Origin of the sequence: Xylanibacter rodentium, assembly GCF_013166575.1 — a bacterium.
GTDB classification, from domain to species: domain Bacteria; phylum Bacteroidota; class Bacteroidia; order Bacteroidales; family Bacteroidaceae; genus Prevotella; species Prevotella rodentium.
The window spans coordinates 1-57,671 of sequence record NZ_JABKKE010000011.1; the positions used below are offsets into that span (position 1 = coordinate 1).

Below are 57,671 nucleotides of genomic sequence, written 5' to 3' on the forward strand. Positions count from 1 at the left end.
AATTACTCAATTGCAACAATGTCATATTCTGTATTTTAATAAGTTGGTCAACAGAATCAAACTACATAATCACTCGGATATAGGATGGAGGCGCCTTGAAAAGGCAACGAGCACATAGCCCGGGGCAGAGCGAAGCGGCACCCCGGGAATCAAACATCGACACTCCGCGCCCTGCAAGGGCAAAAGCATAAAAAACATACAATACATGAACTGTAAATACCTGATAATTAATGCTTTTGCCCTTTCAGGGCGAATGGGATAATTGAACATGATACCCGGGGTGTCGCTACGCTCTGCCCCGGGCTATGTGCTCGCTGCCCCTGCAGGGCGCGTACATTCAAATACATGGATGCGTACATTCTAAAGAATACGTGTCTATGAATTATTCATGTTAAAAACTGACTTATTGTGTGCTTTTCACATTTTTTCGATAACAAAACGATGTTTGAATCAATAAAAATGTGTAATTTTGCTACTCGTATCATTACATAATGACAAATAAAGGCAAAAAACAACAGTGATGGAAAAAATAGATAATCTTGACAAGAAAATATTGAATATCCTGTCAAAAAACGCCCGCATCCCGTTTAAGGATGTGGCAGCGGAATGCGGTGTGTCGCGTGCAGCCATACATCAGCGTGTGCAGCATCTGATAGACGGCAATGTGATAATGGGCAGCGGATTTGATGTAAACCCCAAGAGTCTCGGATATTCCACATGTACGTATGTCGGCATCACGCTCGAACGTGGAAGCATGTACAAGGAAGTGGTGGAACGGCTGCGCCACATCCCCGAGATAGTGGAGTGTCACTTCACTACCGGGCCGTATACAATGCTCGTAAAACTGTATGCCCGCGACAATGAGCAGCTTATGAACCTGCTCAACGGCCAGCTTCAGGATATACCGGGAGTTGTGGCTACGGAGACGCTCATATCGCTCGAGCAGAGCATAAAGCGCGAGATACCTGTGAAAACAGACGAAGAGGCCGAGTGACAGGGGCATATGTTTTTTCTATTTAAGCAAATCCGTGTATGGACCGTTTTGACTGGCAGTCGCGTCTGAAAGAGGTCTATTCGGTTTTTCCTGAAGCCGAGAACCGTCCTGTGATAGGCATCACGGGAAATTATGGTGAAGAGACGTGCAAGTTGGGCGACCGTTATTACAAGTCGGTGATAGCCGCCGGCGGTGTGCCGGTGATAATACCGCCTGCATCCGATACAGATGTCATCATCGCCACCCTCGACCGCATCGACGGACTTCTGCTCAGCGGAGGCGGCGACTACAATCCTCTGTATTGCGGCGAGGAGCCGTCGCCGCGTTTGGGCGGCATCAACGGTGAACGTGATCTCCCCGAACTTCTTGTCACGCGTCTGGCTTATAACCGGCAGATACCGATGTTGGGCATTTGCCGTGGCATACAGACTCTGGCTATGGCGCTGGGAGGAAAGGTGGCGCAGGACATAGGCGATACGGCTGTCAAGCATTCGCAGTCGGCCGACCGTAGCGAGCCTACGCATACGGTGAACATCTCCGTGGATTCTGTATTGTATACATTATATAATAAAGAGCGCCTTGCAGTCAACTCATTCCATCATCAGGCTGTCAGCGAGCCGGGCGAGCTGTTCCGTGTGACGGCCGTGGCGGACGACGGGACGGTGGAGGCAATGGAGAGCCGCGAGTTCAAGGCTGTGATGGGCGTGCAGTGGCATCCGGAGTGCATGGACGAGGGAGCGCCGCTGTTCGGATGGCTCGTGAGGCAGGCGGCCGGTTTCCGCGATGCCAAGGACCTGCACGGCCGTGTGCTTACGCTCGACACACATTGCGACACGCCGATGTTCTTTTCGCGCGGTGTCCGATTTGAACACCGCGACCCGCAGATACTTGTAGACTTGCATAAGATGGACGAAGGCCGTCAGGATGCCACCATCATGGTGGCTTATCTGCCGCAGACGAAACCCGGTGAGGCTTTTTCGTCGAAGGTGGATTTCAGTGTAAGCGGCCCGAGAGAATATGCCGACCTCATATTCGACAGGATAGAGGCCATTGCAGAGGCGAACAAGGCCTGTCTTGCCGTTGCCCGCTGTCCGTCCGACCTGTACAGGAACAAGCTGCACGGGCGCAAGTCGATAATGCTCGGCATAGAGAACGGGCTGGCCTTGGAGGGCAATACGGACAATGTGAGACATTTTGCACAGCGTGGTGTGGTGTATGTCACTCTGTGTCACAATGGCGACAATGACATCTGCGACAGTGCGAAGGGCTGCGCCACGCACGGCGGTGTGAGCGGTTTCGGCGAGCGGGTCATACGTGAGATGAACCGCCACGGCATTATGGTTGACCTGAGCCATGCTTCGGAGAAGAGTTTCTACGATGCCATCGGCATAAGTTCTGTGCCCATAGTGTGCAGCCATAGCAGCGCGAGGGCGTTGTGTGACCATCCGCGCAATCTCACCGACGACCAGATGAGGGCGTTGGCCCGTAGCGGCGGAGTGGTCCAGATAACGCTATATCACGGTTTTCTGCGCACGGAAGGTGAGGCTACCGTAATGGATTTCATTGCCCATCTGGAGCATGCCGTCAGCGTGGCGGGCATCGACCATGTAGGCATCGGCACCGATTTCGACGGTGACGGCGGAGTGCGTGGATTGGGATGTTCGTCGGAGCTTGTCAGTTTCACACGCATGATGCTGGCCCGCAGATACAGTGAGTGTGATATGGAAAAGATATGGGGAGGCAACTTCCTGCGTGTGATGGGCATGGTGCAGGACTACGGAGCGCGATAGACAGTCCGTTGAAAACAACCTGAAAAAGAAACAAGGACATATGAGAAGACTTTTATATATATTTGTTGTTATGACAGCCGTTTGTGCCTGCGGAGGCCGCAAGGGTGCGGTGTCTCAGGGCGCGGACGATGCCCGGCGACCGGTAGGTCCGGTGTTTTCGGCCGACAGCGCGTATGCTTTCTGTGAGGCGCAGTGTGCGTTCGGGCCGCGTACGATGAACAGCGAGGCCCATGAACAGTGCGGCGAATGGATAGCGTCGAAGTTCCGAAGCTATGGCATGGAAGTGATAATGCAGAAGGCCGTGCTCAACGGTTTTGACGGAACGCGGCTGAACAGCACCAATATCATAGCCAGCTATAAGCCTGAACAGACAACACGCATTCTGCTGTGTGCCCATTGGGACAGTCGTCCGTGGGCTGACAACGACCCCGATTCGGCCAACTGGCGCAAGCCTGTGATGGCGGCCAACGACGGGGCGAGCGGTGTGGCGGTGATGCTTGAGACGGCTCGTCTTATAAGCGCGGCCGACAGTCTGGCCTTGGGCGTGGACTTCGTGTGCTTCGATGCCGAAGACTGGGGCGTGCCGCAGTGGAGTGACCGCACCGACGACAACGGGGATTCGTGGGCGCTCGGAGCACAGTATTGGGCCGGCAATCCGCATCGCGATGGATATGAAGCCCGCTTCGGCATATTGCTCGACATGGTTGGAGGGCAGGAGGCCCGGTTTCACAAAGAGCTTGTTTCAAAGCATTTTGCACCGGCTATAGTCGACAAGGTCTGGTCGGCGGCTTCAGTGGCTGGCTTCGGCAGCTACTTCCCGACATCGGACGGTGGTATGGTCAACGACGACCATGTGCCCGTCAATCGTATTGCACGTATTCCTACGATAGACATCATACCGTATTATCCCGATTGTGAGGCGAGCAGCTTCGGTCCAACATGGCATACTGTCGACGACGATATGGCACATATCGACAAGGCCACGCTGAAGGCTGTGGGCCAGACGGTGGTTCAGGTGCTTTTCAGTGAGCGATGAAATATGCCGACGTCATACTCCCATTGCCTCTCGACGGGTTGTTCACCTATTCCGTACCGGTGCAGATGGAGGTGTCGGTACGTTTCGGTGTGCGTGTGCTCGTGCCTTTCGGCCGCAGCAAGTCGTATGTAGGAGTGGTGGCGCGGGTGCACGATTGTGAGCCGCAGGGTTACAAGGTGAAGCCTGTCACCCGCATGATGGATGCCGGACCGGTGGTCACGGCATGCCAGTACGAATTGTGGCAGTGGATAGCCGATTATTATATGTCGCCGATAGGTGAGGTGTATAAGGCCGCACTTCCTTCGGGACTGAAGGCCGAAGACGGCTATCGTCCTAAAACAGAACTTTATATAAGGCTTACACCGCAGTTCGGCAATGCCCGGGCATTGCATCTGGCGCTGGGCATGCTTGGCCGTGCCGACAGGCAGTTGAAGGCCCTTACGGAATATCTTGCACTGTCGAATTGGGACAGGGCGGCCGACATGGCCGATAACGGCGGTGTTTCCCATCCCGTTCCGATAAAGGAAATCACCCGCGAAGAGCTGATGAATTCGTCTCATGCGTCGCTTTCTACAATCAATGCGCTTGTGAAGCGGGGCATATTGGAGACTTATTCACGCGAGGTGGGGCGTCTGAACAACGATGTCGAGCCCCATCCGGATAACATAAAGCGTCTTAGCGAGGCGCAGCAAGAGGCATACAATGCCGTGCTGTTCTCTTTCCTGAAAAAGGATGTTACGCTGCTTCACGGTGTGACGTCGAGCGGAAAGACAGAGATTTACATACACCTCATACAGCGCGAGCTCGATGCCGGCAGGCAAGTGCTGTATCTTTTGCCCGAGATTGCGCTCACTGTGCAGATGATGGATCGCCTGCGCAGGGTGTTCGGCAACCGCCTGGGTATATACCATTCAAAATATTCCGATGCCGAACGCGTGGAGATATGGCGGAAGCAACTTTCAGATTGTCCTTACGACATTATCCTCGGTGCCCGTTCGGCCGTGCTGTTGCCGTTCGGCCGTCTCGGTCTCGTCATAGTGGACGAAGAGCACGAGACGAGCTACAAGCAACAGGACCCCGCACCACGCTATCAAGCCCGTTCGGCAGCGATAATGCTGGCCCGGATGTCGGGGGCGAAGACACTGTTGGGCACGGCGACACCGTCCATGGAGACTTATCACAATGCCCGTACCGGAAAATACGGACTTGTGGAACTGAACAAACGTTACAAGGGAGTGGAGCTGCCCGAGGTTTGCGTTGTGGACATCAAGGAGCTGCAACACCGCAAGATGATGCACGGTCCGTTCTCGCCATTGCTCCTTGCCCGTGTCCGTGAGGCCATAGACAGCGGTGAGCAGGCTATATTGTTTCAGAACCGCCGCGGTTTTGCTCCGATGATAGAGTGCAAGCAGTGCGGATGGGTGCCGCGGTGCCGGAACTGTGATGTCAGTCTGACGCTTCACCGCAACATGAACCAGCTCACGTGTCACTATTGCGGATATACTTACCGTGTGCCGACGGAATGTCCGGCCTGCGGCGGAAAGGAATTGCGCACACGCGGCTATGGCACGGAGAAGATAGAAGAGACCGTGCGCGACATCTTTCCCGAGGCATCTGTGGCAAGAATGGATCTTGACACCACACGCACGCGCAATGCCTATGAACGTATCATAGGCGATTTTGCCGGCGGACGTACAGACATACTCATAGGTACGCAGATGATAAGCAAAGGACTCGACTTTGACCGTGTGAGTGTGGTGGGTATACTTGATGCCGACTCTATGATGAGTTATCCCGATTTCCGTGCATATGAGCAGGCATACATGATGATGTCGCAGGTCAGCGGCCGTGCCGGACGTCGCGGCAAGCGCGGTCTCGTAGTGTTGCAGACCAGAAACCCCCAATTGTCCGTTATACGCCAGGTGGTGGACAACGATTATTCCGGTTTATATACTGATCTTGCGGTTGAGCGGCAGGCTTTCAATTATCCGCCGTTTACACATCTTATATATGTCTATCTGAAACATACTGATGATGGCATCGTAGACAGTGCCGCCATAGAGCTTGGCAGCCGTCTGCGGCAATGGTTCGGCATGCGTGTGCTCGGACCTGACAAACCTGCCGTGGCAAAGGTGAAGACTCTTAATATAAGGAAAATCGTTATCAAACTGGAGAACGGCATAGACATGAAACGTGTACGGGAGTATCTGCGCATGGCTCAAAGCGGAATGATGGAAGACAAGCGCTATGCAGCTCTTCAGGTGTATTACGATGTAGATCCCGTGTGATGCCGTTTATAGAATAGAGTAGGGATATAACCTTGTCTGATCATTGGCTGCCTATATGTGTTGGTGGCAGACCCCAAACAAGATTATGTCCCTATTGTTGTATGTATAGGCTGCAACTGAATGCGTTAGGCTGCAGCAGAATACCAATCCGTTTTTTTGTACAGCCTGTTTAAAGGGTGATGTCCAGTCCGAGACCGATTACGCGGTTGGTGCGTGTGAAACTGTTGGTCACGTTCTGTTCCACCTTGTCGTATTCGTCGTAGAGTGTCTGGAAGTAAGCTGCATTGATTTTCATGTTGTCGGCCACTTTCACACCTATGCCGAGACCGAACGACCATGAGCTGACGTTGAAGCTGATGTCGTTCATTCCCGCATCCTTCAGGTCGTAGGCCGTGCGCTGTGCTCCCGCACTTATCTGCACTCTGTTGCAGATGTCATATTCGGCACCGAACAGATATTCGTTGCTGTCGCCGAGCATGTCCTTGGTATACTGCTTTGTGTCTGTGTCGAAGTAGTGGTGCCATCCGCCCATCACGCGCAGGCTAGGCAGGATTTCGTACTGTGCACCTACGGTGAGCAATGCCGGAGAGTCTTCGGCCACCTTGTTGCCGTCGGCATATTTGTCGAGCAGGGCTATGTTTTTGGCACTTGCGCTGTTTGCCGATTTGTTCTTGAGACGCATCCGTGTCTTGAACTCATATTTGGCAGCGAGGTTCAGTTTGCCTGCTTTGTAGTCAACACCGATGATGGGAGCTATGCCCCAACCTGTCTGGTCGCAGTTCAGTTCTATGTCTTGAGTGCCTTTGGCGAGCTGTGCCGCTCCTGCCGCTCCTGTCTCAAGTCCTTTGGCCGCGGCCTGCGCCTGAGCTGCCTTGGCTGCGTATAGAGCTGCGTTTCCGGCATCTCCGGCTGCGGCATAAGCATCGCTGGCAGCCTGTGCCTGTGATGCGGCTGCCGCGGCTGCTCCGCTGTATTGTGAAAGAGCCTGCTGTATTTGTCCGAAGTATTCCGGAGCGGCCACCATGCCCTGCTGTGCACTCTCCACCCGTATGTTCTTCACATATCCGTAGTAGTTGGCCGAGCCGTACAGCATCCGCACACCTCCATATACACTGAGATTCTCGGTGATCTTGCGGGCGGCTCCGAGTGTAAACCCGTAGTAATACTGTCGGCCGCGCATATATGCGTCGGAGGCATAGCCGTTGTTAATCTTTTCCGTGGCAAGGGCTGAACCGGGAACGACCATACCTGTAACGGGGAATGCTGCATTGAGATTCTGTGCCATGACCGGTATTCCCGCTACAACTTGCTCGAACGAACCGAGACCGTTGTCAAACTCACACTTGCCACCGCCGCCAACTATGGCGAATCCGAATTGCAGGCTCCATTTCCCTTTGTTCCATGCAGCTTGCAAAGAAGGTACTATGGGAGCGTCGGCATTGCCTTCAAACTCGTGTATTGTCTGTCCGGGATTGCTCATGTTGTAGACAAACAGGGGGAAACCTGTCTTCACGGTACGTGTCTGGTGGGCATTTTGAAGGTTTAACGACAGATGTATGCCTTCGCCGAGAAAAATCACGCCGGCCGGGTTGCTGTATACACCGTCAATGCCGATGGCGCCGTCGCGTGCCGGATTGCGCAGGAAAGCTATGTTTTGGTTGGTATTTGTCAGCAGACCGCCTGCCGAGACCGTCTCAGCTGCCGCCATCATGATGGCAAGACAGGTAAGTTTAATTTTGTTCATAATTTAAAATACCTTTAATTAATTGGCCGCAAAATTACATTATTTGTTCTGAAATTCCGAAACAATGGATGTATATTAATATATTTTAATAAATTTCGGATTAAAAGGGTATATCAAAAAATCCGATATCTTGGGCTTTCAGGTACGTGATATTGTTTTTGTCCGCTTGTAATTATTGATATTGAATATTCATTTAGCGGACAAAAACAATATTATTTATCTGCTATGTGTAATTTTTGTATTGTGATACATCTGCCTGAAAAAATCAAATCTGCCCTGCTTCCACCATCAGCACCACGCGTTCGGTCAGCCGGTCGGTGCCATCGGGGTCGTAGTCCTTGCGCAGACTTGCTCCGAAAATCGATGAGAAAGCCTGCCAGAATCCTGCGCGGATGGGGCCGAGAAAGGCTTTCAGAATATCGTATGATGACGAGTTGCACTCGCGGTAGATGAGTTTTATGAGCAGTTTGCCTTGAGAGTAAGTCAGCTTCTTCATCTTCGGCTTGTATTCCTTATATATACTCTGTTCCACCCGTTTCATATGCTCGTCGCGTGCTTTCTTGTCAGGCAGTGTCTGAAGATACTCGTATGTCTCGAGGATAATGCCGTTCACCTCTTTTGCAATGGGCAGTACTTTTTTCACGTTCTTTACCAGCCTCATGTATTCGGCAGCCTCCTTTTGGTTGTTGAAACTTATTTCCGGATACACATACACGTTGCTCATTTCCATGTACGGTATGCTGTCGCCGCCGTCAAGCACCTTGCCTACCTTAACCGTCGGCACGAACGTAGGGTCGTCAAGATTGACCAGACTCTTTTCCTTTCTGTTGTTGTTCTGTGTTTTGCCACCATTGCTTTTGTCAGTCTTTATAATGTCTGCACTGTTCTTGTTGCGCACATCATCCTGTGCGCCGGCCGTAGTGACGGTCAGCGTGACAATAATTGTGAGTATAAGCAATCGTAAGCTCATATTACCGGCAAAAAACAATGTATATTATATTGGTTCTGCGCTTAGACACTTCAGATTCTTTTCAAGCTGCCGTGTGCTGCTTGCACCGATTAGTACCGATGTCACGGCCTTGTGTTGCAGAATCCATGCCAGAGCCATTTCGGCCAGTGTCTCGCCTCGTGAGGCTGCCTGGTTGTTGAGTCTGCGCAGACGGTTGAGAAGCTCGGGGGTGAGCATGTCCGACTTCAAGAATTTGCCCTTCGACATGCGGCTGTCCTCCGGAACACCGTTCAGATAGCGGTCGGTGAGCAGTCCCTGTGCCAGGGGGGAGAACGATATAAAGCCTACTCCCTCGCGTTCGCACTCGTCGATGATGCCCTCCTCTATCGGCGCGCGGTCTATCATGTTGAGGCGTCCCTGATAAATGAGCAGCGGCACATCGTGTTCTTTGAGATACTTTATCGCCACGCGCAGCGCCTCGAGCGGCCATCGCGATATGCCTATGTAAAGCGCCTTTCCAGCCCGCACTATGTCGACGAGAGCCTGAAGTGTCTCCTCGAGCGGAGTTTCCGGGTCGTAGCGGTGACTGTAGAACAGGTCTGCATAGTCTATACGCATGCGCTTCAGACTTTGGTCGAGGCTCGCCATGAGATACTTTCGAGAGCCCCAGTTGCCGTAAGGTCCGGGCCACATGTCGTAGCCGGCTTTGGTACTGATGAAAAGTTCGTCGCGATAGGGGCGGAAGTCGTCATCCATCAGCCGTCCCATCGTTTCTTCGGCGCTGCCGTAGGGCGGTCCGTAGTTGTTGGCCAGGTCGAAGTGTGTTATGCCGTGGTCGAAGGCATAGCGTGTAATGGCGCGGCTTCGGCTGTAGTCGTCCACTCCGCCGAAGTTGTGCCAGAAACCGAGGCTCACCTTTGGCAGCAGCACCCCGCTGCGTCCGCACCGTGCATATTCCATCCCGTTGTCGTAGCGGGTATTGTCAGCGATATATTTCTCCATAATACCAAATATAGATGTAGTCCGCAAAGATACGGAATTTAATCGAGACGGAAGCAGTGACGGGGCATATTATGATATGTGGAGTGAAAAAACGTCGTAAACCGTCGGATTGTTCTTTTGCCGTCGTCTCTATATCATTCCCATCAGTTTCAGCACCAACGGTGTGAAGATGGCTGTGAAAATGCCGTTGAGTGTCAGTCCGAGGCTCGAAAAGGCCCCGTAGTGTGTGCCCACTTCCATGGCCTTGCTTGTGCCCACGGCATGCGATGCGGTGCCCATGGATAATCCTTGGGCTATGGGGTTGTGCACATGGCCCACCTGCAATATCCTGAAACCGAGCATGGCGCCGAATATTCCGACAACGACGACTACTGCGGCCGTCAGTGAAGGGATGCCGCCAATGCTGCGCGACACTTCCATGGCAATGGGTGTGGTGACCGATTTGGGTGCCAGTGATATGGCCACATCATGGCTCGCGCCGCACATACGTGCCACAATCACCACCGAGACAATGCCCGATATGCAGCCCACGAGCGACGACACCACGAGCGGCACTATCTGTTTTCTTATCGTGGAGAGCTGTCTGTAGAGCGGTACGCCGAGTGCCACGACGGCCGGTTTGAGCCAAAACTCTATCAAGTGTGCACTTTTGTTGTACTCGCCGTAACTGATATCCGTCAGTTTCAGGTAGCCTATCAGCAGGGCGATGCTTATCAGTATGGGGTTGAGCAGTGTGCTGCCCGTCTTTTTCTGCAATGTCTTGGCTGCAAGGAACACACCGAAAGTCAGTGTGAGCAGAAAGAAATCATTTTTCAGGAAATCCATTGTATTATTGTTTTGGTTCGGCGGATGCTGTGTGTGGTTCGGTAGCGGTATGCCTTTCCCGTCCGTCCCGTACCGTGTCCTGCCGTGCATGTATGTCTGTTCATTTGTTCCGCTTCTTTCTCAGCAGCTGATGTACCTGCCCCGTCACCACGAGCACGACGACAGTGCTGACCACCGTGGCCACCGTGATGGGCAGCAACTCTGCCTTTATCACGTCGAAATAGAGCATAAGCGCCACTCCGGGCGGCACGAAGAAGAAACCGAGGTTGGCCACGAGAAAGTCGCTCATTCCCTTCACCCACTCCAGCCGCAGCCATCCCAATTTGAGGAATAGAGTGAGCAGCAGCATGCCGATGATACTCGACGGCAGCGGAATGCCCGTTGCCCATACTATTAGCTCGCCGAGAGCGAGACATCCGAAAAGGATGGTACATTGACGAATCATGATAAACTTGTATGTTGTTCTTTGTTTGATGTCATGTCTTGTCAGGAGATACAGCCTGTCTCTGAAACGGTGCAAATGTACAATAAAATAGCGAGATTATGCACCGGCAGGACAAAGAAAATGATTTTCCTTTAGAGGAAAGTTACTGATAAAATATGAGAAAATGAAGTATGGAATTCTATAGAAATATAACAATAAATTTCCGAAAAGTCGGGAATATCCATGATAATTTATACATATATTCTGTTATATTGGCGATATTAATATTATTTATACTACCTTTGCACTCCGTTTTTCCGACGGTGGTATGCCGGAAAGGATGGTATCCCATGGTTATTTATGTAAACAACTAATATACAACAGAATGCAGTCACTTATATCTTTCTTTGCACGTTATAAAGAGCAGTACCGGCAGAATCTCATACTTGCACTCCCTGTGGTACTGACACAGTTGGGGCAGATATTCACGCAAGTGGTCGACAATCTGATGGTCGGACATTATGGCGGGTCTGAGCCCGAACCGCTTGCAGCAGTATCGTTTGGCGGGTCGGTATTTATGATACTCTTTCTTACGTCTATCGGTGTGGCCCTCGGTCTTACACCGCTCATCGGCGAACTTTATGTACAGGGTGACCGCCGCCGCTCGTCGGCATTGCTGCAAAACGGTATATTGTTTTATGTGTTGCTTGGTGTGGTTGTGTCGTCGGTGCAGACGGCTGTGGTTCCGCTGATGTACTGTCTTGGACAGCCTGTTGACGTGGTGGATATGGCCATACCATATTACAGGATGCTTGTGATGAGCATGCCGTTTGTGATGCTTTTCTTTGCTTTCAAGCAGTTTCTTGAGGGTGTAGGCAATACAAAGGTAGAGCTGGCCGTGACCATTGTGGCCAATCTGGCCAACTGTGTACTCAACTATATGTTTATCTTCGGAAACATGGGATTCCGCGAGATGGGTGTCGAAGGTGCCGGTCTTGGCACTTTGTTGTCGCGCGTGCTTGCTGCCGTGCTCATTGTGGGTTACTTTGTGTGGCGTGCGGACTATCGTGCTTATCTGCATGCCTTTGCCATGCGTCATTTCTCGTTGCGTGACGTGCGTAGCCTGCTGTGCATGGGGCTGCCCATATCGGCACAGATGTTTCTTGAGTCGTCGGCGTTCATCGGTACAGGCATAATGATGGGATGGATGGGCAAGGAGGCCATCAGCGCCAATCAGATAGTAAATACGATGAGCACGAGTGCCTTCATGATAGTTATGTCCATAGGTGCGGCAACGACCATACGCACGTCTCACTGCTACGGCCGTCGCGATATCGACGAACTGGCCATGGCTGTCAAGGCATCGTATCATCTGGTGTTGGCGTGGAATACGTTTGCTGCCATAATATTTATTTCCCTATGCGGTTTGCTGCCGACATTCTTTACGTCTAATGCCGAGGTTATACACATAGCCTCGTCTCTGTTCATATTTGCCGCCCTTTTTCAATTGTCGGATGGTGTTCAGAATGTTTCTGTCGGGGTGCTGCGTGGCATACAGGACGTAAAAATCATCATGCCGATAGCGTTCACGGCTTATTGGCTGCTCAATCTGCCGGTGGGGTATCTGTTGGCTTTCACGTTTGGTATGGGACCCACAGGCATGTATGTCGGTTATATTGTGGGGCTGTCCGTGGCTGCCGTGCTGATGATAAGGCGCATACGGCGCAGGATAAGGTTTTTGAGGATTCTGTTTTGAGGGGTTATGAGGATGTGTCAGAATCCGGCTCATCAGACTTGTATATTTAATTTCTAAAGAAGAAACTCTTCCAAGAAAGAAAAGCTGTCGGCGATATAGTCAGGTGATGCCGTCAGCAGCTGTTCGCGTGAGTGGTTGCCGTAGGTGACGCCGCAGGTGGCGCATCCTGCCGACTTTCCCATACCGATGTCGAATGTGGTGTCGCCTACAATCATTGTCTCGGCTTTGGCGGTACCGGTGGCGGCAAGTATTTTCAGTACCATGTCGGGTGCAGGCTTGGCGTGCTCGACGTCTTCCACGGCCACAATCATATCTATCAGATGGCTGATGCCGAGAGACTGAAGCATTGGAACGAGCGAGTCTCGGCCGCGACTTGTGGCTATTGCCAGTGTAATGCCGGACTGTTTCAGTTTGCCCAGAGTGTCTGCAACGCCGGGATAAAGGTGTACATTGCCTTCGCAGTGGCTCATGAAACATGCACGGTAGGTTTCCACACATCGTTTTATCATACCGTCGTCGGTTATTCCGGCCGTCTTGACGAACATTTCCCACAGCGGCAGGCCTATTACCCGGCGTATTTCGTTTTCATCCACGGCCGGAAGGTTGAGTTGTTCGAGTGTATCGGCAATGGTGGTCTGTATCACGTTTTGGGTGTCGGCGATGGTGCCGTCGAAATCGAGTATAATGGTTTTCATGTCTTTTTTTGTTTGCAAAGTTAGTTGTTTCTGACGGATTTCCCAAAGTTTTATTTTGATGAAATCCTTGCGGTTGTTGTGAAATTGTAGTACCTTTGCGCATCTTTATCCGTGCCGTGGCACTCTTCACGGACTTTGGTCCCGTCGAAGTCCACCGCATATATGATACAAAGGATAACAATACGGTCATGAATATCATCAGGTTCTTAAAGACATGGACACTTCCGGTGTCAATGATGGCAGGAGGGGCAAGTTATTTCATATATGTAAATATGCCTTTTTTCGCTCCAACTCGGCCATATGCCAATGCAGTAGTGGGTGTGGTGCAGCCCGTATTGATATTTTCGATGCTTTTCCTTACGTTCTGTAAGATATCGTTTAAGGAGATGAAGCTGAAGCGATGGCACTTGTGGCATGCGCTGATACAGGCAACACTCTTTACGGTATTGGCAGGTGTGCTCATCGTCTTGCCGATGTTGCATTCTCGTGTTATCGTGGAGAGCGCCATGTTATGCCTGCTGTGTCCCACGGCCACGGCTGCCGCTGTGGTGACGTCGAAACTCGGAGGAAGTGCCGCCAGTACAACCACTTACACCATTATCATCAATCTGCTTGTGGCCGCGATGGCGCCTCTGCTTCTTCCTCTGGCCCATCCTCATGACGGACTTACGTTCCTGCCCACGTTCAATATGATACTCCACAAAGTGTTTCCTATGCTCATCTGTCCGTTGTTGGCCGCATGGGCTGTGCGTCGCTTCTGTCCGCCGCTGCATCGGATGATGTTGAAAGTCAAGGATTTGGCTTTTTACCTTTGGGCTGTCGCACTTGCCATAGCCATAGCTGTTACAGTGAAAGCCATTGTGCACAGTACGGTGCCGGTGGAATATCAGTTGTGTATAGCCGTCGTGTCGCTTGTATGTTGTCTCTTTCAGTTTGTCATAGGCAAGCTCATAGGACGCAGATATGGCGAGGAGATGGAGGGCGGTCAGGCTCTCGGGCAGAAAAATACGGTGTTCATCATATGGATGGGGTATACATTCCTGTCGCCTGTTACAGCTGTTGCCGGCGGTTTCTATAGTGTATGGCACAATATTATTAATTCGTGGCAGCTGAGAAAGGCCCAGGACAGAAGCTGACATCTACCTCTACCTGTGTTTGAGCCCTACAGGGCTTTCTATGTAAAAATCCAAATATTTTTCCGATAATTAATAACTACTTTTCTTATAACTACCATATTAGCAAGTACAAATCTCCGTTTTGTATATTTGTAGCTTTGCGATCAAGCACTCTTGATTTTGTTAAAATCACAAGAACATTGTCATATACACAGGTATATAGTCAATCCCTTGCTCGCGTTTCAGGTCTTTGGTGTAGATAACATACTTGTTCTGCACGCGATCGGAGAACTTATCACAGAAAACATCCAACGAGGTATGCGATTTATAGCCGGATGACTTCACTTCAATCGGTGATATTTTATGCTCGTCTGCTATCAAGAAATCTATTTCATAGTATTTCTTTCCACCCGGAGTCGGTATCGTATGATAAAACAACTGCTTGCCGGCAGACCTCAACATCTGGGCTATAACATTCTCATAAACATAGCCTAAGTTAGCGCTGAGTTTGTCGTTCAACAGTTTTTCATAAATAATGTTATCCGTAAAGTCCTTGTCCTTGAAAGCCAACGTTACAAACATTCCGGTATCAGATGCATATATCTTAAAACGTTCATTATCCATCGTAAGAGCCAATCCGACATTCGGGTCGTTGGAATGATATGCAACATTGGCAGACATGAAATTATTCATCATCTTGACTATGCCTGCAACCCGCTCTGCTCTTTCGCCGGGTATAGCCGATGCTATTTGATACCGCGAAGCATTCTTGCTCAACTGTGCCGGTATGGCATCATACAATGCGGTGGCTCTGCCCGTATTATCCAACTTCCAAAAATCCTCCTCGTACAGCAAGACAATATCCCGCTTTATTAAATCTACCGCTCCAAGATTGTTCGTCTTGATATATTCCGCTACGGCTTTCGGCATACCTCCGACCAACATATACAGCCTAAAATCGCGCATCATTCTCCGATGGACGGCATCTCCTAACGGTATGCGTTTTTCAAATGCCGTGCGCAGCAACGGTATCGTGGCAGTATCGCCCAACGCCCATCGAAACTCTTCATAGTCCATAGGAAACATATCGACCCGCGTCTCCTCGCTCGGCAGCAGGATATCCTGACTGCTCTTGTGAACGGTAATGAGTGAGCCGGTCTCGATATAGTCGTATCGATGGTCTTTAACCAAATGTTTGATAGCTTGACGAGCCAAAGAGGCCTTTTGTATCTCATCGAATATGATTACTGACTTGCGCTCAATCAACTGCACCCGATAGATAAGTTGCAGCCGAAGAAATATATAGTTCAAGTCTGATATATCATTAAAAAGTTCATGTACTTCTGCCGGTGCAATGGCAAAGTCGATGAGAATGTAGGACTCATACTCATTTCGGGCAAACTCCTCTGCAAGCGTGGATTTACCAATTCGTCTTGCTCCTTGTATGAGAATTGCGGATTCTCCGTTCCGCTCCCTCTTCCATTTGAGCAATCGGTCGTACATCTTACGCTTGAACAATATAGTATTTTTCTCCATAGCCGTTGATATATAGAGCAAAGATAGTGCTCTTGTCGGTATCCGCCAAATATTTTGCGTGTATTTTGTCAATTTGCGCCAGATGTTTTATGTCTATTCCGACAATTTCCGCCGTTTCTTTTATTTTACCATGTTTGAGCGTCAGTTGCCAAGCAATTATTTTAGAATATAAAACTCTTGTTTACCTTGCTATAACTGATCAATAATGTTCGGTCGTCCCAACTGATTTGTTTAATTCCATCTCTAATTCCACTCAAAAGTCAGTGCGAATACCTCAATTGGCTAATGTCGACTGACACGCTTGCGACGATTCACATTTATCTGCCATTTGCAAAGTTGATCCATCTTACCTGCTGTACAGCCCGACAACTGTCGGGGTATCATAAACACTGACTCAGCAGAAGACCGGAACGGAGGTTTTCCATCCCCATACTCTAAGTTTGCAGAAGATTGCGACGCAGGGCGTTTTCTGTACAAACAGGGTTCATTCTGTCATTTCCATGGCAAGTTCATCATATGTCCGGAAATAATGTGGTTTAATTCTGTCGACTGACTTATTTTTTATTCTTAATCTTCACGCCTCGTCTCATGCACACTATGCCGAGGATGACGAAAGGAATGCTGAGCAGCTGTCCCATGTTGAGCGGCATGCCGGCCTCAAAAGCCTCTTGTATGTCCTTGGTGTATTCGATGAAGAAGCGGGCGGTGAAAATGTATGTAAGGCACATACCGAAAAAGAATCCTGTGCCTACGCGTTGCGGCCACTTGCGATAGGCAATCCAGCCAATGGCGAGCAGCAAGGCATATGCCATGGCCTCGTAGAGTTGTCCCGGATGGCGTGGCATGGAGTCGACGCGTTCGAAGATGAAGGCCCAGGGCGCGTCGGTTATCTTGCCGATAATCTCAGAGTTCATCAGATTGCCCAGACGGATGAAACAGGCCGTCACCGGTGTGGCGATGGCAATGTTGTCAAGCACTTGCCATATGCCGAGCTTGGTTTTTCGTACATATAGCCACAAGGCAATCATCAGTCCGAGTGTACCGCCGTGGCTGGCCAGTCCCTCGTAGCCGGTGAAGCGCCATCCGCCGTCAGCCATGAAGTGTATGGGCAGCAGCATCTCTACAAAGTGTTTGCCCGAGGTGAGGTAATAGTCGGGCTGATAGAACAGGCAGTGGCCCAGGCGTGCTCCCGCGAGTATGCCGATGAAGCAGTAGAAGAAAAGCGGTTCGAACAGTTCCTCCTTTATGCCCTGTTCTTTGTACAGACGCTTGACCATGAGATAAGCCATGAGCAGGCCGACAAGCCAGCACAGCGAATACCAGCGTATGGAGAAACTTCCGAGGTGGAACGCTTCGAGCGACGGATTCCAAAGGATGTAGTTTATTGTATTCATGTTTTTTTCTTTAGGGAGTTTCTTTAGGGAGTTAAAGGGGGTGATGGGAGCGACCGCAGGAAGCGATAATCCCCGTCAACTCCTTTGACTCCTGTTAAAAAGAATTACACATTAAATCTGAAGTGCATGATGTCTCCGTCCTGCACCACGTATTCCTTTCCCTCAATGCCGAGCTTTCCGGCTTCGCGAACGGCGGCTTCGGAGCCGTATTGGATATAGTCGGCATATTTGATTACTTCGGCACGGATGAATCCCTTCTCGAAGTCGGTATGGATTACACCGGCACACTGCGGAGCCTTCCAGCCTTTGCGGTATGTCCAGGCTTTCACTTCCATCTCTCCGGCCGTAATGAATGTTTCCAGATTGAGCAGCGAGTATGCTTTTTTGATCAGTCGGTTGACGCCGCTCTCCTCCAGTCCGAGCTCGTCGAGAAACATCTGTTTGTCCTCGTAGGTCTCGAGTGATGCTATGTCTTCTTCGGTCTTGCCGGCTATCACGAGCACCTCGGCGCCTTCTTCGCGGGCGATATCCTCAATACGGCGTGAGTAGTCGTTGCCGGTCCTGGCCGATGCCTCGTCGACATTGCACACGTAGAGCACCGGTTTTGACGTGAGCAGGAACAGGTTGCGGGCCGCCTCCACTTCATCCTTGCTGTCAAACTCCACCGTGCGGGCGTTCTTGCCCTGCTCCAGTGCGGCCTTGTACGCCTCGAGCACGCCCACCTCTGTCTTGGCTTCCTTGTTGCCTCCCACGGCGGCCACTTTGGCTTGTTTCTGCAGGCGTGCCTCGATGGTCTCAAGGTCTTTCAGCTGCAGCTCGGTGTCTATTATCTCCTTGTCGCGCACGGGGTCGATGGTGCCGTCGACGTGAGTGATGTTGTCGTCATCGAAACAGCGCAGCACGTGTATGATGGCGTCAGTCTCGCGTATGTTTCCGAGAAACTTGTTGCCCAGCCCTTCTCCTTTTGACGCTCCCTTTACCAGTCCGGCGATGTCCACAATCTCACATGTGGCCGGTACGATACGTCCCGGATGTACTATCTCGGCCAGTCTGGTCAGCCGCTCGTCGGGAACAGTGATTACGCCCACGTTGGGTTCGATTGTGCAGAACGGAAAGTTGGCTGCCTGTGCCTTGGCGCTCGACAGACAGTTGAAAAGCGTGGACTTGCCCACGTTGGGCAGTCCCACGATACCACATTTTAAAGCCATATGTTATTTATAAACGTTTATATTCTTTGTTCTGCAAAGGTAGTCCAAATAGTATAAAGAGCAAAATAAAACAATGTCTTTTTATGACCGTCGATGATATATTGGTAGGATATATCTTTACTTTAACGTATGTTAATCGACATCCGAACCGCGATTTCCACACCAAGGCCCGAAAATCGCGATTTTTGCGTCAAACGGGAAGCACTGACAGTCAGTACGTTACGCATGCAGGGCTTTGTCAAGAAAGCAGAGAGGGCCGTTTGACCTTGCAATAACGGCCTTATTGCATTGCAACGGCGGCCTCATTGCACTGCGAAACGGCCCTCGCGGGAGTGTCGGGAGGCCCTTACGGCAAGATAATCATGTCAAAAACACGTGTAAAAAAAGCAGAGAAGGCCTCCCGGCTTTTCTGGTTTGAGAAAAAAGAAATGCGTTTTTTTCAGAATTATCAGGACACATCCGCCGTAGCATATTGAGTATGTCGATAGTATGTCTTCTGTTGACCGGCTTAAAATGAATAAGTATGTTCTTCTTGTCATTATGTCGGAAAGCCGTAAACGTTTACGTTATGATATTCGCTGCAACACTCCTGTTTGATGGAAATTTTGCAGTATATTTGTTGTCAGTATAGTTATTAATCACAAATCTAATCATTTATGACGAATAAGATTTTAATGTTATTGTTCAGTCTTGCGTTTGCATGTCCTTCCGTGATGCGGGCTGACACAGAAGAGACGGTGACCATCGGTGATACCGTTGTGGGAAAATTTGCCACCATGCTCACGTTCGGTGAAGGTGATGTAGTGCTTACTTTCGAGGACGGCACATCGCAGACGGCGGCGATGTCGCTCGTTTCCATCGATCTTGCATATACAGGCGGCGAGGATGCCATCACCACCATAACGGGTGATGCCGGCGAGTCTGTGCGTATATACAGTTTGAGCGGACAATATGTGGGCAATTCGACCGAGAGCCTTGCCAAAGGAATTTATATCATGAACGGCAAGAAAGTAATAATACGATAAACTTAAATCCAAAAAGGTGAAATGAAAAAATCTACATATTTTATATACAGTCTCCTCGCGGGAATGCTGATGCTGGCCACCACGGCCACGGCACAGACGTGGAACTTCAATACTGTAAGTGCCGCCGACAAGGCCAATCTGGCCGCCGACGCAGCGGCATGGGAACATGAATCGTCGAGCAGCAACGACAGGTATAAGAACAAGACCGTCTACACAGCCGAACCGCTCATGGCCAACGGTGCCGAACTGGAGTTCACCCGCGGGCTGATGTTCACCATCGGTGCCTCGGACGCAGTGCGTGTCGATATCAAAGGCAAGCGTATGGCCATGAACAAGGCTCTCACCATCACGCTGAAAGACATGAAAGCCGGCAACAAGGTCACCATGAAGTGCAAGACATCGAAGAGCGGCACGGCCCGCGGTGTCAATGTCACCAACCTTACGCCCGAGTCGGGTTCGTTCAATTCCACTTCGGCCGACGACCAGACCAACGTGGGTGTCGTTGCGGCCGACGGTGATGTCACGCTGACCAATACCGGCGGTCTGTACGTATACACCATCAGTGTAACGGACGGCAGCGGCACACCCGGACCGTCGCCCGACAGCGACGACCACTCTGCCGTGCTCAACACTGCTGTAAGCCAGGCACAGCTGACAACAACAGGCAGCGTGATGAAGTATTACAATACGGCCGATCTGGCCGGAATAGCCATCGACCGCAAGGCAGGTACAGTCACCGTGACGCCGCAATCGGGCGAATGGACAGATGTGTTCACCCGCTCGGTGAGCAACATCGCCTTCTCAAATGCGTCGCAGACATCCGCCGGAGCCGAGATCACCACCGGTGGCGTTGAGATAACCGAGGCGGGCGGATGGCTCGAGTCGGCATATATAGTATGGAATCTGTATAGTGGCGCTACATCTTATAATGTATATGTCAAAGGCGGACAATATGCCGAATATACACGGATTGACCGTCAACTGGTGCGCAGCTACGGTACTTACGGCCGTGCAGATGTGGTGGGGTTGACTGCCGCCGACGGCTATTCGCTTAAGGTGGTGCCCGTAATCGACGGTGTCGAGAACGATGGCAAGGCCGGTATGGCTTCGGGCATGACAGTGAGGAACTACGACCGTTCGGGTTTTGCACATTTCAACTATACCGGCATCGGTGCATACAACGACGACGGTACTCTTAAGGCCGGTGCAAGGGTTATATATGTCACGGCGGCTACGGCCAGGACCGTGACCCTTGATGTCGTGACTGGAAAAGACAACAAGACCGAGACATTCACCGGACTGCAGGCCATCATCAACGCCTATCAGAAAGGTCTGGAGACACGTCCGCTCGCCGTCCGCCTCGTGGGAACCGTCCGTGATACCGATATGGACGAGTTCGGCAGCAAGGCCGAAGGCCTGCAGGTGAAAGGCAGGAACAACACCATCCCTATGAACATAACGATAGAGGGCATAGGCGAGGATGCCGCCGTGTGGGGATTCGGATTTCTGCTGCGCAATGCTGTCAGCGTTGAACTGCGCAACTTCGGCATCATGCTTTGCATGGACGACGCCGTGTCGCTCGATACGGACAATGCCCACTGCTGGATTCACCATCTCGACCTCTTCTACGGCAAAGCCGGCGGCGACAGCGATCAGGCCAAGGGCGACGGAACGATAGACGTGAAGGGCGATTCGAAATATATCACCATTGCTTACAACCATCTCTTCGACAGCGGTAAGTCGTCGCTTTGCGGAATGAAGAGCGAGACAGGTCCCAACTATATCGACTACCATCACAACTGGTTTGACCATAGCGACTCGCGCCACCCGCGTGTGCGCAGCATGACCGTTCACGTGTGGAACAACTACTATGACGGTTGTTCAAAATACGGAGTGGGGGCTACGATGGGGTCGAGCGTGTTTGTGGAGAACAATTATTTCCGTGCCACCAAGAATCCGATGCTCATATCCAGGCAGGGTACCGATGCCAAGGGTGACGGAACGTTCTCGGGTGAGAACGGAGGTATGATAAAGAGTTTCGGCAATGTCTATGCAGAAAAGGGCAAGAGCAGCAACTTCACTTCCGTCACACAGCATGAGAGTGCCACCGATTTCGACTGCTACGAGGCTGCCGCACGCGACGAGACGGTACCGTCGTCGTTCGTTGCACTTGTCGGCGGTACACCTTATGACAACTTTGACACCGATACGAAACGGATATATGTTTACACTCCAGCTGCTGCCGCCGCCGTTCCGTCGATAGTTACGGGATACTGGGGTGCAGGTCGTCTGAACAAGGGCGACTTCCGCTGGACGTTCAACAATGCCGTCGACGACACGGACTATGCTGTGATAAAGGAAATGAAGACGGCTTTGGAGAATTACAAGAGCACACTTGTGGGATGGTTTGAACAGTAAGGCATTCTTTCCGAGGATTTATTCCGTGAAAAGTTGTAGGTACATCTTGTATTTGTCCGTTTGTAACATGTTTATATTCAAATTTACTTAGCGGACAAATACAAGATGTCCTTATTGGTGCAATATCTATATTTTGAAACGGTCTCTACTGGCTTGACTCTTTGAAAAGATTGGCTTTTTAAATAGACTTTCTGTTTCTCGGGTGATGTTCAAGTATCTCACGCCGCAGGGTAGACGTTTCCACATGAGTGTAAATCTCGGTGGTGCCTATGCTTTCGTGGCCGAGCATCTCCTGGATTATGCGCAGGTCGGCGCCGCCCTCGAGCAGTGCCGTGGCAAAGGAGTGGCGAAGTGTGTGCGGGCTGATAGTCTTGGTGATGCCGGCCTCTGTGGCCTGCCGCTTTATCATTATCAGAATCATCGTGCGGGTGAGATGCGCGCCCCTGCGGTTCAGGAACACATAGTCTTCCTCACCGGGTTTGATTTTCATGACATTGCGGTCAACGAACCATAACTCCAGTTCGTGCAGGGCACGCGGAGATATGGGCACAAGGCGTTCTTTCGACCCTTTGCCTTTTACACGCACATATTGTTCGTCGACGTAAAGGTCGGACAGACGCATGCCTGTAAGTTCGCTTACCCGCAGGCCGCACGAGAAGAGCACTTCTATGATGGCGCGGTTGCGGTGTCCTTCCCATTTGGACAGGTCGACAGACTCCTCGAGCATGTCTATTTCCTCTACCGACAGTACTTCGGGCAGACGGCTGCCCGTCTGGGGCGACTCAAGCAGTTCGGTAGGATCGTCGGGCCGGTAACCGTCGAGCATCAGATAGCGGAAGAACGACCTCACACCGCTCAATATCCTGCACTGCGATGTCGGGCCTATGCCGATTCTGTAAAGAGTCATAGTGAAATTCTGAAGGTCCTGCAGTTGCACGTCCATCACCGTCTTGTGTTCCTTTTCCAGATAGTCTGTCAGTTTCTGTATGTCGCGCCGGTAGGCATCGAGTGTGTTTGGCGAGTAGTTGCGTTCCAGTTTCAGATAACGCATGTATTCGAGCACCACATTCGTATCGTTTTTCTTGTCCATGTCCCTAAGATTTGCTATTTTTGCCGTTTGTAAGGGCGGTGCCGTCGGCTGGATATTCCTTGTCATCCGTTTCTCAGGCTTCGCCATATAGAGATGCAAATATACGAAAAATAATTCAGTAATATGAAAATACAAATCATCAACGGTCCTAATCTCAATATGTTGGGCCGTCGCGAGCCGGGCATCTACGGCAGTAGTTCGTTCGAGGATTATCTGTCCGGACTGCGAGCCAAGTTTCCCGACATAGAGATTGGTTACTATCAGAGCAACATCGAGGGGGAGTTGATAGACAGAATGCAGCAGGTGGGGTTCGGAGAGTGTGACGGTATAGTGCTCAATGCCGGAGCATACACCCACACGAGCATAGCCCTGCAAGACTGTATACGTTCGTTGCAGACACCGGTGATAGAGGTGCACATATCCAATGTACACCGTCGCGAGGAGTTTCGCCACCGTTCGATGATAAGCTGCGCCTGCCTCGGTGTGATATGCGGCTTCGGACTCGACAGCTATCGGCTTGCAGTGGAGGCGTTGAAGTCACACTAAAAACAGGATATCTATGCAACACAATTCGTCGGACAATGAGGTTGTTGGGTATACGCCGCTTGAGAGCAGACGGTCTACACCATTGTCTTCTCTTTCGGTGGAGCAGGAGGGGGCTTTGCCTTATATCCTGTCACATATTGACCCTGAAGGCGACTATCTGTACCGTCTTTACCGTGCCACAAACATACATCTGCTTCATGGCCGTATGGCCAGTGGCCACTTGCAGGGAAGGCTGCTTCGGATGCTCGTGCGGATGATACGTCCACGGTATATACTCGAGGTGGGCACATTTTCGGGTTACAGTGCCATCTGTATGGCCGAAGGTCTTGAACCGGGCGGACGGCTCTATACATTTGAGATAAACGACGAGCAGGAGGACTTCACCCGTCCATGGATAGAGGGTTCGCCGGTGGCCGACAGGATAGAGTTTATTATCGGTGATGCCATCGTACAGGCGCCGAAACTCGGCGTTACGTTCGACATGGCGTTCATTGACGGAGACAAGCGTACGTATGTAGAGACATATGAGATGGTGATCAATGTTCTGCGTCCGGGTGGATTTGTCCTTGCCGACAATACTTTGTGGGACGGTCACGTAGTCGATCCTGCATACGACCGCGATCCGCAGACCCGGGGCATACGTCTCTTCAACGACCATGTGGCCCGCGATACCCGTGTGGAACGTGTCATACTGCCCCTGCGTGACGGTCTGACGTTGATAAGGAAGAAGTGAGTGTGGGAACACGGAGAAAAAGCTATGTGCAGTGAGCCTTTTCTCGCATATTTTACTTAAATTTGCAGTCTGAACATTGAGATATTGATATGCAAGAGACAAGACAGAACAAGATTGCACGCTTGCTGCAAAAGGAGCTGAGCGTGATATTCCAGCAGCAGACACGTATGATGAACGGTGTGATGGTATCTGTGACCCGGGTGCGTGTATCGCCCGACCTGAGCGTGTGCACGGCCTATCTGAGCATCTTTCCGAGCGAGCGGAATGAGGAGATACTGAAGAATATAACGGCCAATGAGAAGACTATACGCTACGAACTGGGCACACGCACACGTCATCAATTGAGAATAATACCCGAGGTGAGATTCTTCATTGACGACTCGCTCGACTATATAGACCGCATAGACGAACTGCTGAAGCAATGAATTTCCCCTTTTATATAGCCCGCCGGTATCTCTTTTCAAAGAAAAGTACGCATGCTATCAACGTGATAAGCGGCATATCGGTGGTTGGTGTGGCTGTGGCGACGATGGCGCTTGTAGTGACGTTGAGCGTATTCAACGGTTTTCATGATCTCGTGGCGTCTCTCTTCACGTCGTTCGACCCGCAACTCAAGGTGACACCGGCGGTGGGGAAGACGGCACCGGCCGATGACCCTGTGCTCACTGAGATACGTCGTCTGCCGCAGGTGGAGGTGGCCACGGAGACTGTCGAGGACATGGCTTTGGCCATATATGGCGAGAGGCAGGCTATGATAATGTTGAAAGGTGTCGATGACAATTTCGACAGTCTGACCCATATCAGGGAGATACTTGTGGGCGACGGCACGTACGAGCTGCGTGCAGCCAACCTTAGCTACGGTATTCCGGGCATACGTCTGGCCGAGATGCTGGGCACGGGATACTGTTATCAGCATCCCATGCGCATCTATGCTCCGAAGCGCGAGGGGCAGCTCAATATGGCTAACCCGCAGGACGGATTTGTGGAAGACGAACTGTTCTCGCCCGGAGTGCTCTTCAATGTGAAGCAGGCCAAATATGACAAGAATTATGTTCTGACCAACATAGCCTTTGCCCGCAGCATATTCGGGCAGCAGGGCATGCTATCGGCGTTGGAGTTGAGGCTAAGGCCGGGGAGTGACTTCGAGGCCGTCAAGTCCGAGATAAAGCGTATTGCGGGTGAAAAGTATGTGGTGCGCGACCGCTTCGAGCAGCAGGAAGATACGTTCAGGATAATGAAGATAGAGAAGCTGATAGCATATATCTTCCTTACATTTATACTCGTGGTGGCATGCTTCAATATCATTGGCAGTCTGTCGATGCTGATGATAGACAAGAAGAACGACGTGGTAACGTTGCGCAATCTTGGTGCAGACGACAGGCAGATAATAAGGATATTCCTTTTCGAGGGCCGTCTTATTTCGGCCATGGGGGCCATGGTGGGTATTGTACTCGGACTTCTGTTTTGCTGGTTGCAGCAGACTTACGGTCTTGTGGGACTTGGACGTTCGAGCGGCTCTTTTGTGGTCGATGCCTATCCTGTAAGCGTTCATCCCGATGACGTAGCCGTAATCTTCGTTACAGTGCTTGCCGTGGGGTTTGTGGCTGTGTGGTATCCGGTGAGGTATTTTGCAAAAAGGATTATTTAAAAGTTATAAAATAAAAAGAACAGATGAAGACAGGTTTTGACAACGACAAATACATCTGTATTCAGTCGGAGCATATCAAGGAACGTATTGCTAAGTTCAAGGGCAAGCTGTATCTTGAACTTGGCGGAAAACTCTTCGATGATTATCATGCGAGCCGTGTGTTGCCGGGGTTTCAGCCGGACTCCAAGTTGAGTATGTTCAGCAAGATAAGCGATCAGATAGAAATTGTTATTGTCATCAGTGCCGAAGACATAGTGAAGAACAAGGTGCGTGCCGACCTCGGCATCACTTACGATGAAGATGTGCTCCGGTTGCGCGACGAGTTTATCGGGCGGGGCTTTACCGTCGGCAGCGTTGTCATAACGCATTACAACGGCCAGCATTCTGCGGATGATTTCCGCAAGCGTCTGGAGCGTCTGGGTATAAGGTCGTATGTGCATTATCTCATCGACGGCTATCCGCACAATGTATCGCTGATTGCCAGTGAAGACGGTTTTGGCAAGAATGATTATGTAGAGACTGAACGTCCGCTTGTCATTGTCACCGCTCCCGGACCGGGGTCAGGAAAGATGGCGGTATGTCTGTCGCAGCTGTATAATGAGCACAGGCGCGGCATAGAGGCCGGCTATGCAAAGTTTGAGACGTTTCCCGTATGGAATCTTCCGCTGAAACATCCCGTCAATATTGCCTACGAGGCAGCCACAGCCGATCTGAACGATGTGAATATGATCGATCCGTTCCATCTCGAGGCTTACAATAAGATTGCAATAAACTATAACCGCGACATTGAGATATTTCCCGTGCTCAACGCTCTGTTCGAGGGCATATACGGCAACAATCCGTATAAGTCTCCGACAGATATGGGAGTGAACATGGTGGGATTCTGTATAAGCGATGACGGCATTTGCTGCGATGCTTCTGCCAACGAAATAATACGCCGTTACTATGATGCCACGAACAAGTTTGCCAACGGAGCAAACAATGAGGCAGAGGTGCAGAAGATACAGTTGCTTTTCAATCAGGCGAAGATTTCGACCGATTACCGGAGGGTGACCGTTGCTGCAAAGGAACGGCGCGACCGTTGCGGTAAGCCGTGTGCGGCCATTGAACTGTCAGACGGCACGGTTATTACTTCGGAGACATCACCGCTGCTCGGTCCGAGTGCAGCCCTGATATTGAATGCTGCTAAGCATTTGGCCGGAATCGACCACAGTGTCAAACTGATACCGCAGGCAATGATAGAGCCGATACAGAAGACAAAGGTGGAGTATCTTGGAGGCAACAATCCTCGTCTGCATACAGACGAGGTGCTTGTGGCGCTGTCAGTATTGTCGCAGGCCGACGACAATTGCCGTAAGGCTCTCAGCGTGTTGCCGCAGTTCAGAGGGTGTCAGGTTCATTCTACCGTGATGCTGTCGGAGGTAGACCGCAAGATATTCAAGAAACTCGGTGTCGGACTGACCTGCGAGCCGGTTAAAAAGAAATGACCCGTAAATGAGAATTGAAAATGGAGAACTGTCATTACCTTTGTTGCTTGTCACATTAAATGGGTGAAGCAAAGGTGATGACAGTTCCCCATTTTCCTATTATAGTGTTATGCTTTCCACTTCCACAGGTTCGTGGAGGAATATCTGTGCCGATTCGCGGAACTTGTCGGCATTCTCGGTTGTAAGATAGTGGACAAGACCTCCCCGTGTGCATTTTTTTTCTATTTCCGGATGTCGTTCGATATACGATTTCAGACTGTCGGCCACATAGTCGCCCTGAGGGACTATGCGTACACCGTCGGGAGTGTACTTCAGTATCTTCGGAAGAAGCAGGGGATAGTGTGTGCATCCGAGGATGATGGCGTCGATGTCGGGGTCGAGGCTCATCAACTGATCGATACGCTTTTTTACGAAGTAGTCGGCGCCTGGACTGTCACACTCGTTATATTCCACCAATGGTACCCAAAAAGGACAGGCGACGCCGGATACGGTGATGTCGGGATACAATTTGCGGATTTCCAGCGTGTAGCTTTCGCTTCTTATCGTACCCTCGGTGGCGAGGATGCCTACGTGGCGTGTGGCGGTGAGAGAACCGATGACTTCGGCCGTTGGGCGTATTATTCCGAGTACGCGGCGTTGCGGGTCTATTTGTGGCAGATCGTTCTGCTGGATGGTACGCAAGGCCTTGGCCGATGCGGTGTTGCAGCCGAGTATCACAATATGGCATCCCATGTCGAATAGTTTCATCACGGCCTGGCGTGTGAATTCGTACACTACATCGAACGAGCGTGTGCCATATGGGGCGCGTGCATTGTCACCGAGGTACAGATAGTCATATTGCGGCAGCAGGTTTCGTATGCCGTGTAGTATCGTCAGTCCGCCATAGCCAGAATCGAAGATGCCTATAGGTCCGGGAATGCTTGAAAGATTGCTCATCGTTGTGTGTATTTTGTTTGCTTATTTAAGCCTTTCTCTTACTATATGCGTGATATCTTCGCCACGTGTCTGGTTTACAAACGGACAAGTGTTGTTATCGGTGTTGATTATGAAGATATAACCGCGTTCCCTGCCAATGGCCTGAAGCGCATCGGACAGTTTGCGGTGCACCGGAGCCATAATGGTTTTCTCGGCCGATTCAAGCAGGCGGCTGCTTTCTTCCTTAAAGGCGATATTCTTGTCGAGCAGTTCCTGCAATTCGCTTTGTCGCTTTTGTAAGATGGTTGGAGGGAAATCGCGCTGTCCTTCGAGAAATTCCTCGTACTTTTTGTTGAAATCCTTCTCAACGCGTTCTGCCTCTTCGTCGTACTTGTTTTTCAGTATCTTGATTTGCTGCATGGCCGTTGCATAGTCGGGCATCGATTGTAGCACAGAGTCATAGCTCAGATATCCGAATATCAAGGCTTGTGCAACCTGTTGCGGCACTGCCGGCTGTTGTTCTGTTTGTAAGGAAGTGGTGGATATGGTGGATTGCGCGCCGGCGGCCAGCGAGATTAATGTAACAAGTGTCAATAAGAATTTTCTCATAATGCCCTTGATTATAATGGTGATTGTTGATAAGGAAGAACGGCGTTCCAGAATTGGCGGATAAAAAAACAGTCAAAAGCCAGTGTCGCCTTATCGGCGCACACTGATTTTTGACATACTTAAGTTCTTTACGTATTATTTCAGACCGAGCTTGGCTTTCACGTCTGCTGTGACGTCGGTGCTGAGCGTTGTGCTGATGTATGGAACACCACCTGCAACGTCCATGATATATACATATCCGCCGGCCTGCCCTACCTGTTTGATGGCGTCGATAACCTTTGTCGTTATGGCCTGCATCTTCTCTTGAGAAGCCTTGGCGAGGGCCTGCTGGTTGTCTTGGTAGCTCTGCTGTATCTTCTGATACATCTCCTGGAGTTCCTGTTCGCGGCGCTGTTTGATGTTGTCGGGCAGTGTGGCCTGCTCCTTTTCGTATGCCTGCGACTTCTTGGTCAGTTCGTCCTGCATGCTCTTCAAATCGTCTTCATACAGCTTCTGCAGAGCGTCGATTTCATTTTTTGCCTTTGTGTAGTCAGGCATTACCTGGATAATTTCCTGTGCGTTGACATGGCCGAATTTTTGTGCGAAAGCTGCTATCGGAGCGCACATCAAAAACATTAAAAGTAATTTCTTCATTGTCTTTCTTTTTTATGTTATTATTAATTTATTCTTTCTATAGCCCCTGGCTTTTTCGGGGTATGTTTTTTATCAATTGGCATATCCCAATTTTTGCAGCACTTCATTGCTTATGTCTATCTTGGGACTGCCGAAGATGATGCCACTGTCGCTTGCACGGTCGAGTATAAGTTGATAGCCCCGCAGATCGGATATGTCTTTCACCGCGTTGTATATCTCTTCCTGTATGGGAGTCATGAGGCTGGTGCGTTTTTTGAACAGTTCGCCTTCCGGTCCGAAGTATTTCTTTTTCAGCTCGGCGGCCTGTTTCTCTTTCTCCATGATAGCGTCCTGTTTGGCCTTCTTCTGTTCCTGCGACAGGAATACGACCTCGTTCTGGTAGTTCTTGTACATGGTCTGTGCTTCGGTAGAGATGGCCTCAACTTCGGCCTGCCATTTCTTTGATACCTGGTTCAGCTGTTCGTTGGCACGTTCGTATGCCGGGATATTCTTCAGTATGTACTCCATGTCCACCAAAGCGAATTTCTGTGCCGATATGCCCAATGAGCATATTGCGAAAAGACATATTGCCAACAGTTTTCTAATTGCATCTTTTCTTGTTGTCGTCATAGTTGTTTCCTCCTTTATGTTTATTTCCGTTTAGAATTCCTGTCCGAGGATGAAGTGGAACTGGCTGCCGCCTTTGGCTCCGGTATATTGCACTTTGTCGAAACCGTAAGCCCAGTCGATACCCATCAGTCCCACCATCGGGAGGAATATTCGTACACCGGCTCCGGCAGAGCGTTTCATGTCGAACGGACTGAATTTCTTGGTCTCACTCCATGCGTTACCGCCTTCGAGGAATGTCAGACCGTAGATGGTCGTATTGCCGAGCATGAACGGATAGCGCAGTTCTACAGTGAAGCGGTCGTAGGCATAGCCCGGAGCTGAATATGGGGTGAGCGAGCCGTTGTCGTATCCGCGAAGTCCGATGGTTTCCTGGGCATATCCGGTGGAATATCCGCTCATGCCGTCACCGCCTACGTAGAATGTCTCGAACGGAGACTTCTTGTATTTGTTGTATGAACCGAGCAGACCCAGTTCGACGCGTGTCATGAGCACGAAACATTTGGCACCGCGTGTGAGCGGAGTGAACGTGCGCATCTTCAATTTCCATTTGTGATACTCTATCCAGCGGTATTTCTCCTGCTGTTCGGCTTCGAATCTTGCCGACGTGTGATCTGTTGCCAGATTCTTGTAGTCTTTGTCGCTGAAGAGTGACCATGGCGGTGTGAGTGTGACAGAGGCGAGGAACTCCGATCCGCTGCGCGGGAAAAGCTGGTTGTCCGTACTTACACGTGAGACGTTGATGCTCAGGTTGATGTTGTTGCAGTTGCCGTTGGATATAAGGAAGTAGCGCCAGTCGCGAAGCATGTAGCGTGTATACGACAGCGAGGTGGACAACTGGAAGTAGTCGTCGGGCCAGCGCAGGCGCTTGCCCCATCCCAGTGAGAAGCCGAGCATCTGCACGTATTTGTCGTCGTCGAGATAGCTCTCGTAGTTGTTGTAATAACCGTTATAACTGCCGTATCCTCCGTAGTAGTTATAATAGTTGTTCATCCAGCTGTTGTTGTAGTAGTTGCTGTTCACGTCGGTCTGCTTTGAATAGAATATTCCCACGTTGAAAGCATTGGGTCGCTTTCCGCCAAACCATGGTGCCGAGTAGCTCAGACTGTACGACTGATAGTACTGTGCGTTGGTCTGTGCGCTCAGTGCCAGCTGTTCGCCGTCTCCGATGGGCATTATTCCACGGTGCATCTTGTTTCGTCCGAACAGATTTCGCATGGAGAAGTTGTTCAGTTTAAGCGACACTCGTCCGATGACACCGGTTTGTCCCCATCCGAGTGAGAACTCCACTTGGTCGTTCGATTTCTGTTCAAGTTCCCAGTTGATGTCCACTGTTCCGTTTTCCATGTTCGGTTTTACATCGGGGTTCACCTTTTCCGGGTCGAAGAATCCCATGGATGCTATCTCGCGCGCCGATCGCATCAGTGCGTCTTTTGAAAACAGGTCGCCCGGTTTTGTGCGGAGCTCGCGGCGTACCACCTCTTCGTACAATTTGTCGTTGCCATATATCCGCACATTGCTGATGTGTGCTTGCGGCCCTTCTTCTATGCGCATTTCAAGATCGATGGAGTCGCCCACTATGTTCACTTCTGTCGGTTCAAGACGATAGAAAAGGTAACCGTTGTTCCAATAGTAGTTTCCCACAGCATCGTCGTCTTCCGAAAGGCGCTTGTTCAGTTTCTTCTGGTTGTACACGTCGCCGCCTTTCATGTTGAGCAGACGGTTAAGGTAGTCGGTAGTGGCGACGGTGTTGCCCACCCATTTTATGTTACGTATGTAGTATTTCTCACCTTCATCCACTTTGATGTATACGTTTACGTGCTTATCGTCTACAGTCCACACGCTGTCTTCCACGATATACATGTCACGGTAACCCAACTCATTGTATTTGTCTATCAGGTTCTGTTTGTCTGTCTTGTAACGTTCGTCCGTAAATTTCTTTGATTTTAGGAACGAGGAGAGTTTTCCAGCCTCGTGTGTCTTGGCGAACACACCTTTTTTCAGCAGACCTCCCTTTATGTTTGACGAACTGAGATATTTGTTGCCTTCAATGATGATGTCTCGCACTTTCATCTTGGCTTTCTTGTCGATGTTGACATCGAGAATCACCTGATTTGTGCCGGTCACGTCGTCGCGCTGCAAGATTTCTATTTCCGCGTTTTTGTATCCCTTGTCGTCGAAATATTTCTTTGCCAGGATTTTTGCACGGTCTATCATGTTGGGTGTAATCTGGCTGCCTTTCATTATTCCGAGTTTGGCCTCCATGTCATCACGTTCCGACTTTTTCAGGCCGTTATAGTTTATCGTGCTCACTCTGGGTCTCAAAGCAAGGTTGATGCACAGGTAAATCTTCGAGCCTACAATTGAATCGGCCGTTATCGACACTTTCGAGAAAAGTCCGTGTTTCCAGTATCTTCTTACGGCTTCAGTTATTTCGCTTCCCGGCACGCTGATTACCTGACCTGTCGTCAGTCCCGAAAGGCTCGTAAGTACATAATCCTCATAACCCTCAACACCTTTGACCGCGATGCCGCCAATCTCGCATGTGCGCGGGGTGCCGGCATAAGATATGTCAGGATTGACGATTGTCTCCTGAGCTCTCATATGGATTGCGAAGACCGATGCCGTCGCAAGCAACATGAATACCTTTTTAATATATTTCATCTTTATGTTATATTCAAGTAAAAGTTATCTTAGCGAGCTTTCCTCCGCCTCTATCTGTGCCCCGGTCTTTCCGAAGCGTCGTTGGCGTCCTTGATAGCTGGCTATGGCTTTGTGGAGTTCCTGCTCGTCAAAGTCGGGCCAAAACGTGTCGCAGAAGTACATTTCAGCGTATGCAATCTGCCATAGCAGATAGTTGGATATGCGCAATTCACCGCCCGTGCGTATCAGCAGGTCGGGGTCGGGCATGAATTCAGTCTGCAGATGTCTGTCTACGGTCTGTTCGGTGATGTCTCCAATGCCGATTCTGCCGTCTTTCACTTCCGTGGCGATTGCTTTTACCGCTTCGGTGATTTCCCATCTTGACGAGTAGCTCAGTGCCACGACCATTGTCATGGCGGTGTTGCCGGCAGTGTGTTCCTCGGTTTCGCGCAGTTTCCGTCTGACGTTCTCGGGCAGACGGCCCATGTCTCCGACTACACGGAATCGTACGTTGTTCTTCATGAATATTTCGTCCTCGAGCGACGAAAGCACCAGACCCATCAAGGCCGCTATCTCGTCTGTCGGGCGGTTCCAGTTCTCCGTCGAGAACGTATATAGTGTGAGATATCTCACGCCCAGCCGCGTACATTCAGAGGTGATGCGACGCACGGCATCCACACCGGCCTGATGGCCGTAGCTGCGTTCGTGTCCGCGCTCAGCCGCCCATCGTCCGTTGCCGTCCATTATGACGGCTATGTGCTGCGGTATGCGTTCCATATCCAGTTGATATGCCATATATTTAGTCTCTATCGTTATTACAAGTTTTGCATTTTGCCATAATGTCGTATGTGACCGACAATCGCAACACGCTGTAGCAGTCGGTGTTTTTGAACATCCCGTTGCTCTTGATGCCGTATGGGTCGGCCACTCCGTCGAGCTTGTCGTTCATGGAGAAGTGCATGGCCCATTCCACACCGAGGTTCAGTCTGTTGCCCATTTTATACTTTATGCCCGCGCCCATCGGCACGTTGGCTGTGAAGACGCTGTTTCCGCCTCCGTTGACGTAGGTGGCTCCCAGTCCGAGTGCGATGTAAGGCACGAGTCTTTTGGCTCCGCGATATTCACGCCCTGTGCCGTATGGCCAGAAATTGTATTCAAAGCGCAGACCGGCGTCTATGAGCGAGTTGTTGAATTCAACAGTGGCGGCACCATCTTCGCTGATACCCGGATACCATGTTGCCAATCCCTCCGATGTTCCTTTCAACTTGCCATAGCCTATATTCATGGCCAGTCCCATGCGTGGGTTGAAGCGGTAGCGGCCCAAAAGAACTCCCATGGGCTGCATGTTTTTTGTTATATTGCCGTTGAAGTCGCCCACATATGCTGTCATTGCTGCGCCTGCTCCTATTTCAGCACGGTATTCCGGATCGGTCTGTGCCTGTGCGGCTATGGTGGTCAGCATAATGGATATTGCTGTGAGGACTTTTCTCATCCGGTGGTATCTTCTCTTGTTCCTTTTACATTATTATATATGTGCAGACTATTTGCCCCATCCCATTCTGTTCAGGCGTCCGCACCATACCTGTCCAGTGCCTCCGCATACAATCCACATGTTGTTGTCTGCATCGACTGTAGCAGCAAAGGTGGTGATGTTGCGGTCCAGACCGTCGGGTAGCGGGTAGTCGGCCGACGGTTTCCAAGTGATTCCTCCGTCGCGACTTTCATATATATGCTTCAGTGCTTCTCCGGAGTCATTCCCAATGCTTATGCCGCCCATAGCCAACAGGTTTTTGCCGTAGCCGAGTACTGTGATGTCTTCAAGCCGCGGCAGCGGATATATGTCAGAGTCGTCCATGTTCATATATACCCATTTGCCAGGTTTGCTGTCCGGAGCATATTCCGATATCTTGCGCCATACCATGGCATGACTGTCATCGGGGTACTCTGCTGCCGGACGCGTGCCGGTAAGCAGCAGATAGTCGGTCTTATCGGCAAAGCGGAACGGAGTACAGCAGAAACCGATGTTTTCTGATGGCATCCATGCCATGTCGTCGGTCATGATGTCGGCTTCCCACGTCTGTCCGCCATCGGCAGAGAGAATTATCTTTCCGTCTCCGTCCAACGCATACAGTGCCGTGGTGCTTCCGCCGAGCAGGCGTCTGATGCCGTTGTTTTCACCAATACGGCTGAACGAGGCTCCGCCATCGGTCGATACTGTCAGCATGTTGCCGTCAAGCACATACAGTCCATTGTGTGTCTGTGCAATGTTGTGCCATGCCTCGGGACCCATCACGGTGCTTTCCGTATTCCATGTCTGTCCGTTGTCGGTTGAATATATCCTTGTGTTGTTTCCGTCAGTGCCGAATACCAGGATGCGTCCTGCGGTGCTGACAGCCTTCATGCCGCTCAGCATAGCTGTGCCGGAAAAATCGGGCATGCGGTTCCAGTGAAACTCGTCGCCTTTTTCCTTGTGTACGTTAACTGTTATCTTGTATCGCCGGATGCTGCTGTTGTCCATGGCATGCACCTTGACATATCTCGGAGCACTGAAGTCCACGGTGTCTGATGTGGAGAGAATGGATTCTGAGTCGCCCAAGAAACTCTCCAAAAACACTACTCCGCTGTTCTTCGTGGTGTATGTGCAGAATGATTTTGATGCGTCGATGCCTGCCGGCAGAGAGTCGGTATTGTATATCTCGCCGCGCAGATGGTCTATGTGGAACGGGTAATTGCTCACCGTGCCGTCCATCTCTGCGTATACAGAGTCGTTTCCAGTGGATGAAGTGGTGTGTTTGTATATCTTGGCACTTGAAAGACCAAATGCGGTGATGGCAATATCGTCATATAGCGTAACTTCCGTTTTGTCATCATCTATACATGAGGCAAAGAGAAGCACTGTCGAGAGCAGCAGACAAATAGGGCTGAAATATCTTCTCATTCAATATGTTTTTTGTTTTTAGTTGCAAATTTAATCACAATTCTGCAAATGGCGGCAACTTTCAGTCAGATATTAACTTAAATATATTATAAAACGTTTTATTTTAAGGTATGTTAGTGGTATGTCAGTACTCTAAAAAGCCCTCTCCGTCTCCCCCTCCCATCAAAAAGGTGGGGGGGGGAGTCGGAGAGGGCGTGAAGGTATATGGCTGCACCGTGTGATTTTCGAATCCGGTGCCTGCCGTCATTGAAGCTTAAAGTTTATAGGCAGGGTGAAGTATACACGAACTGGTTTGTCTTTATTTTTTCCGGGTATCCATTTTGTGCTGCTTACCACACGTATGGCCTCGTCATCAAGAGCATTGCAGGCGTCGCCTATTCTCACTCCCGGTTCATCATCGGCTTCATTACCGTCACGTTTGTATGTTGCTATACGATCGAGTTCTTTTTGTGACAGGTTTCTGCTTGCCGATCCCACAATGGTGGCGTCCGAGACGTTGCCGTCCGTGTTTACCACGAACTTTACTATCACTCTGCCCTCTACACCTGATTTCATGGATATAAGCGGATATTTCACGTTGTCGCAAAGATATTTCATCAGTGCCTCTGTACCTTTTTCCCCTGATTCGTTATTTATGAATTCCGGCAATACTTCTGACGCTTCATACACGGTTTTATCGTTGTCATCGGTTGTCTTGTTGTTGGCTACAATGACTGTTTTTGCCGGCTGGATTATCTTGCGTGCTTGTGTCTCGGCGTTGTTTGCCGCCAGGAGAATGGCTGCCAAAGGCAGTAGCAACAGATATTTGGCCCGCTTCTGAGGGGCTGTTCTTTTCTTGTTCATCATTTTGATTCTCATTTTTAGAGGTAAGACATTAAAATTATTTGATATCGCGATATTTTTTTCCGAGGGGCATGACAATGCCAGTAGATGGTATTGGTAGGTGCGTGTGTCGGCTCCAAGTGCCAGTACATGCTCGTCTGCAAGGTATTCCAAATTTATCTTAATCTGTCGCCGCATCAACCATGCAGCGGGGTTGGGCCAGCATACTGCGCACATCAGTTCGCCCAGCAGCACGTCTGCCGTATGCCATTGTTCCGCATGGGTACGTTCGTGGCTTATCACGTCTGCGGCTTTGGCGCTTCGGAGTGTGGCCGCGTCAGCGAAAATCCATTTCATAAACGAGAATGAGGTGTTGCTGCCTTCTACCAGTCTCACTTTAATGCCGTCGACAGTTGTGCATGGGGAGCGTCGGGCCAGTCTTGCTATGGTTGTTGCGCACCATGCTGTCCGTGTCACGAGTATGATTGATATGGAAAGATATGCTGCAAGCAGCATTCGGGCAATGTCTGTTCCGCTGCCTGATGTTGTCGCGGTATCTGTTCCGGCCGTCACCGTCAGCACTGGCAGTACTCTGGTGACGTAAATATCGGTCACAGCATTTTCTTTAAGTGCCATATCCACCGGCGTGCTGGTGTTGGTCAGCGGAATGAGTGCTGACAGTATTATTGCTCCTATCAGCGTTGCACGACGGTTTCTGAAGAATGTGTCGTTTGAGAAGAGCAGCCTGTAGGCAATGTAGAAAATGGCGATGGCTATGTTGAGTTTTATCAGATAAATCATTTGTTTTTCTCAATTTCGTCTATTATTTCTTTCAGATCTTCAGGTGATAGCCTTTGTTCGCGGGTGAAAAATGTGACGAGTTCTTTATACGAATCTTTGAAATAGTCTTTGACCACGCTGCCTAAAAAGTTGCGTTTGTATTCGTCGCGGTCTATTTTTGTAATGTAACGGTAAGTGTTGCCGGTACGCTCGGATGAAACGAAACCTTTGCGTTGCAGATTTTTCACAACCGAGGCCACTGTGGTGTATGGTGGTTTGGGTTCTGGCAACTGTTTTATAATGTCTTTCACGTAGCAACTTTTGAGTTTCCAGATGCGTTTCATCACTTCTTCTTCTTGTTTGGTGAGTTTCTCCATATCTTTTGATTTATTATAATGTTGCAAAGTTACGAAATATTCGTAATACACACAAATATAAAATGTTAATAGTTACGAAATATTCGTAGAAATATTGTCCGTTCATGTAGAATCTTGGCAGATAGATTGGATGGAAACGTTATAAAGGCCCAACTGACGGTGTAGCACAAACCGTGTGGGGCTGTTGTTTTTTTGTTGTGTAATATCTGTAAAAATGATACAAAAAGCTTGCGTATCGTTACACATGATTTGATGAAAAGCCGCTAATTTTGCATGCAGAAATTATTAAATCGGTATGATTATGAAAAAAATATTATTGTCCACAGCATTCACTGCTGTTTTTACGGTATCTGACAACATAACACTTATGGCTCAGAATAAAATTACACAGACGGCCGGGCACAGCGTTCTCGGCGAGTTCGCTCCGAAATTTGCGGAGCTTAACGACAATGTTCTTTTCGGCGATGCCGTTTGGAACGATTCCACACTTTCACTTCACGACCACAGCATGGTGACCATTTCTATTCTTCTTGGAAAGGGACTGGTCGATTCGTCGTTTCGTTCGCATTTGGAGATGGGCAAAAAGCACGGCATCACCCGCAAGGAGATCGCCGCTCTACTGACACAAGCCGCTTTCTATGCCGGTTGGCCTAACGCCTGGGCCGGATTTCGCATGGCGAAGGAGGTGTGGGCTGACAATGATGCTGTTACGGAAAAAGAGCGTTTTCAGCAGGAGATGATATTCCCTGTAGGTGAACCGAATACGGAATATGCCAAATATTTCATCGGCAAGAGTTATATCGCCCGAGTATCCGACTCACAGATTCCTATTGCCAACGTGACTTTCGAACCACGGTGCCGCAACAACTGGCATATTCACAAGGCTGTTAAAGGCGGTGGCCAGATGCTTGTGGGCGTGGCCGGAAAAGGATGGTATCAGGAAGACGGTAAGCCAGCACAGGAGATTCTGCCCGGCACGGTCATTCATATTCCGGCCAATGTGAAGCATTGGCACGGTGCTGCGTCTGACAGTTGGTTTGCTCATCTTGCGTTCGAGATATCCGGTGAGAAGGCCTCCAACGAATGGCTGGAGCCTGTGACTGACGAGGAGTATGACAGACTCCCATAAGTGATTGAAGTTCATGCTGTAGCTGAAAATTCCAACGTAAATAGGCGTAGACGCAAAGATTCTTTTCGTACATTAATGAAAAAAATCTTTTTGTCTACGCCTATTTACGTTGAAAATATATTGTAAACCTGTTGGCGGAATAAAAAGTTTGCAGGATATAAAAAAAGAATGCGGTATGACTCACTCACTCCGCACTCTTCTTAATGGCTGCTGATATGTACTAAATAATAAAAACTTAAAACAGTCTCATACCGGCATTTCCATTGTCTGAAAATCTAATAACATAATCTTTACCTTAAATCTATTAACTACTAACCTAATGAATAACAATGTATTCGTCTCGAACACGATGCAAAGATACATATATTTGTGTGCGTACACAAATATATTAACAATTGTTTGATATTTATTAGTTTTCTTCTTGATTTAAGTCAACGGTTATGGGCTTTTCTTATACTATTTCTTTCTTTTCTGCAAGTTGTTGCACGGATATTTTATTGTTATGTCTGTTTCGAACTCGTCAGGTTTGTCTTTTCCATAAGGCAGTTTACGATTATGTTTCTTTCCTGTGTTGGTCTTTGTCTACTATTAGTAACGCTTTTTTCGGTAAACGATAAGGGGACAACAGGCAAATGTTGTTTTATTTCTTAATTTTTTGCACTTTTTTCCTCTCGTTCTGGAAAAGCAATAAGGGCTTCTCTGCTTTCTTGACACGTATTTTTGGCATCGTAATGTAGCCGTAAGGGCCTCCCGAGGTTGCCATTACGGCGTAGTTGGCTTGCCGTGGCGGCCTCGTTGCAATGCAAGGAGGCCGCCACGGCAACCCCATTAGGGCCTCTCTGCTTTTTTTACACGGTGCTATTGCGGTTCTAAAAGTGTAACTCTCTGATTATCAGTGTTTCCTATTTTGGCCGAAATTTCGTGTTTTTCGGGCTCTTGGCAGGAAAATGCGATTTTGTGACGGCCGACGAAGTGTTTTGTAAAGATAATTAAAAGCCCCTCCCGGCCTCCCCAAAGGGGAGGAGCCTGATACACGGTGGGGAAATGGGAGTGATAATGTGAGAAATGAAAAATGGGGAGTGATGGGAATAATAGGAGTGATGGGAATGATTTGAGGAATGGGAGTGATGGGTGAGGTGGAAGAGAAATGGGAATAATGGGAAGTGCCGGTGGGATGTTCCGGTTTATCCTGTGCGCTCAGTATCCCCCTTTGGGGGATTATAGGGGGCTGTCTTTCTGAAAAAATCCCGCCCGACATGAATATGCCGGGCGGGGTTGGTATTGTTTTTGTGAAAAAACGCTGTTCGTTGCGATTAGAGCTGCGGACCTGCTGCGACGAGAGCCTTGCCGGCTTCGTTGCCAGTGTACTTCACAAAGTTCTTCTGGAAGCGTGCTGCCAGGTCTTCAGCCTTCTTCTGCCACTCTGCTGCGTCAGCATAAGTATCGCGCGGGTCAAGAATATTTGTATCCACGCCCTCAAGCTCTGTGGGAACAGCGAAGTTGAAGATAGGAATGTTCTTTGTAGGAGCATTGAGGATAGCGCCACCGAGGATTCCGTCGATGATACCGCGTGTGTCGCGGATAGAGATACGCTTGCCTGTTCCGTTCCAGCCGGTGTTTACGAGGTATGCCTTGGCACCGCTCTTCTCCATCTTCTTAACCAGTTCCTCAGCGTACTTTGTGGGGTGCAGTTCGAGGAATGCCTGGCCGAAGCAAGCCGAGAATGTGGGAGTGGGCTCTGTGATGCCGCGTTCCGTACCTGCCAGCTTGGCTGTGAAGCCTGAGAGGAAGTAGTATTTGGTCTGCTCGGGTGTGAGGATGGATACGGGAGGCAGTACGCCGAATGCGTCGGCCGACAGGAAGATTACATTCTTGGCTGCGGGAGCTGCGCTCTTCGGACGGACAATGTTGTTGATGTGCTCGATGGGATAAGATACACGGGTGTTCTCTGTGGTGCTCTTGTCGGCGAAATCGATAGTGCCGTCCTCTGCCACAGTAACGTTCTCGAGCAGAGCGTTGCGCTTGATGGCGTTATAGATATCGGGCTCGCTCTCCTTGTCGAGGTTGATAACCTTAGCGTAGCATCCGCCCTCGAAGTTGAACACACCGTTGTCGTCCCATCCGTGCTCGTCGTCACCGATGAGCAGACGCTTCGGGTCGGTAGACAGTGTGGTCTTGCCTGTACCTGACAGACCGAAGAATACGGCTGTGTTCTCTCCGTTGAGGTCCGTGTTGGCAGAGCAGTGCATTGAAGCCATGCCCTTGAGCGGCAGATAGTAGTTCATCATAGAGAACATACCTTTCTTCATCTCGCCACCGTACCATGTGTTGATGATAACCTGCTCGCGGCTTGTCACGTTGAACACAACGGCTGTCTCTGAGTTAAGACCCAGTTCCTTATAGTTTTCAACCTTTGCTTTCGATGCGTTGTAAACGATAAAGTCGGGTTCAAAGCTCTCCAGTTCGGCTTCTGTGGGGCGGATGAACATGTTCTTTACAAAGTGTGCCTGCCATGCCACCTCTACGATGAAGCGCACTGCCATGCGTGTATCCTCGTTGGCACCGCAGAAACCGTCAACAACGAACAAACGCTTGTTTGACAGCTCTTTCTTTGCTATTTCCTTTACGGCAGCCCATGCTTCCGGAGAAGCGGGGTGGTTGTCGTTTTTGTATTCGTCTGATGTCCACCATACGGTATCCTTTGAGTTTTCGTCCATCACGATGAACTTGTCCTTGGGTGAACGGCCGGTGTAGATACCCGTCATCACGTTTACTGCGCCGAGTTCTGTCTCCTTACCTTTCTCGAAGCCTGTCAGGCTTTCCTTTGTCTCCTCTTCGAACAATGTCTCATACGAGGGATTGTACACTACCTCAGTTGTACCTGTGATACCATACTTCTCTAAAACTGACTTATCAAACTTTGCCATTTTTAAATGTATTTATTGTGTGAAAATTTTAAATATCCAATCTTTTCGTTTGCCTTGATAGAAGTATTTTTGTCCCTGTCGGGCCTTTTAATACCTATTTTATCGCCCGCAAAGTTAGCAAAAAAGCAAATATGCCGGAACGTTTGCGCACACAATTTTCAATAACTCTAAGTCTTTTTATCTTAAAGAATCTAAATTTCACATATTTTTCTATTCTTTGCAAAGTCTGATTTGCAAAAAAAGAAGTTGATATTGGGGTAAATAAAAAAACGGCCTTCCTGCCGTTTCTCTCGCGTGGAGATACAGGCGGGAAGGCCGTGAAAAGTATTTCTTTGTCGTGTTTATTCCTCGGGCATCATCACCACTTCAATGCGGTTGCCGGCTTTGAGGAACTCGGTCATGAATGCAGTGATGGTCTGCGGTGTCTGTGCCTGCACGGTAGCCTTGTATGCCGTGTGCATGTCGATGCCATACTCGTTGTATGTGCTTAATATGCCGTTCCAATAGTTGTTGGTCTTGGTGCGGTCGTCGTAGCTCTTGAGCATGTATTCCTTGACCTTGGTCAGCATGTCGGCATCGCATGTCTTGGCGAGCTGTTCCATCTCGTCGCGCATTATGGACAGTGCAGTTTCGCCTTTTTCGGGTTTCATCGGGCAGTAGGCGAACATGGTGCAGTCGGTGTCTTTGTCGATGCGTCGTATGCTGCCTTGTGCTCCTACACTGTATGCTGCGCTGGCGTCTTCACGTATCTTCTTGAGATAAATCATGCTGAGCACCTGTCCGGCGATGTCTGTCTTTATCTTGTTGTCGAGAGTGTATGGTATGTCCTTGTTGGTCCATATCATCATCGATATGGCTTTCGGAGTCTCCATCTTGCGCTTGAAGCTGTTCACAACCACACCTGTGGCATCGGTGTCAACGTTCTTGCCCTTGACAATCTTCTTCTGTGAAGGCAATGAGGCTATATATTGTTCGAGAAGTGGGCGGATGGCGGCCTCGTCGAAGTTGCCGACGATGGTCACTGTATATGCGGCTGCGTTTGATGTGAGCTGTTTGGCTATCTCAAGTATCCGGTCGTAATTGACGTCTTTCAGATCGTTTGCTTCCACAGAAGTGAAGCGCGGGTTGTGGCAGTTCATGGTTACCGTTACGGAGTCGTTGAAAGCGCTTTCCGGTGACAGTGCCTTGTTCTTGAGGCTTATCTCGTAGGTCTTCATAAGATTTGCAAAAGACTCTTCGTCTTTGTTTATCTTCGTGAAGTAGAGGTATACAAGCTGTAGGAGTGTTTCCACGTCGTTGGGAGTGGACGATCCGTTGATTCTCTGCCGTCTGCTGCCGAGCGACATCGATGCGCTGACTATCTTGCCGGCCAAGGCCTTTTCCAGTTCCGTGTGCGAGAAATTGCCCAGTCCGCTGGCTTCGACGACGTCGTCAAACACTTTCAGATTGGTGTAGTCGGCCTTGTCGTATAGCGACGAGCCTCCGTATCCTTCCATCGACAGGAGTACCTGGTCCTGCTTGTAGTCGGTCTTCTTGAGTATCACCTTCACACCGTTGGAAAGCATGAGTTCCTTGTATCCGAACTGCGTGTTTTCCTTTTCGCTCTTTATCGAGCCTTTCTTGGGCAGGGTGCTGATGAGCGGTTCGTCCTTTACGTTGTCCACATAGGGTTGGAGGTTCTCCGTGCGTACGTCGGCGATGGCCTTCAGAAGGTTTTCCTTTGTAGGATAGACATTGCCTTCCTTCTCGTTGTTGAAGCTCAGGATGACCATGTTGGAGTCGTTGGCCGGTATGAGCATGGCCATCACTTGGTTGACGGCCTCGACAGGAATCATGGGTATCACCTGTTTCATCGTTGCATAGTAGTCGTCGATGGACGGTATCGGCTCGTTGGCGAGATAATGCTCCTTGTATTCGTCGCAGAACTGGCGGCTGTAGCGCTTGTCCTTGTTGCTGTAAGACTTGTCGAGGGCACTCATGGCGTTTGCTTTGGCGCGGTTGTATTCTGTCGGTGTGAATCCGAACTTTGCAACACGCAGAGCCTCGCGGTATATGGCGGCAAGAGCGGCTTCGGTCTGGCCTTCCTTGGGCAGCGCGTCGATGTCGAATGCCTGGACGGTGCTGGCGAAGATATAGTCTCCGTCGTATGCCGAAGAACTTACAAACGGGCTTTCGGGCTTTTGTGCGCATTCTTCAAGACGTGCGTTGAGCATGCGGATGGCCGTGTTCTTGACATATTCCGAAACAAGATACGGTATGGTATTCTTTATAGAGTCGGGCATTGCCTCGTGCTTGAATATGAGGTCTATCGTATTGGTACGTTGCTCCTTGTCCTTCTCTATGACCACAATGGGCTCGGCGTTGTCGGGCACGGGTTCCTTGACCACAGGCGCGGCATCGGCCTGCAATACGATTCCGCTGAACAGACGCTTGATTTCGGCCTCGACATGGTCCACGTCGATGTCGCCTACAACGATGATGGCCTGATTGTCCGGACGGTACCATTTCTCGTAGTAGTCGCGCAGTGTCTGCGGCTTGAAGTTGTCGATGACGCTCATCAGTCCGATGGGCATGCGCAGGCCGTATTTGCTTCCGGGATAGAGTGTGGGCAGGGCGCGCTCGAACATGCGCTGTGAGGCACTGCTGCGCATACGCCACTCTTCGTGTATCACACCGCGCTCCTTGTCGATTTCGGCAGGGTCAAGCATCAGGCCGTCTGCCCAGTCGTAGAGGATGAGCAGGCAGGAGTCGAGTGCCGACTGCCGTGTGGTGGGCACATTGGAGATGTTGTATACAGTCTGGTCTATGCTGGTATAGGCGTTGAGGTCGCGACCGAACTGCACACCGATTGATTCGCAGTAGCGTATCAGGTCGTTGCCTTTGAAGTGTTTGGTTCCGTTGAAGCACATGTGTTCGAGGAAGTGGGCTAGTCCGCGTTGCGGTTCGTCTTCCTGAAGCGAGCCCACGCGCTGTGCGATGTAGAACTCCGCGCGGTTTTCCGGCCAGTTGTTATAGCGGATGTAGTAGGTCAGTCCGTTGGACAGCTTTCCGATACGTACATCCTTGTCGACGGGTAATGTCGGCATTTGCATCTGAGCTACTGCGGTCAACATTGTACCGAGGAGTATCAGTGCGGATAGAAATAGTTTTTTTAGTCTCATTTGTGTTATAAATTAAGAAAAATCATGTAAAAGTATATGTTTTTTTGTTTATGAAGTTATTATTCAATGGATAATTTGTTTTTCTTAACATAAAGACGGGCTCTTTTTCGTAACAGTTGTTCTTTTCAGGAGAAGAGAACGGTGAAGGGAAATGCTTTACATATTTGTAATAGATATAGAGAGAGTATGTGTGTTGGTATTTTTTTGATTTTCGGGCTGTAGGCGTTTTCCCTGTTTCCCGTTCTCTGTTTGTTTTTTCGAAAGTTTCTTTATAGAGGTGTGTTCACGCTTCTTGTTTCACCTCTTTCCTGTACTCCAGAATGTCGCCCGGCTGGCAGTCGAGAGCGTTGCATATGGCTTCTAAAGTGGAGAACCGCACGGCCTTGGCCTTTCCTGTTTTCAGGATGGACAGATTGGCCGGTGTGAGGTCTATCTTTGCGGCCAGATCGCCGAGCGATATTTTGCGCCGGGCCATCATTACGTCGAGATTTACTATTATAGGCATAATATGTATGTATTTGGATTCTTTGTATATAGTGTTCATGTAAATGTTGTTCTCAGATGGTCAGTTCTTGTTCTTCGCGCATTTGTAGTCCGCAGGAAAACACTTCTCCCATTATCATTGCGGCAATGCCTGTTCCGAGCAACAGGATATTCTCGCTCACGGGGGTGAACCAGTCTATGAGATAGCCTTTTGGAGCGAATATGCCGCTGGCTACAGCACACAGAATCCATTCTGTCATTACCGACAGTATGAATATTGCTATAAGGGCTGTGCCCATGCGTCGGAGCAGTTTTACGTTTTTCCACTCGAATATCTCATGTCGCCGTACATTGCGTATGAACATTATCAGGCTGCATAGGAAGAATATGTCGGCCACGAGTACAATCAGGCCGGTGGCGGTCATAGCGGTGTCAGTCGCCCATGAAGTTTTGTTTGCGCCTTTTACGAAAATCATGCTCTTCACCGGCATTATCTGTGTCTGCTCGCCCGTGAGCGTGTTTTCGATGGTAGTTTCCTTGTTGCCGAATATGTTATATGGTATCATGCTGACAGTGCAAAGAGTATACTTGGTGTTGTCGAATATTTCGATGTCGTTTTTCAGTTTCTCTTTGTCTGTCACGGTCATGCCGGCAGCCTGTTTAATCATATGATAGGCTATGACGCCTGAGTAAGTGAACCCTCCTGCAATGTACAGGATTATCACTGCGAACATTGTCACGCAAAGGATGTTGAACTTCTTTTTCATTGTCTTTCGTTTTTTTGTTGATTAATATTTTTTTTGTCGGTTTCTCATGGCCGTCTTTTTTATGACAGCCGTGCTCGTGATTTCAGGAGTCTTTTCGTTTTATGATAAACATTTATCGTTTTTCGATATTGCAAAGGTATGGCAAATATTCTGAATGACCAAATATTTCACTAATTATTTATCGAAAAACAATAAAAAATTAGCGTTTTCTTTTGTTTTTGCGTATCAACTGGCAGTAATATCATGTATATACATTATTATATATAAGTGACACACATTGTATATTTGAAGTGAAGTTGGCTTGTGTGTAGACGTGTGCCGTCAGGTGTGTTTGTCGGGCGTGGTTAAATGCCGTCAAAAAGCTCGTGCAGCACATCAAGAGAACGCAGTTCGGGAAAGTCGGGTATGTGGATGCGGTAATACCGTATTATTATGTCAAGTGTGCGGTTGCGCTCGTCGCGCGACATACGGTAAAGGTGCATTGTGGCAAATCGCATGCGCATCATAACACTTATTCGTGCCGCATCGGCGGGCTCTATAACGTCGTGGTGTGACGGGTGTGTGGCGGTGAAGCTGCCGGCGCGCAGGTCGAACCATGAGCCCGGTGTGTAACAGTCGAGATTGGGATAGAATCCGAGAAACAGTGACATTCGCATAAGGAATACGATATGGAAGTTGGCATGCCCCGATGCACTGTTGTCCAACCAACAGAGACTGTCGGCAATATAGTCGAAGAGCTGTTCGTTATGCTGTTCGCCGCGCAGGGCGTGACATAGAAATTCGGAAATGAAGAGCGATATTGATATCTTGACAGGGTCTGAAGGCAGCGAGACGTAAGGCACTGCCAGGCGGGTGTCTCGCAGTTTCTGCAACGGTATGTGCGGTCGGATGTCGCATTCAATGTCGAGCAGAGTGAGCGGTTGCAGCATTTGGCGGCGCAATCCGCCGTAGGATGAACGACTCACGGACACGGCAAACGATATGCGTCCTGAGCTACGGGTGAACATTTCTGTTATCATACGCCGCTCGCCATATTTGATGGTACGTAGCACAATGGCCCATGTTTTTGTCAGCATAAAGACAAAGATAGGGCTTTTCTTACAGAAAATCATCACTTTAGTGCATTTTTCTTTTAAAAAATTTTGTTGTATTAAATAAAAGCGGTAACTTTGCACCCGCAAAACAACCCTAAGGTCCCTTCGTCTATCGGTTAGGACGAGAGATTTTCATTCTCTAAAGAGGAGTTCGACTCTCCTAGGGACTACGAAAATTAAAAATACGAAGAATAAAGATGGCAAATCACAAATCAGCAATTAAGAGAATCCGTCAGAATAAGAAGAGAGCTCTGCACAATAAATATTATGCAAAGACAATGCGTAATGCTGTACGCAAATTGCGCGCTATCACGGATAAGGACGAGGCGGCAAAATTGTATCCTATTGTTCAGAAGATGCTGGACAAGCTGGCTAAGACCAATATTATTCACAAAAACAAGGCTTCAAACTTGAAGTCAAAGCTTGCCGCCCACGTTAACAAGTTGGGATAATCTGTTCCTTTGTCTTATTTTGTATCGCGATATAAAACGAGTTGCATACCGTTATGGAATGCAACTCGTTCTGTATGTGCATATTGGGACTTTTTTGTATCTTTTCTCTTCTCACTTTACTGATATTTTACAGCTTTAGTATTGGGCATGTACAGGCCCGGTAAAATATATAGTGGGGATTATAGTTTTTTCATTATTGATTTTTTATGTCAATGGACTTGCCGACGGTCTGTTCCGGAGTAGCTGGTGCAGTGTATTTTGGTGAGGCTGCAACGGTGGCAGCGGATGTTCTCAGTGAGTGTGTGGGCGATGTCTGTGCGGTTGTGTTCTTTCGTTTCGGCAAGGGCTTTTTTAGGTTGTTTTTCGTCTTCCAAATATTTCGTCAAGTCATAAATATTTAGTAACTTTGCAATCTATAAAGACTATAAACAAATTATGGCAGAAGACATAACGAAGGAAAGCAATTATTCCGCGAGTAACATTCAGGTGCTCGAGGGACTTGAGGCCGTGCGCAAGCGTCCTGCAATGTATATCGGCGATATAAGCGAGAAGGGACTTCACCATCTTGTCAACGAGACCGTAGACAACTCCATAGACGAGGCCATGGCCGGATATTGCACCCATATAGAGGTGACTATAAATGAGGACAATTCGATAACCGTACAGGATAACGGTCGCGGTATACCTGTGGACGAGCATGAGAAACTTCACAAGTCGGCATTGGAGGTGGTAATGACAGTACTGCATGCCGGCGGAAAGTTTGACAAAGGCTCATATAAGGTCAGCGGCGGACTTCACGGTGTAGGTGTGAGTTGCGTCAACGCGCTTTCCACACATATGCTGTCGCAGGTATTCCGTGACGGTAAGATTTACCAGCAGGAGTACGAGCAGGGCAAGCCGCTCTATCCCGTGAAGGTGGTGGGTGAGACCACTCTTAGAGGCACGCGTCAGCAGTTTTGGCCGGACAATACGATTTTTACTACTACGGAATACAAGTACGACATCATAGCCAAGCGTATGCGTGAGCTGGCATATCTCAACGCCGGCATCACCATTACGCTTACCGACATGCGCCCCGATGAAGAGGGCAAGACACGTCAGGAGGTGTTTCACGCCAAAGACGGACTGAAGGAGTTTGTGCGGTATGTGGACCGTCATCGCTCGCATCTCTTCGACGATGTGATATATCTGAAGACCGAGAAGCAAGGCATACCCATAGAGGTGGCCGTGATGTACAATACAGACTATTCGGAAAACATTCATTCGTATGTCAACAATATCAACACCATTGAGGGAGGTACCCATCTGGTGGGATTCCGCATGGCGCTCACCCGCACGCTGAAGAAGTATGCCGACGCCGACCCGGCCATATCGAAGCAGATTGAGAAGGCTAAGATAGAGGTGGCCGGGGAGGATTTCCGTGAGGGTCTCACCGCCGTTATATCCATCAAGGTAGCCGAGCCGCAGTTTGAGGGACAGACCAAGACAAAGCTGGGCAACAGCGAGGTGGCCGGAGCCGTGCAGCAGGCTGTGGGTGAGGCGATGGCGTATTATCTGGAGGAGCATCCGAAAGAGGCGCGGCAGATATGTGACAAGGTTATATTGGCAGCTACGGCGCGTATCGCGGCACGCAAGGCCCGTGAGAGTGTACAGCGAAAGAATCCGATGACGGGTGGCGGACTGCCCGGCAAGTTGGCCGACTGTTCCAACAAAGACCCGAAGGCATGCGAGATATTTCTCGTCGAGGGAGACTCGGCCGGTGGTTCGGCCAAGCAGGGCCGCGACCGCTATACACAGGCAATACTGCCGCTTCGCGGTAAGATATTGAACGTAGAGAAAGTGCAGTGGCATCGTGTGTTCGAGGCTGAGTCGGTGATGAACATCATACAGAGTATCGGAGTGCGTTTTGGGGTTGAGGGCGAAGGCGACAAGGAAGCCAACATAGACAAGCTGCGCTATGACAAGATCATAATAATGACTGACGCCGATGTCGATGGCTCGCACATCGACACGCTCATCATGACACTATTCTACCGTTTCATGCCTAAGGTGATACAGGACGGACATCTTTACATTGCCACTCCGCCGCTTTATCTCTGTACATACAAGAACCAGGCCAAGGAGTACTGTTATACAGAGCAGCAGCGCCAGGCTTTCATCGACAAGTGGGGAGGTGGCGTAGACGACGGCAAGAGTATACACACGCAGCGGTACAAAGGTCTTGGTGAGATGAATCCGGAACAGCTTTGGGAGACAACAATGAATCCGGAGACACGTCTGCTCAAACAAGTTACAATAGAGAATGCGGCCGAGGCCGATGAAATATTCTCGATGCTCATGGGTGACGATGTAGAACCGCGCCGCGAGTTTATCGAGAAAAATGCTACTTACGCCAATATTGACGCTTAAGAAAAAAAGAAAGCCCCCTATAATCCCCCAAAGGGGGATGCTGAGTTTACACGTCTTTTAGTAATTCCCAGCATCCCCCTTTGGGGGATTATAGGGGGCTTTCTACATTGTTTGCAGTTTCAATCCTATCGACAACCCGACAATATCCCAAAGACTTATTTTGTTGTCCTGAAGCATAGCCCGCAGATAGATGTCGCATGTGCTGATTTCGTAGAATATGGTGAGGCTTTTCATGAACTTGCGGCGGTTGTGCGGCACAATAGCGGTGAAGCGTTGGCCTGCGAACACGTTTATGCGAACCTTAGTTGACAGAAACTCATAATATTTGTCTGGATAACGTTTGGGCTCCCTTCCCCAAAACTCATGTCCGAAAACAGTGTTGAAGTATATTCCGCAGGTCAATGGCTCGACGTTGAACTTGCTGCCGGCAGGCAGTCGCCACGGAACGAAGTTCTGTTTGAATGTCATTGTCATCTTGGCTCTGGAACTGTTGAATCGCGGCAGGTATCCGAACAGCAGGTTAGTCTCATATTGACGGTGGTTGCCGTAGTCCCATCCCATACCTACTGATACTACACCCATGTTGCCGGCATATTGTATGACGGTCTGTGTGGGTATCAGAAAGTTCCACAAACGGCGATATCGGTATACCCGGCGTTCATAGTTTGTCAACGCGGAGTTGTCGGTTGATGAATTTACGGTAGTTTCGTTGTTTTCGTTGTTCTTGTCCGTTATGGTATCGGTTGTCATGGTGACACCGGACACGGATTCTGTCGTTTCCGTAACATTATATTCTACTGAAGGCACGCTTGTTGCCATGGCAGTAGATACCGACATGATAAGTATAGGCATGCTAAAAATGAATGACTTCATAGGTATAACCGTCTTTTGTGATATTGAAAAGAAGATAGCTGCGGCGGTTGGCGCTTGGAACTCCGTAATATATGATGCCATCATCATAGATTTCTTCAATCTGCAAGCAGTGGTCGTGCCCGTTGACACAGAAGAGCAGGCCCGGAAACGTGCGGATGTAAAGCTGGAATGCCTTGGCAACGTTGTTGTTGAACTGTTCGCAATAAGGCCGTGCGTGCATGCAGACCACGGAACGGTCGAATAAAGCGGAGTCGGCAGTGTGCTGTTCTTCCATATAGTCAAGATTAGGCACGGCCGCCAGATAGTCGTATTCGGTGGCGTTGGTGTTTAGGCATACGAACTTTATGCGTCCTGCGATAAAGCTGAAGTCCATCTTCCCGTACATCACAGAATAGGTCTCGTTGCCAGTGCCGAGAAAATCATGATTGCCTATCAAAGCCACGTAGGGTACTTTCAGACGTGCCAGTCGGTCACGTTGCCATATATATTCCTTTGTTGTGCCGCAGTCGGTCAGGTCGCCTCCGTGCACAACGAAGTCCACATCCGGATGGCTGTTTATGTCGGCAATCATGTCTTCTGTATCGCCGTACCAACCGTGCGAGTCGCTTATGAATGCCACTGTGAGACTTTCTTTGTCGCGGCAATCTTCTTCTATTCGACTTATGTTGTGACTGTTTATGTCTTTTTCTCCGTCAAACCGCACGTCGTATGGATGGTAGTCAAATACACCACTGCATCCGGCAATCGACATACAGGACAGAAAAATGGTTAATCGGTTCATGGAATATATGATTGTTTGGATGGCAAAGTTAGTAATAAGAAGTGAGAAAACTGAAATATAACACTAAGTTTTGTGGTCGTTTTTGCTGTTTTATTGTACAAAATAGAATATTTATCGTAAATTTGCAGCGGAGAAATACTGCATTTGGTTTTTATTGTTCATGAGGAACAGTGGTCAGTTGCTGTTTGCTATGACACCGAATGTGGCAAAAACGACACATAATGAATCAGAAAAGTATTAAAGATGCGGATATTCAAGGAGCCAAAAATCTGAACGAGGCAAACTTTATCGGCAATGATATCCTGATAACAAACATGTGCGACGTGCCTATACCTGACGGTGCGCGCCGGATGAACTTTATCCTCATTACTCTGTGTACCGGTGGCGAGGCCCGATATACCGTTGATACACAGGAACAGACAGTGAGGAAGAATGATGTGATAATAATTTCAGAGCGGCATGTCGTGGCTGACTATAAGTCGAGTCTTGATATTGATGGAATATGTATCATTATGTCTGTAAAGTTCTTCTATGAGACGATAAGTAATGTCGGAGATATCTCGGTGATGTTTCTTTTCTCCAAAAATCATCCTGTTGTCAGTCTTACACAGAATGAAGCCGATACTTTCAAGAGCTATTTCTACATGCTCAAGGACAAGCTGGCTGACATGCAGAATCATTTTCGTCGTGAACTGGCCCGTACGCTCATGCTTGCCATGTTCTATGAGATGAGCAATGTGATATACCGTGTGCAGCAGAATAACAGTCGCCGGCATACGCGTGCCGATGTCATATTCACCCGTTTCCTGCATTTGGTAGAAGAGAATTTCAAGCGTGAACGGCGTGTCGGGTGGTATGCCGAGCAACTCTGCATCACTCCTAAGTATTTGTCGGAAACGGTGAAGAGTGTCAGCCGGCGCACACCCAATGAATGGATAGACCGTTACGTGACGTTTGAGTTGCGTATACAGTTGCGGAACTTTACGAAAAGTATCAAGGAGATAGCCATTGACATGAATTTCCCCAACCAGTCTTTTCTTGGAAAATATTTCAAGGAACATGTAGGCATGTCGCCGTCGGAATATAGAAAGTCGTAGGAGGGCTTTTTTAGTGTTCAAGGAGTTAAAGGGATCTATTACTCCCTTTAACTCCTTGAACACTAAAAATATTCCTAAAGAAAAATCACGCTGAATGTTGCCGTGTTCCCATGCGTGCCTCAACGACGTTGACAACATAGTCGCCCAGTTTTTCACACTCGCTCACAATATCCATGTACATTGTACCCATCTCGTAGGCATACTCGTGGTTGTTTATGTCGTTGATGTTCTGGTTTTTCAATTGTGTGCGGTAGTTGTTTATTTCGTTTTCGATGTTGAACGAACGGTTTACGTCGAAACTGTCTTTGCGTCCTGTCATCAACACGTTCATCTGCGTGAGCGAATCGTCCGTCAGTTCAAGCATCTGGTGCAGGTGTTCGTATTGCTTTTCGGTAAAGTCTTCCTTGCCGGCCGTTTTTCTGTTAAGTGTACGTGCAATGTTGTAACAACTGTCGCCGATACTTTCAATCTCGGATATTTCGCGTAGCATAGCCCGTATTTTGGCTTTGGTGTCGTCACTCAGGTGTGCGTCGCTCACGTTGTTCAGATATTTGGCTATTTCTATTTCCATGTTGTCGCTGATGCTTTCGTACTTCTCTATGCGGGAATATAGTTTTGTGAATTCGTTTGTATCGGTGATGCCGAGCAATTCACGCACCATCCCGAACATACGTTGTATACGCTTGGCAAACAGTTGTATTTCTTTCTGTGCTTCAAGAACAGACAACTCCGGAGTCTTCATGATGGTATTGCCTCCGATGTAGTTCAGACGGAAATCCTCTTCCTCGTCGGCCTTTCGCGGCTTGATGGCCCAGCAGCAGAAATGTTCTATCTGTGGTATGAACCATATAAGGATGAAAGTGTTGGTCACGTTGAACATGGTATGGAATGTGGCCAGCACAAACGACAGACGCACGGGGTTGATACTGTTTGCCTCGGGGTCGACGCCTGTCAGCGAGCATACAAAGTTGACAAAGGGAAAGAACATTATGAGCACCCAGAGTACACCGAACACATTGAAGAACATGTGTGACAAGGCAGCGCGTCGTGCCTGCGTATTGCCGGTCATTGCTGCGAGATTTGCCGTGATGGTGGTACCTATGTTTTCGCCCATCACGAGAGCAATGCCCGGATATATGGACAGTACTCCGCTTGTACAGAGCACCATCGTTATGGCCATCAGGGCTGCTGATGACTGTACGCAGAATGTCAGTATGGTTCCGATGACAAGGAAAGCAAGTATGGTTCCGAAATTGTTGGGGTCGAACTGTGAGAAAAACTCGGCCAAAGCCGCATTGTGTGCCAAATCCATTTCCTTTCCGGTGATATTGAGAGTGCCTAAGGCGAAGAACATAAAAGAAGCACCGAAAAGAAAATCACCGATGTAACGGTATCTTTTCATGTATATGAGCATGATACCTATCAGGAATGCCGGCCAGACGAAGTTTGTTATGTTGAAAGAGAATCCGGCGCTCATAATCCATGCCGAGAGCGTTGTTCCGATGTTGGCTCCCATTATTACCGAGATAGCCTGTGCCAGTGTGAGCAGGCCCGCATTGACGAACGAAACCGTCATCACCGTCGTTGCGGCCGAGGACTGGACAGAGGCTGTTACGAACATTCCCGTTAGCATTCCGGTGAATCGGTTGGTAGTCATTGCTCCGAGCACGTGGCGTAATTGCGAGCCGGCCATTTTTTGAAGTGCCTCGCTCATGGCTTTCATTCCGTATATGAGCAGCGCGATGGCTCCAACAAGTTTAAAAATAATAAGTAACGACATATTTTTTATTTTATTAAAATGTCAGTTCCGCATGTTCTCAAATATTTTGATTATCTTTACCGCAGTAAACAAACAACCCTTAAAACATAGAGAAGAATGGAAAAAGAAATACAAATTCGTTGCAAAAATAATAAAAAAAAGATAAATATACGCATAGGCAGTACACTTTCTGAGATATTTCGTGAATTAAATCTTGCGATGGAATATGGTCCGGTAAGCGCAAAGGTGAACAATAAGGTTGAGGGAATGCACTATCGTGTATACAACAGCAAGGACATCGAGTTCCTGAACTTGCATTCGTCATCAGGCATGCGCACATATACACGCACGCTCTTCTTTGTGCTTTGCAAGGCTGTCAACGACCTTTACCCCGATGGGAGCGTGGTGATAGACATACCCGTATCCAACGGATACTATTGTGATCTGCGCATAGGTCGTGCCGTGACCGATGCCGATGCCACGGCCATACGCACCAGGATGCAGGAGATAATAGATGCGGCTATTCCCGTGCGCCGTCACGAATGTACCACAGAGGAGGCCATCCGCATGTTTGGTGAGATGGGGCGCGAGTCAAAGGCGAAACTTCTTGAAAGCACCGGCCGGCTCTATACCATATATTATGATATAGACGGATATCGCGACTATTATTATGGCGTTTTGCTCACCAATACCTCCAAACTTCATCTTTTCGGGCTTGAGAAATATTACGACGGACTGCTGTTGCGCATACCGTCTGTATCCGACCCTTCGCAGCTGGGCGAATTGATACGTCAGGACAAGATGTTCGAGATATTCAAGGAGCACCACCAGTGGCAGGATATTCTCGGACTGTCCACCATCGGCGACCTGAACAGTGCCATAGACAAAGGATGGACCACGGACCTTATAAACCTTTCCGAAGCACTTCAGGAGAAAAAAATAGTAAAGATAGCCGAAGACATTGCTTCGCGCACTGATGTGAAGATGGTGCTCATTGCCGGTCCGTCGTCGAGCGGCAAGACCACTACATGCAAGCGAATTTCGGTACAACTTCTGGCCAACGGAATACGCCCTGTGCCCATCTCGCTCGACGATTATTTTATAGACCGTGACAAGACTCCCCGCGATGCTTCGGGTGATTACGATTTTGAAAGCCTTTATGCCCTTAATATACCGTTGCTCAACGAACAGATGAACGCCCTTTTTGCCGGCGAGGAGGTGGAGTTGCCGCGTTACGACTTCCCCACGGGCAAGAGCGTAAGCAGCGGCCGTCGGTTGAAGCTGAGGGGCAACGAAGTGCTTGTCGTTGAAGGAATACATGCGCTCAACCCCGAACTGACGGCTCACATCCCGGAGAATCAGAAATACCGGGTATACGCCTCTGCACTTACCACCATACTTATAGACTCGCACAACTATGTGCCCACCACCGACAACCGACTGCTTCGGCGCATCATCCGCGACTACAAGTACCGTGGTGTCAGTGCCCGTGAGACAATACGCCGGTGGCCGTCGGTGCGCAAGGGGGAGAACCGTTGGATATTCCCGTTTCAGGAGCAGGCAGACGTGATGTTCAACACGGCCATGCTTTTCGAACTGGCTGTCATCAAGACTCAGGCCGAGCCATTGCTTGAGCTTGTGCCCGAAAATTGTGAGGAGCATAGTGAGGCCTACCGACTGTTGAAGTTCCTGCATTATATCAAGCCCATACCATACGAACAGGTTCCTTCAACATCGCTTCTGCGCGAGTTTCTTGGAGGCAGTTCGTTCAGGTACTGAATCTCTTTTTTATAATTGAGAATTGAGAGTTGAGAGTTGAGAATTATGATTACCTTTCCTCTAAAGGAAAAGCATTTCTATACTGCCGGTGTGGGAATCTCAAGATTTTCATGTAATTTTGTACTCTCATTGGGAGAGAGATGTTAAAATGATGATGATATGGGCTAATCATAATTCTCAACTCTCAACTCTCAACTCTCAATTATAATTTTTCGATAATAAAACAAGATTATGAAAAAAATTCTACTATTACTATCAATCTTCGCCGTGTTCGTGACCGGAGTACGGGCAGACGATCTGCGTGCGGCGTTCACGTCGGCACAGTCCTACATCCCCTATTACGTCCAGAACTTTGACAGCGAGGAGGAATTCTCGTCGTGGACAGTCAATACCACCAATCGCGAAGGCACATGGGAACTGGCGCCAGGAATGGGCTATAACATTACTTTTGACGGCATTGATCCGGACAACAAGAACTCGCTGACCATCAATTACAGCAAGAATCGTCAGGATGAGACCGCCACATCGCCTGAAATAGACATACTTCCCGGCAGCGTGGTGGAATATTACAATTATTTCAGTCCCGTATGGCTTGTCTTTGCCGGATATACGTTTTATGCCACTGACGTGGCTACAGGTGATACCATTCAGTTTCTCAATCAGTTCCGTTGGGCTCAGGCCGAAGGATATGACGAGACAGCTTGGAAAAAGTTCTCCTTTGACCTGAAGCGTCTGGAAGGCCGCAGGGTCACGTTTTCATTCCGCTATCAAGGCAGTGACGGAGACCAGCAGCTCATCGACGGATTTCGTGTGATGCAGGTGGACGACAGCGATGATGCCCGCGTGAATGTATACCAGGGCGAGACCGTTCAGTTCTATGATCGTTCCGAGGGTGACGTGAAGTCGTGGCGATGGGAGTTTGAAGGCGGAGTGC

At 49.3% G+C, this 57,671-nt stretch carries 48 protein-coding genes and 1 tRNA gene (1 of these 49 running past the window's edge); 20 read left to right on the forward strand and 29 right to left on the reverse strand.

Features of this window, described 5'->3' with window-relative positions:
* Positions 1–520 precede the first annotated feature (520 nt).
* The 4 genes from HPS55_RS07625 to priA are packed head-to-tail and all read left to right on the forward strand — an operon-like array spanning position 521 to position 6,108.
* Complete coding sequence (locus tag HPS55_RS07625) at positions 521–994, forward strand: Lrp/AsnC family transcriptional regulator (protein ID WP_172177426.1); 474 nt, start codon at positions 521–523, stop codon at positions 992–994.
* Positions 995–1,032: 38 nt separating this feature from the next.
* Positions 1,033–2,784 (forward strand): membrane dipeptidase, encoded by a 1,752-nt coding sequence (locus tag HPS55_RS07630; protein WP_172177428.1) that lies wholly within the window; start codon positions 1,033–1,035, stop codon positions 2,782–2,784.
* Between the two features lie 40 nt (positions 2,785–2,824).
* Positions 2,825–3,820, forward strand: a complete 996-nt coding sequence (locus HPS55_RS07635) for a M28 family peptidase (protein ID WP_172177430.1) — start codon at positions 2,825–2,827, stop codon at positions 3,818–3,820.
* Positions 3,817–6,108, forward strand: coding sequence for a replication restart helicase PriA (gene priA, locus HPS55_RS07640; protein ID WP_172177432.1), 2,292 nt, complete (start codon positions 3,817–3,819; stop codon positions 6,106–6,108). The genes HPS55_RS07635 and priA overlap by 4 nt, the downstream gene beginning before the upstream one ends.
* 169 nt (positions 6,109–6,277) lie before the next feature.
* Here the strand turns inward: priA and HPS55_RS07645 are convergent, their stop codons facing one another.
* The 5 genes from HPS55_RS07645 to HPS55_RS07665 form a co-directional block, all read right to left on the reverse strand.
* Positions 6,278–7,852, reverse strand: a complete 1,575-nt coding sequence (locus HPS55_RS07645; RefSeq protein WP_172177434.1) for an outer membrane beta-barrel protein — start codon at positions 7,850–7,852, stop codon at positions 6,278–6,280.
* Positions 7,853–8,117: 265 nt separating this feature from the next.
* Complete coding sequence (locus HPS55_RS07650) at positions 8,118–8,822, reverse strand: DUF4294 domain-containing protein (protein ID WP_172177436.1); 705 nt, start codon at positions 8,820–8,822, stop codon at positions 8,118–8,120.
* Positions 8,823–8,846: 24 nt separating this feature from the next.
* Positions 8,847–9,803 carry an aldo/keto reductase gene (locus tag HPS55_RS07655; protein ID WP_172177438.1) on the reverse strand — a complete coding sequence of 319 codons (957 nt, stop codon included), beginning with the start codon at positions 9,801–9,803 and terminating at the stop codon, positions 8,847–8,849.
* 129 nt (positions 9,804–9,932) lie between these two features.
* Positions 9,933–10,628, reverse strand: coding sequence for an LrgB family protein (locus tag HPS55_RS07660; RefSeq protein WP_172177440.1), 696 nt, complete (start codon positions 10,626–10,628; stop codon positions 9,933–9,935).
* Between the two features lie 100 nt (positions 10,629–10,728).
* Entirely contained in the window at positions 10,729–11,073 is a 345-nt protein-coding gene (locus HPS55_RS07665) for a CidA/LrgA family protein (RefSeq protein WP_172177442.1), read from the reverse strand.
* A gap of 364 nt (positions 11,074–11,437) precedes the next feature.
* On the opposite strand from HPS55_RS07665, the gene HPS55_RS07670 reads away from it, so the two are divergent.
* Positions 11,438–12,808: an MATE family efflux transporter gene (locus tag HPS55_RS07670; RefSeq protein ID WP_216653132.1), complete on the forward strand. Its 1,371-nt coding sequence runs from the start codon at positions 11,438–11,440 to the stop codon at positions 12,806–12,808.
* Between the two features lie 53 nt (positions 12,809–12,861).
* Here HPS55_RS07670 and HPS55_RS07675 read toward each other — a convergent pair whose 3' ends face one another.
* Positions 12,862–13,503, reverse strand: coding sequence for an HAD family hydrolase (locus HPS55_RS07675; protein ID WP_172177444.1), 642 nt, complete (start codon positions 13,501–13,503; stop codon positions 12,862–12,864).
* A 188-nt stretch (positions 13,504–13,691) separates the two neighbouring features.
* On the opposite strand from HPS55_RS07675, the gene HPS55_RS07680 reads away from it, so the two are divergent.
* Positions 13,692–14,639, forward strand: coding sequence for a transporter (locus tag HPS55_RS07680; protein WP_172177446.1), 948 nt, complete (start codon positions 13,692–13,694; stop codon positions 14,637–14,639).
* 168 nt (positions 14,640–14,807) lie between these two features.
* Here HPS55_RS07680 and HPS55_RS07685 read toward each other — a convergent pair whose 3' ends face one another.
* The 3 genes from HPS55_RS07685 to ychF all read right to left on the reverse strand — a co-directional run bounded on the left by HPS55_RS07685 (position 14,808) and on the right by ychF (position 18,756).
* Complete coding sequence (locus HPS55_RS07685) at positions 14,808–16,154, reverse strand: ATP-binding protein (RefSeq protein WP_172177448.1); 1,347 nt, start codon at positions 16,152–16,154, stop codon at positions 14,808–14,810.
* Positions 16,155–16,708: 554 nt separating this feature from the next.
* On the reverse strand, positions 16,709–17,548 hold the full coding sequence (gene lgt / locus HPS55_RS07690; protein WP_172177450.1) for a prolipoprotein diacylglyceryl transferase: 840 nt from the start codon (positions 17,546–17,548) through the stop codon (positions 16,709–16,711).
* A gap of 104 nt (positions 17,549–17,652) precedes the next feature.
* Entirely contained in the window at positions 17,653–18,756 is a 1,104-nt protein-coding gene (ychF, locus tag HPS55_RS07695) for a redox-regulated ATPase YchF (RefSeq protein WP_172177452.1), read from the reverse strand.
* Between the two features lie 674 nt (positions 18,757–19,430).
* Here ychF and HPS55_RS07700 point away from each other — a divergent pair.
* Both HPS55_RS07700 and HPS55_RS07705 read left to right on the forward strand, forming a co-directional pair.
* On the forward strand, positions 19,431–19,781 hold the full coding sequence (locus tag HPS55_RS07700; RefSeq protein WP_172324888.1) for a hypothetical protein: 351 nt from the start codon (positions 19,431–19,433) through the stop codon (positions 19,779–19,781).
* Between the two features lie 21 nt (positions 19,782–19,802).
* The gene (locus HPS55_RS07705; protein ID WP_172177456.1) at positions 19,803–22,199 is read left to right on the forward strand and encodes a pectate lyase family protein; all 2,397 of its coding nucleotides are present in this window, start codon (positions 19,803–19,805) and stop codon (positions 22,197–22,199) included.
* Between the two features lie 178 nt (positions 22,200–22,377).
* Here the strand turns inward: HPS55_RS07705 and xerD are convergent, their stop codons facing one another.
* Complete coding sequence (gene xerD, locus HPS55_RS07710) at positions 22,378–23,289, reverse strand: site-specific tyrosine recombinase XerD (protein WP_172177458.1); 912 nt, start codon at positions 23,287–23,289, stop codon at positions 22,378–22,380.
* Between the two features lie 123 nt (positions 23,290–23,412).
* Here xerD and aroQ point away from each other — a divergent pair, with 123 nt between their 5' ends.
* From aroQ to HPS55_RS07735, 5 genes are all read left to right on the forward strand, one after another.
* Complete coding sequence (aroQ, locus tag HPS55_RS07715) at positions 23,413–23,835, forward strand: type II 3-dehydroquinate dehydratase (protein ID WP_172177460.1); 423 nt, start codon at positions 23,413–23,415, stop codon at positions 23,833–23,835.
* A 13-nt stretch (positions 23,836–23,848) separates the two neighbouring features.
* Positions 23,849–24,568 carry an O-methyltransferase gene (locus HPS55_RS07720; protein ID WP_172177462.1) on the forward strand — a complete coding sequence of 240 codons (720 nt, stop codon included), beginning with the start codon at positions 23,849–23,851 and terminating at the stop codon, positions 24,566–24,568.
* An 89-nt stretch (positions 24,569–24,657) separates the two neighbouring features.
* Complete coding sequence (gene rbfA / locus HPS55_RS07725; RefSeq protein ID WP_172177464.1) at positions 24,658–24,993, forward strand: 30S ribosome-binding factor RbfA; 336 nt, start codon at positions 24,658–24,660, stop codon at positions 24,991–24,993.
* Positions 24,990–26,216, forward strand: coding sequence for an FtsX-like permease family protein (locus tag HPS55_RS07730; RefSeq protein ID WP_172177466.1), 1,227 nt, complete (start codon positions 24,990–24,992; stop codon positions 26,214–26,216). Before rbfA ends, HPS55_RS07730 begins: the two co-directional genes overlap by 4 nt.
* Before the next feature lie 23 nt (positions 26,217–26,239).
* Positions 26,240–27,703: a DUF1846 domain-containing protein gene (locus HPS55_RS07735; RefSeq protein ID WP_172177468.1), complete on the forward strand. Its 1,464-nt coding sequence runs from the start codon at positions 26,240–26,242 to the stop codon at positions 27,701–27,703.
* 99 nt (positions 27,704–27,802) lie between these two features.
* Here the strand turns inward: HPS55_RS07735 and murI are convergent, their stop codons facing one another.
* From murI to HPS55_RS07785, 10 genes are all read right to left on the reverse strand, one after another.
* Entirely contained in the window at positions 27,803–28,639 is an 837-nt protein-coding gene (gene murI, locus HPS55_RS07740; RefSeq protein ID WP_172177470.1) for a glutamate racemase, read from the reverse strand.
* A gap of 21 nt (positions 28,640–28,660) precedes the next feature.
* Positions 28,661–29,227, reverse strand: coding sequence for an OmpH family outer membrane protein (locus tag HPS55_RS07745; protein WP_172177472.1), 567 nt, complete (start codon positions 29,225–29,227; stop codon positions 28,661–28,663).
* A gap of 135 nt (positions 29,228–29,362) precedes the next feature.
* The gene (locus HPS55_RS07750) at positions 29,363–29,860 is read right to left on the reverse strand and encodes an OmpH/Skp family outer membrane protein (RefSeq protein WP_172324890.1); all 498 of its coding nucleotides are present in this window, start codon (positions 29,858–29,860) and stop codon (positions 29,363–29,365) included.
* Between the two features lie 72 nt (positions 29,861–29,932).
* A complete protein-coding gene (locus tag HPS55_RS07755) occupies positions 29,933–30,469 on the reverse strand; it encodes an OmpH/Skp family outer membrane protein (RefSeq protein ID WP_172177476.1) in 537 nt (178 codons plus the stop codon).
* A gap of 30 nt (positions 30,470–30,499) precedes the next feature.
* Positions 30,500–33,130, reverse strand: coding sequence for a BamA/OMP85 family outer membrane protein (locus tag HPS55_RS07760; RefSeq protein WP_172177478.1), 2,631 nt, complete (start codon positions 33,128–33,130; stop codon positions 30,500–30,502).
* A gap of 24 nt (positions 33,131–33,154) precedes the next feature.
* Positions 33,155–33,904 (reverse strand): isoprenyl transferase, encoded by a 750-nt coding sequence (locus HPS55_RS07765; protein ID WP_172177480.1) that lies wholly within the window; start codon positions 33,902–33,904, stop codon positions 33,155–33,157.
* 4 nt (positions 33,905–33,908) lie between these two features.
* Positions 33,909–34,601 (reverse strand): type IX secretion system protein PorG, encoded by a 693-nt coding sequence (porG, locus tag HPS55_RS07770; RefSeq protein ID WP_172177482.1) that lies wholly within the window; start codon positions 34,599–34,601, stop codon positions 33,909–33,911.
* A gap of 48 nt (positions 34,602–34,649) precedes the next feature.
* Positions 34,650–36,047: a DUF6242 domain-containing protein gene (locus HPS55_RS07775; protein WP_172177484.1), complete on the reverse strand. Its 1,398-nt coding sequence runs from the start codon at positions 36,045–36,047 to the stop codon at positions 34,650–34,652.
* A gap of 243 nt (positions 36,048–36,290) precedes the next feature.
* Entirely contained in the window at positions 36,291–37,670 is a 1,380-nt protein-coding gene (locus HPS55_RS07780; RefSeq protein WP_172177486.1) for a M56 family metallopeptidase, read from the reverse strand.
* Positions 37,667–38,026, reverse strand: a complete 360-nt coding sequence (locus HPS55_RS07785; RefSeq protein ID WP_172177488.1) for a BlaI/MecI/CopY family transcriptional regulator — start codon at positions 38,024–38,026, stop codon at positions 37,667–37,669. The genes HPS55_RS07780 and HPS55_RS07785 overlap by 4 nt, the downstream gene beginning before the upstream one ends.
* A 301-nt stretch (positions 38,027–38,327) precedes the next feature.
* Between HPS55_RS07785 and HPS55_RS07790 the strand changes: the two genes are divergently transcribed.
* Entirely contained in the window at positions 38,328–39,155 is an 828-nt protein-coding gene (locus HPS55_RS07790) for a carboxymuconolactone decarboxylase family protein (protein WP_172177490.1), read from the forward strand.
* A 1,313-nt stretch (positions 39,156–40,468) separates the two neighbouring features.
* Here HPS55_RS07790 and pckA read toward each other — a convergent pair.
* The 5 genes from pckA to recO all read right to left on the reverse strand — a co-directional run bounded on the left by pckA (position 40,469) and on the right by recO (position 47,569).
* Complete coding sequence (pckA, locus tag HPS55_RS07795; protein WP_172177492.1) at positions 40,469–42,082, reverse strand: phosphoenolpyruvate carboxykinase (ATP); 1,614 nt, start codon at positions 42,080–42,082, stop codon at positions 40,469–40,471.
* A gap of 341 nt (positions 42,083–42,423) precedes the next feature.
* Positions 42,424–45,243 (reverse strand): M16 family metallopeptidase, encoded by a 2,820-nt coding sequence (locus HPS55_RS07800; RefSeq protein ID WP_172177494.1) that lies wholly within the window; start codon positions 45,241–45,243, stop codon positions 42,424–42,426.
* Between the two features lie 283 nt (positions 45,244–45,526).
* A complete protein-coding gene (locus HPS55_RS07805) occupies positions 45,527–45,748 on the reverse strand; it encodes a helix-turn-helix domain-containing protein (protein ID WP_172177496.1) in 222 nt (73 codons plus the stop codon).
* A gap of 52 nt (positions 45,749–45,800) precedes the next feature.
* Positions 45,801–46,493 (reverse strand): DUF2975 domain-containing protein, encoded by a 693-nt coding sequence (locus HPS55_RS07810; protein ID WP_172177498.1) that lies wholly within the window; start codon positions 46,491–46,493, stop codon positions 45,801–45,803.
* Positions 46,494–46,837: 344 nt separating this feature from the next.
* Complete coding sequence (gene recO, locus HPS55_RS07815) at positions 46,838–47,569, reverse strand: DNA repair protein RecO (RefSeq protein WP_172177500.1); 732 nt, start codon at positions 47,567–47,569, stop codon at positions 46,838–46,840.
* 116 nt (positions 47,570–47,685) lie between these two features.
* Between recO and HPS55_RS07820 the strand changes: the two genes are divergently transcribed.
* A tRNA-Glu gene (locus HPS55_RS07820) sits at positions 47,686–47,757 on the forward strand.
* 27 nt (positions 47,758–47,784) lie between these two features.
* A complete protein-coding gene (rpsT, locus tag HPS55_RS07825) occupies positions 47,785–48,039 on the forward strand; it encodes a 30S ribosomal protein S20 (RefSeq protein WP_172177502.1) in 255 nt (84 codons plus the stop codon).
* A gap of 209 nt (positions 48,040–48,248) precedes the next feature.
* On the opposite strand, the gene HPS55_RS07830 is transcribed toward rpsT, so the two are convergent.
* Positions 48,249–48,425, reverse strand: a complete 177-nt coding sequence (locus HPS55_RS07830) for a hypothetical protein (protein WP_172177504.1) — start codon at positions 48,423–48,425, stop codon at positions 48,249–48,251.
* Between the two features lie 49 nt (positions 48,426–48,474).
* On the opposite strand from HPS55_RS07830, the gene gyrB reads away from it, so the two are divergent.
* On the forward strand, positions 48,475–50,448 hold the full coding sequence (gene gyrB, locus HPS55_RS07835) for a DNA topoisomerase (ATP-hydrolyzing) subunit B (RefSeq protein WP_172177506.1): 1,974 nt from the start codon (positions 48,475–48,477) through the stop codon (positions 50,446–50,448).
* 102 nt (positions 50,449–50,550) lie between these two features.
* Here the strand turns inward: gyrB and HPS55_RS07840 are convergent, their stop codons facing one another.
* Together HPS55_RS07840 and HPS55_RS07845 are read right to left on the reverse strand one after the other, a co-directional pair.
* Complete coding sequence (locus tag HPS55_RS07840; RefSeq protein ID WP_172177508.1) at positions 50,551–51,321, reverse strand: hypothetical protein; 771 nt, start codon at positions 51,319–51,321, stop codon at positions 50,551–50,553.
* Complete coding sequence (locus tag HPS55_RS07845) at positions 51,302–52,102, reverse strand: metallophosphoesterase family protein (RefSeq protein WP_172177510.1); 801 nt, start codon at positions 52,100–52,102, stop codon at positions 51,302–51,304. The genes HPS55_RS07840 and HPS55_RS07845 overlap by 20 nt, the downstream gene beginning before the upstream one ends.
* A 221-nt stretch (positions 52,103–52,323) precedes the next feature.
* Between HPS55_RS07845 and HPS55_RS07850 the strand changes: the two genes are divergently transcribed.
* Positions 52,324–53,199: a helix-turn-helix domain-containing protein gene (locus tag HPS55_RS07850; protein ID WP_172177512.1), complete on the forward strand. Its 876-nt coding sequence runs from the start codon at positions 52,324–52,326 to the stop codon at positions 53,197–53,199.
* Between the two features lie 85 nt (positions 53,200–53,284).
* Here HPS55_RS07850 and HPS55_RS07855 read toward each other — a convergent pair whose 3' ends face one another.
* Positions 53,285–54,979 (reverse strand): Na/Pi cotransporter family protein, encoded by a 1,695-nt coding sequence (locus HPS55_RS07855; RefSeq protein ID WP_172177514.1) that lies wholly within the window; start codon positions 54,977–54,979, stop codon positions 53,285–53,287.
* Between the two features lie 96 nt (positions 54,980–55,075).
* Here HPS55_RS07855 and HPS55_RS07860 point away from each other — a divergent pair, with 96 nt between their 5' ends.
* Positions 55,076–56,737 (forward strand): nucleoside kinase, encoded by a 1,662-nt coding sequence (locus tag HPS55_RS07860; protein ID WP_172177516.1) that lies wholly within the window; start codon positions 55,076–55,078, stop codon positions 56,735–56,737.
* Positions 56,738–56,968: 231 nt separating this feature from the next.
* Positions 56,969–57,671: the 5' portion of a PKD domain-containing protein gene (locus HPS55_RS07865; protein WP_172324892.1), read on the forward strand. The gene runs 665 nt beyond the window's last position; 703 of the gene's 1,368 nt are visible here — the first part of the coding sequence; the start codon lies at positions 56,969–56,971; the stop codon falls past the right edge of the window.

Bases quoted from the DNA above. Each gene is read 5' to 3' on its own strand.
- HPS55_RS07625 (WP_172177426.1), top strand. From the start codon at position 521: ATGGAAAAAATAGATAATCTTGACAAGAAAATATTGAATATCCTGTCA.
- HPS55_RS07660 (WP_172177440.1), bottom strand. From the start codon at position 10,628: ATGGATTTCCTGAAAAATGATTTCTTTCTGCTCACACTGACTTTCGGT.
- HPS55_RS07685 (WP_172177448.1), bottom strand. From the start codon at position 16,154: ATGGAGAAAAATACTATATTGTTCAAGCGTAAGATGTACGACCGATTG.
- HPS55_RS07850 (WP_172177512.1), top strand. From the start codon at position 52,324: ATGAATCAGAAAAGTATTAAAGATGCGGATATTCAAGGAGCCAAAAAT.
- HPS55_RS07665 (WP_172177442.1), bottom strand. From the start codon at position 11,073: ATGATTCGTCAATGTACCATCCTTTTCGGATGTCTCGCTCTCGGCGAG.
- aroQ (WP_172177460.1), top strand. From the start codon at position 23,413: ATGAAAATACAAATCATCAACGGTCCTAATCTCAATATGTTGGGCCGT.
- HPS55_RS07675 (WP_172177444.1), bottom strand. From the start codon at position 13,503: ATGAAAACCATTATACTCGATTTCGACGGCACCATCGCCGACACCCAA.
- ychF (WP_172177452.1), bottom strand. From the start codon at position 18,756: ATGGCTTTAAAATGTGGTATCGTGGGACTGCCCAACGTGGGCAAGTCC.
- HPS55_RS07840 (WP_172177508.1), bottom strand. From the start codon at position 51,321: ATGAAGTCATTCATTTTTAGCATGCCTATACTTATCATGTCGGTATCT.
- HPS55_RS07765 (WP_172177480.1), bottom strand. From the start codon at position 33,904: ATGGCATATCAACTGGATATGGAACGCATACCGCAGCACATAGCCGTC.
- HPS55_RS07650 (WP_172177436.1), bottom strand. From the start codon at position 8,822: ATGAGCTTACGATTGCTTATACTCACAATTATTGTCACGCTGACCGTC.
- HPS55_RS07720 (WP_172177462.1), top strand. From the start codon at position 23,849: ATGCAACACAATTCGTCGGACAATGAGGTTGTTGGGTATACGCCGCTT.
- HPS55_RS07655 (WP_172177438.1), bottom strand. From the start codon at position 9,803: ATGGAGAAATATATCGCTGACAATACCCGCTACGACAACGGGATGGAA.
- porG (WP_172177482.1), bottom strand. From the start codon at position 34,601: ATGAGAAAAGTCCTCACAGCAATATCCATTATGCTGACCACCATAGCC.
- pckA (WP_172177492.1), bottom strand. From the start codon at position 42,082: ATGGCAAAGTTTGATAAGTCAGTTTTAGAGAAGTATGGTATCACAGGT.
- HPS55_RS07680 (WP_172177446.1), top strand. From the start codon at position 13,692: ATGAATATCATCAGGTTCTTAAAGACATGGACACTTCCGGTGTCAATG.
- rbfA (WP_172177464.1), top strand. From the start codon at position 24,658: ATGCAAGAGACAAGACAGAACAAGATTGCACGCTTGCTGCAAAAGGAG.
- priA (WP_172177432.1), top strand. From the start codon at position 3,817: ATGAAATATGCCGACGTCATACTCCCATTGCCTCTCGACGGGTTGTTC.
- recO (WP_172177500.1), bottom strand. From the start codon at position 47,569: ATGCTGACAAAAACATGGGCCATTGTGCTACGTACCATCAAATATGGC.
- gyrB (WP_172177506.1), top strand. From the start codon at position 48,475: ATGGCAGAAGACATAACGAAGGAAAGCAATTATTCCGCGAGTAACATT.
- HPS55_RS07790 (WP_172177490.1), top strand. From the start codon at position 38,328: ATGAAAAAAATATTATTGTCCACAGCATTCACTGCTGTTTTTACGGTA.
- lgt (WP_172177450.1), bottom strand. From the start codon at position 17,548: ATGAATACAATAAACTACATCCTTTGGAATCCGTCGCTCGAAGCGTTC.
- HPS55_RS07755 (WP_172177476.1), bottom strand. From the start codon at position 30,469: ATGACGACAACAAGAAAAGATGCAATTAGAAAACTGTTGGCAATATGT.
- HPS55_RS07805 (WP_172177496.1), bottom strand. From the start codon at position 45,748: ATGCCTATAATAGTAAATCTCGACGTAATGATGGCCCGGCGCAAAATA.
- HPS55_RS07845 (WP_172177510.1), bottom strand. From the start codon at position 52,102: ATGAACCGATTAACCATTTTTCTGTCCTGTATGTCGATTGCCGGATGC.
- HPS55_RS07800 (WP_172177494.1), bottom strand. From the start codon at position 45,243: ATGAGACTAAAAAAACTATTTCTATCCGCACTGATACTCCTCGGTACA.
- HPS55_RS07750 (WP_172324890.1), bottom strand. From the start codon at position 29,860: ATGAAGAAATTACTTTTAATGTTTTTGATGTGCGCTCCGATAGCAGCT.
- HPS55_RS07705 (WP_172177456.1), top strand. From the start codon at position 19,803: ATGAAAAAATCTACATATTTTATATACAGTCTCCTCGCGGGAATGCTG.
- HPS55_RS07670 (WP_216653132.1), top strand. From the start codon at position 11,438: ATGCAGTCACTTATATCTTTCTTTGCACGTTATAAAGAGCAGTACCGG.
- HPS55_RS07635 (WP_172177430.1), top strand. From the start codon at position 2,825: ATGAGAAGACTTTTATATATATTTGTTGTTATGACAGCCGTTTGTGCC.
- HPS55_RS07780 (WP_172177486.1), bottom strand. From the start codon at position 37,670: ATGATTTATCTGATAAAACTCAACATAGCCATCGCCATTTTCTACATT.
- HPS55_RS07810 (WP_172177498.1), bottom strand. From the start codon at position 46,493: ATGAAAAAGAAGTTCAACATCCTTTGCGTGACAATGTTCGCAGTGATA.
- HPS55_RS07855 (WP_172177514.1), bottom strand. From the start codon at position 54,979: ATGTCGTTACTTATTATTTTTAAACTTGTTGGAGCCATCGCGCTGCTC.
- HPS55_RS07745 (WP_172177472.1), bottom strand. From the start codon at position 29,227: ATGAGAAAATTCTTATTGACACTTGTTACATTAATCTCGCTGGCCGCC.
- murI (WP_172177470.1), bottom strand. From the start codon at position 28,639: ATGAGCAATCTTTCAAGCATTCCCGGACCTATAGGCATCTTCGATTCT.
- HPS55_RS07735 (WP_172177468.1), top strand. From the start codon at position 26,240: ATGAAGACAGGTTTTGACAACGACAAATACATCTGTATTCAGTCGGAG.
- HPS55_RS07760 (WP_172177478.1), bottom strand. From the start codon at position 33,130: ATGAAATATATTAAAAAGGTATTCATGTTGCTTGCGACGGCATCGGTC.
- HPS55_RS07775 (WP_172177484.1), bottom strand. From the start codon at position 36,047: ATGAGAAGATATTTCAGCCCTATTTGTCTGCTGCTCTCGACAGTGCTT.
- rpsT (WP_172177502.1), top strand. From the start codon at position 47,785: ATGGCAAATCACAAATCAGCAATTAAGAGAATCCGTCAGAATAAGAAG.
- HPS55_RS07645 (WP_172177434.1), bottom strand. From the start codon at position 7,852: ATGAACAAAATTAAACTTACCTGTCTTGCCATCATGATGGCGGCAGCT.
- HPS55_RS07785 (WP_172177488.1), bottom strand. From the start codon at position 38,026: ATGGAGAAACTCACCAAACAAGAAGAAGAAGTGATGAAACGCATCTGG.
- HPS55_RS07700 (WP_172324888.1), top strand. From the start codon at position 19,431: ATGTTATTGTTCAGTCTTGCGTTTGCATGTCCTTCCGTGATGCGGGCT.
- HPS55_RS07730 (WP_172177466.1), top strand. From the start codon at position 24,990: ATGAATTTCCCCTTTTATATAGCCCGCCGGTATCTCTTTTCAAAGAAA.
- HPS55_RS07860 (WP_172177516.1), top strand. From the start codon at position 55,076: ATGGAAAAAGAAATACAAATTCGTTGCAAAAATAATAAAAAAAAGATA.
- xerD (WP_172177458.1), bottom strand. From the start codon at position 23,289: ATGGACAAGAAAAACGATACGAATGTGGTGCTCGAATACATGCGTTAT.
- HPS55_RS07630 (WP_172177428.1), top strand. From the start codon at position 1,033: ATGGACCGTTTTGACTGGCAGTCGCGTCTGAAAGAGGTCTATTCGGTT.